Source organism: Streptomyces sp. NPDC027962 (genome assembly GCF_055566095.1).
This window is the reverse complement of record NZ_JBVHTA010000037.1, coordinates 1-56,680: the sequence shown is the minus strand read 5'-3', so window position 1 is coordinate 56,680 and position 56,680 is coordinate 1. Positions and strand designations below refer to the sequence as shown.

The window sequence follows — 56,680 nt, the reverse complement described above, 5'->3', positions numbered from 1 at the left end:
CCCGACGCCGGTGTTGCCGTCCTGGTCGATGGTGGCGACGGCGGTGCCGTTGTTGGTGAGCGTCAGGTAGTTCGGGGAGCCGGTGGTGAGGGAGACGGCCTCGTCGCCCGACGTGTCGTACAGGCGCAGTCCCTGCGGGGACAGTTCGGCGCGGGCCCCGCCACCAGGGGTGGAGAGCACGGCGCGGCATTCGAGGTTGTCGAAGTAGGCGCTGCCGTGGGTGGTCTCGTTGCCGTTGCCGTCGACTCCGATGCGTACGTTGCCCTGGGTGGCGTTGGCCGGGATGGTGACGACTTTCGAGATGCGCTGCCAGGTGCCGTCAGTGACCGGGGCGGACACGACGATGCCGTCCGAGCCGAGGCGTGTGCCGGTCTCGTCGTAGAAGCCCAGGAAGAGCTTCAGGCTGGCGCCGGTGATGTCGGTGGTGGTCTTGTAGTCGACGGCGATCCAGTAGCGGTCTCCGGGCAGCATGGGGGAGGTGGCGTGCTGCAGCCACCGGTACGTGCCTGCTGCCGGGGTGATGCGCAGGCACTTGGCGGAGTTGTTGCCGCCGTCCTCAACGGCGAAGATCGCCGGATCCTGGCCGGCCAGAGCGGCCGCGATGACGCCGGTCTCGTAGGAGGGGTCTCCGACCAGGTTGCCGGTGGTGCCGATCGCGAGCCGGGACGCGGACAGGGAGCCCGCGGCGATGTGGCGGGCGGTGAGGGTGTTGGTGGCGATCTCGTCGCCGGTCAGTGACAGCGCCTTGACCTCGCGGGCGGTGAGGGTCTTCGCGGCGACCTTCTCGCCGGTGATGGACTCGGCGGCGAGCTCCAGGGTGCCGATGGACTCGGCCAGCACCATGCCCGCGCCGATGACGGTGCGGACCTCGGTGTTGTCGAAGTCCGAGGTGCCGGCGGTGGCCTGGAAGTTCTGCAGCCACACGGTCGCGGTCACGGTCCCGGCCGGGGCCTGGACCTGCCGGCTCGTACGGGCCCAGCCGGCGCCCGGGGCGGGGGCGGCGATCGCGGTGCCGTGGCCCAGTACCGCTCCGGCGGCGTCCTGCCAGCGGAGGAAGAAGCGGAGCGAGTCCCCGGCCCAGTCGGCGGAGGCGCGGTGGTCGAAGGCGAGGAAGAACCGGTCCCCAGGGGAGACGGCGAGCTCGGTGATGAGCAGCTCGCGGGAGGCCGGGGTGCTGCTGGCGCCGTCGACCCGCAGGCCGCGCGGGGAGCCGTTGCCGTCGGTCAGCCGCCATTCGGTGGACGCGGCGACGAGCTGCTCGGTGAAGGCGCCTTCGAAGGAGGGGTCGGGCATGAGGTTGCCGGTGCCGATGGCGAGCTGGTTGTGGCCGACCGCGCCGATCTGCAGCTTGGTCCGGGAGACGGCCGCCTCGGCGAGCGCAGTCTCGTCGACGATGCCGTCGAGGACTTCCTCGGCGACGACGGGGGCCGGGCCGACCGGGCCGCTCTGGACGGAGGGGGCGGAGGCGGTGCCGGAGGTGTTGCGGGCCAGCAGACGGACGTAAGCGGCTGGTCGACGGGGATGGTCAGGGTGCTGCCGAGGGGGGACTCGAACGTGCCGCGCAGGGTGGCCGGGGTGGGGATGAAGTTGTCCAGCATCGCGGCGTGGACCTCGATGCGGGCGAAGTCCAGTGGTGCCGCGGGCGCGTCGGTGAAGACGCCTTCCCAGGTGGCGGACACGCCCCCGAGGACGGGGGTGACAGTGGGCCGGCTCGGGGTGGGCGGCGGCGGGGCGTTGACGATGTTTGCGGCGGTGGTGCCGTCCGGCTGCTGGCCGATGACGGCGCGCAGGGAGCCGGTCTCGTCGTAGACGTCGAGGGCGCCGTTCTCGATGGAGGAGTGGGCGAGCTGGGCGGTTCGGGTCTGCTGGGCGAGGCGGCGTTCGAGGTCGGCGATGCGGGCCGCCAGCCGTGTCAGGTCGTTGGCCACGTGATTCAGCTCCCGTAGGTGAAGCGGTCGGCGCGGGCGAGGGTGAGGGTGATGCGCTCGGGGTCGGCGCCCTGGGGCGGGCGCAGGGTCCAGCCGGTGATGCGGCACCAGCCGTCGAACTCGGTCCACTGGTCGTGCAGGGTGACGCGGACGTCGTCGCCGATCTGCCAGGAGCCGACCGGGGCCGCCGGGTGGTCGATGAGCTCGACCTCCGTGACCTCGCCAAGGACCTGGCGGGCGGTGCGTTCGGTGCGGGCACGGGCGGCGAGCCGGTCGTTGCCCTTCTCCGCGGGCACCTCGAGGACGTGCTCGAGTCGGAGACGGCCGTTGCGGATGGCGTCGATGGCGCGGCGGCGGCCGCGCCCTTCGCCGGCACCGAGGGCGATGACCACCTGGGCGTAGGCGTCGGCGTCGTACGTGACCGGGACGGTGGAGGCGACGTTGACGCCGGAGCTGATCGACAGGTCGGTGCGGCGGGTGCCCAGGCGGGGCCAGCCGAGCCGGATCCGGCCCAGGGGCCGGCCGTTGGAGAAGTCCGTGGCCTCGGTCCATTCCGGGCCGCCGTCGACCTGCGTCATGTCGTCGACGACGGAGCCGAGGGCCGGCGCCTCCCACCAGTCCGTGCGGTACGGCTCGGCGGTTGTGCCGGCCTTCGCCGCGCTGGCGGTCGGGTCCACGGTGACGCCGAGGTTCCCGTCGGGCTGGGACTGGGCGTATGCCCACGTGTCGCGGATGACCTGGCACGGATCGGCGTTGACGTACGGGCCGCGCCCGTTCAGGTTTCCGTGGACGTCATGACGGCGGTGCAGGTAGCTGCCCCACCCCGCGGCCTCGATCGGGTAGGCGGCGCCTTCGGGTTCGGCGCGCCAGATGAGGCCGCCCCACAGCAGGGCGTTGTCCCGCTCGCAGGTCAGCAGGGTGTTGCCCGGGTCGGCCTGGGAGGGCAGCAGATGAGCGAAACGCGGCGAGAGACGGCCGGAGAAGTCACCCGACGCGTTGAGCGAGAGGGCGAACTCCACGTCGGACAGCGGCAGATCGGCGGCCAGCAGGTCGCCGGTCAGGGCGTGCCAGGTGCGGTAGCGGTACGCGGGCACGGCTCACACCACGCCCTCGGTGAACTCGATGTCGGCGATCAGGCTCGTGCCGCTGTCCACGCTCAGGTCGCCGGTCTCGCCCTTGTACATGTAAGTCCTCAGGTACAGCGGCTGCGTGGTGCCACGGATCGAGCCGGGGACACCGATGTTGTCCGCCATGATCGCCATGGTGCGGCGGATGCCTCGGCCCTGGTTGTCGTCAATGATCGTGTCCTGGCCCAGGTCCGTGCCGAGGACCGTCTGCATCTTGGCGAAGATGTTCGCCGCGCTCTGCCGCAGGCCGGCGATAGTGATGACGACCTTGGCGTTCGTCGCCCACGGCGGTACGTAGACGTTCCACCTGGCGGCCGACGGCCACGTATGCCACTTGTTGTCCGAGTAGCCGATGACGCTCAGGGACGAAGGGAAAGAGGTGTAGAGCCGTCGCTCGCGCCGGGGGTTCGCGATCCGCCGCACATCCTTGATCATCGAGTCCGTGATGACCGCGGTGTTCGCCGGGACGTCGAGCCGGGCCAGCGGGATCGCCGTCATCCCCGCCGGCACCGTGGTGGTTGAGCCTGGGACGTTGCTGACCACGTGGAAGTAGCCGATCTCGTCGGACTCCGGATCCCGCGTCCCCTCGTACTCCGGGTCCTCCACACGCAGGACGACCAGGTCGGAACGGGGACTCGCGCCGGTCGGGGCAACGGGCACGACCGCGTCGCCCACGTTGTACTGCGTGTACGAGCCCTGCCCCCACGCCGCGCCCCGGATCACCGCCGAGCCGTCCACGACGCGCACGCCGGCGGCGGGCGTGGACAGCTGCCGCACCTTGAGGTCGTCGCCTTCGGTCACGCCCTGCGAACCGCGGGCGAGGTCGCGGACCATCATGCGGAAGGCGCGGGCTTCGTGAGTGCCTCCGTGGGTGAGCAGGGGCGGGTTGATCAGCGTCACGGACGAATCCTCCGGTTCACAGACGGTTCACAGGGCGGCGTAGGCGGCGCGCCAGGTCACGGCCAGCCGGGTGCTGTTGGTGTAGTTGCGGGCGGTCCACCACAGCTCGCTGCTGCCGGGCGGGACGGTGAACGTGTCGAGGCGGGACGCCGCCGACAGGGCGGGAGCGAGGTTGCCGGTGCCGTTCCTGAGCGCCCAACGGGTGCCGGGGCGGGTCTCGATGTCGATCCGCTCGCCGGTCTTCAGCGACACGTTCAGTTCGATGACACGCCCGGACTGCACGTGCCGGATGCGGGGGTTGCTGCACGGCCCGGTGATATGGATCGACGGCCAGGCCGGCAGGTCGCCGTCGTTGTGTAGTTGGCCCCGCCGCTCATCAGGGATCGCCACACCCGTCGTGAGGGGAGCGACGAGCGGGGCGCGCAGCCCACCCAGGCCGTCGGCGGACAGGGCCAGCGTCAGCGCGGAGACATCGTCGGCGTGGAACCGCGGGTCGAGCGCCGCGAACTCGATGTCCAGGGGGATCCAGCCGTGCAGCGTGCTCGCCGTACTGACCGCTTCCACGCGGCGCAGCCGCCCGTACAGACGCCGTGTCGCCCGGCCCGGCCAGCGCAGCCGCAGTACGGTCTGCGCTCCGGAGTTCGTACGGACCGACTCATCGTCGGCGGCGCGGTGGAGACGCCCCAGCAGGTCGAGGGCACGGGAGGGATCGGTCGGGGTGCGGATGCCGGCCTCGATGCGGACCGTGCGCGGCCCGTACAGGTCGACGCCAGGGAAGGCGCCGTCCCCGGCCGGGTTTTCCACATCCTGTGTGCGAAGTTCGGGGACACCGAGCCCCTCGACCTCCGAGATCAGGATGTCCGTTCCCGGGCCGAGGAGGATGCCGGCGACCTCGATCTGCCATTCGCCGAGCTCGGCCATCACAGCCGACCTCCCCGCTGGGCGTTGCGCAGGCTGCGCATGACCTCGGCGCCGATCTGCTGCGGAGTGGCCTGAGCCGAGGTGACGGTGACGGGCATGGCGCCAATCAGCGGCTGCTGCTCGCGTACGACCACGACCCGCACGGCCCCCGCCGGACGGGCATCAACCGTGCGCACCGGCACCGGATCGGCATCAGCGGGGGCGAGCTGAAGCCCAAACCGCTGGGCCACATCGGCGAGTACGGCCGTCGACGCCGCGCGCTTGGCCTGCGCGAGCGGAATGAACGCCTCGCCGCCCGTGCTCGCCTCCGCGAACTTGATCAGAGCGGTCGGCGACGAGTAGACACCGGGCTCCCAGATGCCGCCGTTCGCGTAGGCCAGCCCCTTCTCCGCCTTGACGAGGTCGGAGAGGAACCTCGTCGCACGGGACCCGAGCGCCGAAGCGATACGAGAACGGCCCAGACCTCCGACCTCGACGACCCGGTCCTCCTCCAGGCCGGTCGTGTCGGCCACCTTGTGGATGCCGGTGGTGCTCGTCCTGATCGCACCGATGATGGTGAGCAGGTCAGAGAGGTCCTCGCCCGCCAGCGTCCGCGACGCGGCCTTCGCCGCGTCGTTGGCCGCCTTGGCCTTCCTCCTGTCCTTCACGGCCTCGGCGGCGAGCTGCTCGGCGTCCGCGTCCCCCTGCTGAGCGAGCGCCGTCGCCAGATCTCCGTAGCCCAGGGCGGCGAGCTTGGCGAGGTTCTTCTCGAAGGCCGACTGATCGCGTGCGGCCTCACCGAGCTGGTTGGTGAACTCGGATAGGGATGCGCGGGCCGAGGCGGCCAGCTTCTCCAGCTCCCTCGCCATCTGCCGGACGTAGGAGCTCGACCCGGTGGCCATCTTCCGGGTCAGTTCGATGCCGTCTTCGCCCATCTCCGCGAGAGCGTCGGCGACATCCTGGCCGGCGCGGCGGGCGACGGTGGCCAGGTCGTTGCGCCATTGGGCGGCGACGCGGTTCGACGACTTCAGCTTCTTCGTGAACGTCGCGAGGTTGAAGCGTCCTTTGCTGTCGGTCGAGTCCGCTGCGATGCCGGACAGCGTGAAGAGGCTCGGCGGGCTGTGGTCGAAGCCGGACAGGCCGCCGTCCGCGTACCAGGCCACATCACCGCCGAAGCGCCGGACGACCTCCTCGACGATCGCCTTGCTGCGCGGGCGCTTGCTCGCGGCCAGCGGCACGTACGCCTCGCCCTGCGTCTCCGGCTCGGCCCACACCCGCCAGGCGCCGGCCGGGGCGATCTGCGCGACATGGTTCTCCCGCGCGGCGCTTCGCAGGCCGCCGTCGGCGAAGTAGTCGACGACCGCGCCGTTCGCGCGGGCCTGAATGGCGTCGGGGATGCCGTTCGCGTCCTGGTCCCAGGGGGTGGCCCTGAGGAAGACGCCGACGCCGACGTTCCGGCCCGAGATTCTGTTGATCGCGGCCTGGATGCTGCCGACCGAGCTGATCGGGGACTGCGTGGGGACGGTGATCTCGGCCTTGCCGTCCGGCAGCGTACGGATCTTGAAACCGAGGTCCTCGAGCGCCGTCCGGGCAGCAGCGGTCGGTGCGCTGACCGTGATCGTCTTCGCGCCCGGGGTGGCGCGGAGTTTGTCCTGGACCGCCTGCAGAGAGGCGACGGCGGCCGCCGTCGCGGCGCTGACCTTCACGCTCTTCCCGCCGGGGACCGAGCCCAGTTGGTCGACGAGCGCTTTCAGGTCTCCGCGCGCGCTCTTCGTCGGGGCCGTGATCTCGATTTCACGGGTGCCGGGGACCGTCTTCACCGTGAAGCCGAGATCCCTCAGCTTCCGCTGGGCTTCGTCGCTGAGCGAGTCCACGCGGATGGTGGTCGCCTTCGGCAGCCGGTCGAACTCGGCCTGTACGGCCAGGAGGTCCGCGAGCGTGGAGTCCATGCCCTCGGTCTCCAGCAGCAGCGACACCTTCGACGGCATCAGGCCGAGACTGTCCGCGACCGCCTCGGCCTGCGCGCGTGTCAGCCCGTAGCCCTGGGCGGCCTTGACCGCGGACGCGCGGGCCTTGTCCATCTGCTCGCGGGCAGCCGCCAGGGACTCGGGCAGCGACGCGCCGTTCTGCTGCGCGAGGGCGTACGCCGAGACCGAGGCGTCCGCGGCGGCGTCGCTCAGGGAGGTGAGGGACTGGTAGAGCTGCTGGCCGTTGCGGGTGGTGGTGTTCAGCGTCCCGTTGTTGTTCAGCAGTGCCTTGCCGAAGCCGTTGGCCTTGTCGATGCCGTCCGCCAGGGCCTCGTTGACGTCGAGGATCGCGCTGTTCACGCGCGCCTCGGCGGCCTGGAGGGAGATGCTGCCGCCGGACAGCAGGTCGAGGGCGTCCTTCAGGGCGCGGGTGCGGGTGTCGGCGTCCGCTGTCGTGTCGGCGAGTGCGCCGACGGCGGCCTTGAGCCGGTCGTACGCGCTCGCGCCGGACCCGGCGCTCCTGACACCATCGTTGAACAACTTGGCGTCGGCCGCCGCCTGTTTGAAGTCCCCGGACAGTCCGGACAGACCACGCCGCAGATCGTCGGCCGCCCGGCCCTGCACGTCGAACGCCTCGCCGCCCACGCCGCTCTCCGCGTCCAGGACCCACGTGGTGTGCGCCTCCGAGACCTCCCGCAGCCTGCGCTGCAGCGTCTCCAGGCTGCCGCCCTGCTCGGTGTAGGCGTCGACCAGTTCGGACATCGGGATCTTCGCCTTGCGGGCGACGTCGACCAGCCGCTGCTGTCCGTCAAGCGTCGTCTCGATCTTCTGCCGCATCAGGTTCTCCGCGGCGATCGCCCGGACGCTGTCGTCAACGGCCCCGTTGGACTCCCGCAGCGCCTGCGCCAGGTCGGCGATGCCCTGCTGGTGCTCGGCCGCCGCACGAGCGGCCTTCTGCTGCTGCGATGCGAGGAGACCGAGCCCGAGCGTGACACCGACCAGCGCGGCACCCCACGGGCCGCCCATGAACCCGACCAGCCCGGACATCGCCCCGCGCAGTCCGACGCCGGCCGCCCGGGTCATGCCGGTGAGCGTGCCCGTGAAACCGGCCGCGGGGCCCTGCGCGCTGCGGAAGGCGGCACCCATCTGGCCGACGATCGGTACCCGGGTCTGGAGGACGGCGAAGGCGGCGCCGAGCCGCCCGATCGACGCGCCGGTGGCCGCGGCGAGGCTCTGCTGCACCCGCATCTGAGTACCGAGGGTCTGCCACGCGCCGGTCAGCCGGCCGCCCACTGTCGAGGCGAGCCCGTTCAGATGCGGTGCGACCCGTCGGGCCAGGAACATCGCGGCGATCGCGCTCTGCACCGGCCCGGGCAGCGCGGCGAACGCCCGCACCAGCACGCCGACGGTCTCACCGACCGGCACCAGGACGGCCGACAGCCCGGTGACGGCGGACAACGCGAGGTCGGCGGCGGTGACGAGGATGTCCAGGGCGTTGGCCGCGCCACTGGAGTCGTCTCCCAGTGTGCCGAGGGCTTCGGCGACCGGCTCCGCGCCCTGGGCGAGGTTGTCCAGCACATCACCGAGCGCGCGGGCCGCGTTGATCAGCAGGTTCAGACCCGTCGCGAGAGCGTCCTCACCGATCTCCCGCAGCGGGCCGAGGAGCTGCTGAGCCTCGCCGATCAGTCCGCCCAGACCCTGCCGGGCCCGCTGCCTGAGCTCGGGCCCATACAGGGTCGCCAGGTCGCGCCCGTACTCGATCGCGGCGACGAGGTACGGAGTCGCGCCGGACAGTCCGCGCGTCATGAGACGGGTCACGTACTCCAGGCCAGGGGCCATCGCGTCGTACAGCGCGAGACCCGTTTGCTGTGTCTGCTTTTGCAGCAGCGTCATCGCACCGGCCAGGCCCTGGCCGCGGGCGGCCGTGATCTGCGCGGCAGCCCCCGTCTCCCGTACGGCGAGGTTGAGCGCGTCGAAGGACTCGGTGCCCTGGTGCGCGAGTGCGATGGCACCCGACATGGCGGGCTTGCCCATCGACATCTTCACCGCCGCGGTGAAGTCCTGCTGGGACATCTCGTGCTGGGCGCGGGACAGCTCCGCGATAACGTAGCGCAGCCCGCGAAACCTGCCCTGCGCGTCCCACGCCTCGATGCCGAGCGCCTTCAGCCCCTCGCGCATCTGCTTCGTGGGAGCGGCGAGGTTCGCCATCATGCCGCGCAGGGCGGTGCCGGCGGTCTGGCCGAGGATGCCCGCCTTGCCGAGCATGCCGACCGCGCTCGCCGCGTCCTCCATGCTCACGCCGAGGCCGGCGGCGACCGGCCCGGCGTACCGCATCGCGTAGTAGATGTCGATGATGCCGCCGGAGGCGTTGTTCGCGGTGGCGGCGAGGATGTCGGAGGCGCGGGCGGCCTGGTCGGCGCCGAGCCCGAACTGGTCCATGATGTCGCCGAGATAGCGGGCGGAGTCGGCCGCGTTGACCCCGGCGGCGGAGGCGAGCTGAAGCGAGGCACGGGTCGCGGTGATGGCCTGGTCGGTACGGAAGCCCGCCTTCGCCAGCTCCACCATCGCCTCGGCGGCATCGGCCGCCGTGGTCGTCGGCAGGGTGAGGTCGCTGCCGAGCTGGTTGGCCATCCAGGCCGCGCGCCGCATCTGCCCGGCGGCGGCACCGGTCACCGCCTGGAAGATGTTCATCTGCCGCTGGTAGCGGTTGCCTTCCTCGACGAGCCGCCCCGTACCCAGGACGAGCGCCCCACCCGAGAGAAGCCGTCCGAGCGCACCGGCTTGCCGACCGGCACCCCTGAGGGAACGCTCGAAGGCTCCGGCGTCACTGCTCGCACGGCGCAGGCGCTCCCCGGTCTGACCGCCGCGGGTACCGAGGGTGCCGAGGCGCGACGCGGTCGCCTGGGCGCGTGCGCCCAGTACGTCGATCTGCCGGGCGGTGCGCCGGCTGGACGTGTCGAGTGCGGCGAGCCGGCGGTCGAGGTCGCGGGTGCGGCGGCCGAGGTCCTGGGCGGCATCGGCAGCCGAACGCAGACCGGAGATCAGGCCGTTGGCCTGTGCGGTCAACTGAACGGTGAGGTTGTACGTCGCCACCGGTCACCTCACCGCACGGTGTCGTCGTCGCGGTGCAGCGCCTCGTACTCCTGGCGCGGCAGCAGCGTGACCTTGATGCCGTAGCCCGTGCGTCCCTCGGGCACCTGGTCGCGCTCCTGGGCGATCAGCTCACAGCCGGGGCAGCGCACGGTGTCCGTGACGTACGCATGCCGATGTCCGCCCTTGGCCGGATCCCACTCCTCGGCGCGGGTGCGGCAGTCCGGGCACGACGTGCGCTGCCATCGCCGCCAAGCCAGGGCCTTGGCCCGGTCCAGGTCGCTCCACCGGCCGTCCCCGCCGAGGAACTGAGAGTGCGGGATGCCGTACTGCTCGCACAGCTCGAGCTCGGCACGAAGCCGCGGGTCGGCCGTCAGCCTTTTCCCAGGTCGGACTGCTCGGCTCGCCCCTCCTGCTGCACCTCCCACGCCGCCTCCCACAGGGCGTTCGCGTCCGGCGCCGACCAGGCGTCCAGCAGCTCGCGGGCCTCCGCCTCGCTCATGCCGTCCGTACTGGAGGCGGCGATCAGCGCGGCCGGGAAGGTGTCGGGATTGAACGCCGCACCGTCAGCGCCCTGTCCGTCGGTCGGCGGATGCGCGTGGATGAGCTCCTCAAGCACCGGTCGTGGCAGCGCGCGGAAGGTGAGATAGACGGAGGTCCTGTCCAGCGCCTCGGATGCGCCCGCGCAGCGCTCAGAGGCGAGCCGGGCACGCTCCGCGAAGACGCCGTTGTCCGTGTCGCTCTCGGCGAGGAGCCGGGCGCGGTCGGCGGCCCGCTTCGCCTCGTCATACTCTGCGCGCAGCGCTGTGTCGTCGCAGATCCGCAGAACGCGCTCCGGAAGAGAGCGGCGGCGCAGTCGCTCCATCTTCTGCTCCCACGACACTGCTTTCTTGGCGGCCATCAGGCGCCACCCGTTGAGGCGGCGGGAACTGCGGCGTCCAGCGCCGGCGGGGACGTGATCGAGAAGATCGCCTGGAACTTCGCGGCCTCGTTGCCGGCGTTGAACTGCGCCGCACGGGACGCCACCTGCACCGGGAAGCTGTCCATCGACTTCGATCCGGGGACGTCCCCCTTGCGCAGGAACACGACGAAGCCGTTCGCGCCCTTCGGCAGCAGGGTCTCGATGGTGTCGCTGAGCTGGTCTTCGTAGAAGGTGAGCGAGGAGTTGTCTGCCTTGTCATTGCCGGGGATGGAGGACGAGAACGTCGACGCCATGTCGGGCGTCTCGATCGCCTCGTTCGTCAGCGACCAGCCGTCGACGTCGCTGATCGCCTCGGTCAGGTCGGTCGCGTTCGGAGCGGTGATCTCCGCGCGGGTGGGAATCTTGGTCTCGGCGGCGACATCCTTCAGCCAGAGGATCTTGGTGATGCCGCGCCGCATGAAGCGCTGCTGAGCCTCGGGGCACTCCCGGAAGGGTGCTGCGCCAGGCTGCTTGTGGGCCGGGCGTCCGCGTGGCTCCGCGGTGAGGTGCCGTAGATCAGGGTCGATCAGGCTGCGGGCGTCACGGTGATCGTGAACCGCTGCACGTAGGTAATGATATCGCCCCGCGAACCGTCAACCGGTTCTCCGGCGGCGTCGTAGGTCAACTCCCGGTCGATGACCCGCACTCCGGGTACGACAAGGCTCCGCAACCGGCCGGAGACCACAGCCCGTACGCGATCCCCGAGCCACTGCACCTGATCCGCCCGCTCGCCGACGCTGGTCACCTGGTACGTCCATGACGCGTCGGCCTGCCAGTCGGCGAACGACGGGCCGGAGAACTCCCCGGGCAGGCTGTCGAGGATCAAGTATGGGAATGCCGCGGGCTGCCCGTCTGCGGCGCGTGGCAATACCGCGAGCCCGCACGGCCGACCCGCGCCTGCGGCCAGTGCGTCGACGAGCGCTCGGGTCAGCGGCAGCCGAGGCGGGCTCATCGCGGCAACACCCCCGTGCGCAGGGCCGCCACGAACCCGGGCTCTGTCTGCCGGAACGCGGGCTCGATGTGCGGGTACGGCGGCTGCCGGTACTGGCGCCCCAACCGGTCGACGCCGACGAAGCCGTACTCCAGCCGCCGCGACTGCGGCGCGTCCGTTAACACGACGGCGCTCACCTGCCCGCCGGCCACGGTCACCTTCACGTCCCACGACGCCCGGTACCGGCCCGTGATCACGTTCGGACCCGGCCGCCCGGAGGCGTTCTTCTGGATCCGAACCCGCAGCAGCATGGCGTGGTGGCGAGTGATCGCCCGCGTCCGTGAGCGCGCAGCCGGGCCCAACCGCGCGAGGGCGGCCGCGAGCTCGATCGGATCGCGGAACGCGGAAGCGTCGGGGTGGGCGCTGGGGTGCGGGTTCAACGGGAGCACGGCGGAGCCTAAACCCGCGCGGCCGACCGGGGCTCACGCCGCAGGGCTGGTCCTTCCAGCGGATCGAGCCGAGAGGCACCCTCGCGGAGTCCGAGAGGGATACCGTGATCAGAAGCTGTCGGGGGAGGAGAGCCGGGTGGACAGCATCGTCGATAGGTACAAGGCGCTCTGCATTGGTGCCCTGCTCGTCGCCGAATCGGCCGACGACGCGTACCGCCTGGGCGCTCTTGACCGGTTCCTGAAGCCGTGGGTCCAGGATCGGATCGACTCGCTGGGGGCGCTGCTGTTGAGCTGCGACACCAGGCGAGAGCTGGCCGATGACACGGAACGCTTGGCAAGAACAGCCGCCGAATACTCCCAGCTGCGCCGCGACTTGTTCTCCGACGTCCATCACACAGGCCCCGAGCCTCCTTGGCGCGTCGTGCAGTCCGGCGCCTTGGCGATCCGGGCGCAGTCCGTGGTGCTGCTGAGGCAGCCGACGTTCGTGCTGCAGCGCCTTGCGGCGGCATCTGATGTGCCCGGTGCCGCGACATGGGACTTCACCGTGATCGACAATCCCTCCGACCCGAGGGACACGGGCACCTCGTACGTGGTCATGGTGTCCACCGCGGACGCCAAGGGCGGTGCGCCCGTCCAGGTGGCCAAGGAGTTGGAGGACAACCGCGCCTGGTACCAGACACTCGAGTACGGCTTCCACGCCCTGGGTATCACGCCATTCCTCACGGCGATCTACGATCCGGACCGGCACAGGAAGTAGGCGACCGCAGTCGGCAGGCGGCCGTGCCCTGGGGCGTGGCGGCCGACGGCTCCGGCTGACTCAGCCGAGGGCCTCAAGACGGACGATGCGTACGACGGCGAAGGTGCCCACGACCGCGTCGCCGACGCGGAAGCGGCGGCCGACGAGCTGGGGATCGCGGGACGAGCTGACCACGGTCAACAGGTCGCCTGGCGTGGTGCGGGGAAGAGACTCGACGGGCAGCATGGCCTGGTACGCGGTGCTGGCCGGAACCTGCGCGATGGAGCCGTCCAGCGGCACGACCAGAGCGGGTTGACCCGCGGGCACGATGGCCCCGCGCCCCTCCCAGACGACGTCGCCGGTGTCACCGGAGGGCTCCAGCAGGCCGGTCGTCTCGTCCAGCACATCGTCCGCACGGCCGTCCGTGTCACGCCACAGCCGCAACTCGTCGTCGAGCATCTTCTCGACGATCCGGCGAACCCCCGACAGATCAAGCGCCACGAGCCCACTCCACCAACTGCCGCAGAACCGCGGCCGTCCCACCGCCGGGCACGCTCTCCAGGTCCATTCTGGCCAGGGCCGCCCGCTCCACCTCCAACGGGTCCAGGGCCTCCAGGAACGCCGCGGCAGCCGGCCCCGGATCGGGCGAGGCACCGACCTCGACCCGTGCGAGAACGTCCAATTCGGCTGGCCACGTGCCGGTAGGGCGTAGATGCAGCACGACCCGGGGAAGTTCATGAGCTACGGCCTGAACATTCACGGCGGCCATGTGCTCGCTCACGTCCTGGCCGTCGACCAGGACGGTGTGGGAACGGCCGTCGAAACTCAGCTGAAAGCGCTTTGGCGTTGTCACCGGCGGAGCCTAAACCCCCGGCCAGTCAGCCGTCGGCGGGCCCTCCTGGCTGACACGGCCCCGGTTGTCGGTGGCTTCGTCTACCGTTCATATCATGGCGCTGAACGAGATCACTCGACCTGCGATTCTGCAGGCTGTCGCGGAGTACGACCGGCTCGGCCGGGATGCGTTCCTGGAGAGGTACGGCTTCGGACCTTCACGAAGCTACCTGCTCCAGATCGATGGCAAGGAGTACGACTCCAAGGCCATCGTGGGGGCGGCGCACGGCCATGTGCCCGGACGGGAACCTCTGGGGCGTGACGAGTTCTCCGGAGGCAAGGACCACGCCGCCAAGCTGCTGCGGGACCTCGGATTCGAAGTCGCGGTTCGGGCGACGGACTGATCCGCCCAACACCAAGGACCTCCGGACCCGTCTCCCTGAGGGCGGGCCCGTAGCCTCTGGTTCGGAAACGCGGCTGGCTACGCCCCGTTGGCCCCGCCCCTCTCCAGATTCGCCAGCACCTGCTCGGCCGCCTTGCGTGCCTGGCCGTTCAGATCCTGCTCGGACACCACATGAGCGGGCGAGTACCTCTCCACGTACAGGAACTGGCCGGCCCCGATGTCCACCGTGAGCGATGCCCGCCAGTCGTCGCCGTACATGATCTGCCGAGCCGCACCGCGTCCCTTCACTGTGGCAGGAACGGCCTTGGTGGGGCTGGGGTCCGTTCCGTCGACGGTCCCCAATAGGGCTTCCTCGTTCTTGAACACGGACACCACGTAGCCGGCCGGGTTGTCCTCGTCCGGGGTCATGGAGAAGTAGCAGCTGACCTCGCCCTTGTCGGACATCGGCTCCGCCTCCATCACCCCCATGGCCTTCTGCTGGGCCGCCGTGAGAGTGGCCTCGCAGACGGAACTCTCGGTCACTCCGGCGGTCTTGATGGGGGCCACGGCCACAGGTTGCCCAGCACGCGCCTTCGCGGACGTGGCCGCGGGCTGTTCGGAGGCGGCACAGGCCGTCGCGAGAATGGCAAGCGGCACCACGGGCCACACACGCAGCTGCGAGCGCACTGCAACTCCTTGATGATTCGGTGGGACTACGTCGTAGGCATTGCCGAGGAGATCACCGTAACCAGCCACCAGGCGACGACGGGAGGACCACTCGATTCCGGACCACGCAATCGCTCGAAGTGGCCAGATCCGCTCACCGGCCCTCTCGTTACCGCGACCGTAGTCCGCATCAGCGATCAATCGGCGTTACGTAGGTCGCCCGCGAGGTCCGCCCGAGGCGGCCGTCACTTCAGGTTGCCATGGGGTGGCATCCCGGCCGAAGCAGCGGCCAGCACGACCCAGGCAGCCTTGGCCCCGCAGTCCGTGACGTGGAACCCCCACTGCCCCTGGGCTAACTCGTTGACGATGCGCAGGCCCCGTCCGCGCTCAGTGAGCGGCCCGCTCGCTCCCTCCGCCGTGGCGGCGTCCCACGAGGGTGCCGCTGCGAGGTACAGGTCCGTGGGAAGCAGGGGCTCCCCGTCGTGGATCTCGCAAATGTACCTCCCGGCGGCCGCGCGAAGGTACATCTCGTAAGGGCCGCAGGCGTGCTCGTGCGCGTTCGCCACGAGCTCCGAGACCGCCAGGACTCCGTCACTGATGACGTCGCCGGGCAGGCCCAGGTCCTGGAGAACACGTCGCAGTACCGCGCGGGCTTCGCCCGTTGGGTTGATGGTGTGGTCGGTCCAGCGGTACACGAGGCCGAGAGCGGCGGACGGCGCGCTGATCATCGGGGGGCTGACCTCCTGTGGGTGACGTCGGTGGTCTTGCCCGGGGCTGCGATGCGGTCGCGGAACTGGGGCAGTACGCCACCGAGGGCGGTACTGCCGCAGGAGGCATCCTGACTTCGGGCGCGTGCGGACCCGGGAGCATCGTGGCTCAAGTCCCTGCCGCGAGGCCGGTCGCGAGTCACGCACTCAACGATGGCCGCCGGTGCCCCTGGTGCTCATGGGCGTTTATGAGCGCGGCGAGGGAACGAGCCCAGGCCAGACCCCCGACCCGCCGCCAGCCTTCACCTCAGCCCATCTGGTCACTGAGAGTATGGGCGGGTGAGCGCTGACGTGTTGGGGCGATGGGTGCCGGACAGCCCCGAGGATGTGGCCGCCATGTTCGCCAAGGCGGACTTTCCGTGGTGGATCGCCGGCGGATACGCGATCGAACTCGCGGTCGGCCGTGAGCTGCGCCCGCACGGCGATCTCGACGTCCTCGTTCTCCGCCGCGACCAGGCTCTCGTACGTGATCTCCTGGCCGACTGGGACCTGCACGTGGCGGACCCGCCCGGCCAGGGGAAGCTGCGACCATGGCGTCCTGGAGAGGTCCTTCAGCCACCACTCCACGACCTCTGGTGCCGCCGCAGAGCGGAGATGCCCTGGTCGGTGCAGCTCATGCTGGACGAGGCCGAGGGCACCCAGTGGGTCTCGCGGCGCCACCCCGCGATCCGGCTCCCGATCGACCGACTCGGGCGAACGAGCGAGAAGGGCATCCCGTATCTCGCACCCGAGGTGCAGCTCTTCTACAAGGCGAAGGCGACCCGGGACAAGGACGAGACCGACTTCGAAGCGGTGCTGCCGTTGCTGGACGCTCCGGCACGTGCCTGGCTGGCGGACGCGATCAAGGTGATCGCGGCCAACCACCCCTGGCTTCGCAGACTCCAGCCCGTCAGCCGAACGTGAGCAGCGGAACGTCGTAGAGGTCGGGGTTCCGGGGCCGGGTCATCTGGGGCGACGTGACCTCCACGATCAGCAGCTCGCTGAGGAACTGGACCTTGGCGCTGAGGAGGTGGCTCGTCCTGCCGTCGGCCGACTGGGCCTTCAGGCCAGCGGAGACGTGGATGTGCGGAAGTATCTCGCCGGTGGCCGGGTCGTGGGCGAGCGTGCCCGCGCCGAACGCCTCGACGTTGGTGACGTACGTCTTCGCCCAAACCGGTGCGTCCGGGTCCGCGAGCTTCTCGCAGGCACCCACGATCTCAGCCTCCGCGAAGGCTCCGATGAACGAGGGGATGTAGCCCTGCCGAACGCCGTTGTCCCGGCAGAAGGTGGACAGCGCCTCGAAGAAATCCTCCCCGTGGTCGAAGGTGACGCCGAAGGTACGGCCTACGGTCAGCTCGTGAGCACGCATGTGCGGGTGTCTCCTGATGATGTGGGATCAGCGAGCGGAAACGGTGGTGAAAGTCTCGCGGACCGCCGCCCCGTCGGCGCCCTGGGCGAGCAGGGCGCGCAGCAGGAGCCGCGCCTGGTACGGACTGAGGTCTCCGGCGCCGATGAGCCCTCGGCCGAGGAGGTCCTTCTCGGAGCCGGGGAAGCCGTAGGTGTCGGACAGGACAGGACCGTTGCCGATGCGGGAGGCGAGGACCACGGGAATGCTGGAGGCAAGCTTGGTGAGCCCTTCGACAAGGAGTTCCGGAACGTGGCCGACGCCGAAGGCCGCGACCACGAGTCCGTCGCAGTTGCCGTCCCACAAGTCGAGAAGGGCGCCGTCGTCGCCGAGGGTGACCATGTAGAGCCCGACGCGCGCCTCGCGAGTGGGGGCTCCGACCAGCGGTCCTCGACGGGGCAGGCCGCCCACCATCCGCACCCGATTCTCCGTGACCCGGGCGATCGGGCCGCACGCCGGTGAGGTGAAGGCGGCGGGGCTGGTGGTGTGGGACTTGCGAACGGTTCGGGCCGAGTGGATCTCGTCGCCGAGTACGACGAAGCAGCCGGCGCCCCGGAGACCGGGGTCGGCGGCGGCCAGGACAGCGGCGTGGAGGTTGGCGGGGCCGTCGGCGCCGGGAAGGGTGGGGTTGCGCATCGCGCCGGTGACGACGACCGGCTGCTCGTGGCCGTGGTAGAGGTCGAGGAGGAAGGCCGTCTCCTCGATGGTGTCCGTGCCCTGAGTGATAACGACGCCGTCGACATCTCCGGCCGCCAGCTCCGCCGTGATCGCGGCCGACAGCGCGGTGAGGTCCTCGAAGGTCAGCGAGGCACCGGGCAGACGCCGGAAGTCCCGCACCTTGAGGCCGATACCGCTCGTGGCCAGAACGGGTACCGCGGCGAGGAGTTCGTGGGCCGAGAGCGCGGGTACGACGCCTCCGGTGGTGGGATCGGTGGTCATGGCGATCGTGCCGCCGAGAGAGAAGACCGCCACGTTCCTGACCGACTCCGTCATATCGCCTGCTCCCCTGTCCGGACGCCGCCGAGCGCGGTCTCGCGAGTGGTTCACGCAGGCTATCGGGTCGGCACCGTCCTGGTACGCGGAATGATCACCAGCTGCTCGGCCACGAACCGGCAGGCGGCCTCCAGCCCCTCGAGGCCGAGCAAACGGCTGCGCGGCCGCGCGAGCCGCTCCGTACCGGAGGCCGACAACTGCGCGCACCGCCGCCCGAGCCATGCGGCGTCGAGGCCCAGGTACTCCGCCGTGGCCGCGAGGCGCATGCCGGGTTGATCCGCCGCCGTGACCGAGCGGTGGCTGACGTGGCCCGTCACGTCGGCGAACGTCCGCAGGGTTGCAGGGCGGGCGGTCAGCGCGAGGTGGGACTCCCCCTCGGTTCGTACCCACGTGGCGATGACGGCCCGCCGTCCGTGGGAGAGGGCGAAGCCGTCGGTGTGGGCCAATCCGGCGTCGTCGGTCACCCAGGTACGGATACCGAAGGACTCCACGAGCGCGATGGCGAGGAAGAGCAGCACGCGCTCGTACGCGGGCGATGAGGCGACCGCCATCTCGGGGACGCAGAATCCCCGTCCGCGGGCAACGCCCGGCCGTCGGGGTGCCATTCGTTCGAGATACCGGTACTTGTGCCGGAAGAACAGCCATGTGGCGGCCTCCTCGCCGCGCTGCTCCCTGGTCCAGAAGACCGGCTCGTCGCCCAGGTGATCGCGGTGCCCCAGGATGTACCGGGCACAGGTCTCCGAGCCGATCAGCATGCGGGAGACGTCGGTCAGGCTCTGGTCGGAGGCGACCGTAGAAGCCGGTGCGGCATGGAGCGACGCGTGCAACGCCTGGTCGTCGCCGAGCAGTGCCGCCTCGAATCCCGACACGGCCCACAGGATGCCGTAGGTCAGATCGTCCAGTTCGTACGCGGCGGGGATGTCGACGGGGTCGGAGGGGGCGCCGCGTACGCCGCCCGGTCGGGCGTCGGTGACGAACTGCCGGACCGCCCCGTCCACCGTACGTTTCGCGACGATCAGCGCGCGCATCGGCATGGTGCGCCAGGCATCCAACTCCGGCCTGGAGTCCAGTCTCAGGCTGCCCCCGATGAAGGAGGCCGCAGGAAGGGTCAACACGGGAAGCGCTGTCGTCGAGACTGAACGGCCCGCGGGTAACAGGACCTGGCCTGGCCCTTCGGGCAGTGCCGCGTAGCCGTGGGCTCGGGTGTCGGCCGTTCCGGGCCGGCCCTGTGAGTCCGTCACGTGCGGATCGGCGGTGGGGAGGAGTCCGAGCAGTTCCTCTGGAACGCCCAGGGCCTCGGTCCATTGGACGAACTGACGTCGGTCGCGGATCCGCTTGAGACCCCGTTCGAGCCTGCTGACCTCGGCCTGATCGATGCTGACCATCCGCGCCACACCGGCCTGGGAGAGGCCGGTGTGCTTCCTGAACAGCTTGACGACGGTGCCGAGTTCCCACGCCGCCACGGCTCGCCGGACCGTCGGATCACGCCAGAAGGCCGGATCGGCCCTTCGGGCACCCGGCCCGCGATGGCACGAGGCGCATCTGGTAACGGCGTTGAAGCGGCTGAGAAGGGCACCGCAGCGCGCACACCGCCGCTGTCCGCTGTCGACCATGGTCGGCATTCTTCCGTGCCGCGTGGCCACTCGGGCACTTTCCGTAGGTGGCGCTCATAAACGCTCATCAGCGCGAGCCTCCACGGCTGTCATCGTGGGCAGCACCACCGATCGGAGCCGCGTGCCGCGGCTCCCCGGACGTGAGGATCCCCCTGTGACCTCCCTGACTTTGCCTCCCAGGCCACCCGGTTCGCCGCCTCTCGCCCATGCCTGGCAGACGCTGGCGGACGGCCTGTTGACCCAACGGCTCCATCTTCATCTCGACGAATGGCGAACCGTCGTCGCCGAGGGGAAAGCGCTGCCGGACCTGCCCGGCACCGATGTGTCCGTGCTGGCCGAGCGCCCCTCGCCGCCCCAGGAGGGCCATGACTCCGTGATGGCGCTGCTGGAGGCCGCCGAGTTGCGATTCTGGTGGGAACTGCCGCAGCGGTACGGATCGGAGCCGCGAAACCGGCACGCGGTGCTTCCACGCGCCGCCGACGCCGCTGGCCAGAACATCCTTGCAGGGCAGTCTGGAACGGCCTGGTCCGATGCCGTGACCGCCGTCATCGATGCCACCGCGTGGTGGGTGGGCTTCTTCACGGTCATCCGCCACCGCGGGGTGCACCACATCACGCTGGAGCCCCACCCGGGCACCCTCCACGAGCAGGCCCTGATCACCGCCGTGCGCGCCGTGGCCCACGGCATGGCCGCGCGGGTGCTGGAGGCGGCGCTACGAAACTCTGACGACGACCCAGCGCTCCGCGTCGCGTACTGCCGCGCCGTCGAGGCCGGCATCCGCACGGAGCCCGAGCTGCCGTGCCTCATCGATGAGTTGGCGGAGCTGCGAGTCGTGGATCTGGTGTCCACCACGGCCCGCTGGCGGGGTCGCTTCACCAAGTACGCCGGCGGCACGGGAGCGGGGCAGGTCGAATGAACCACCGCTATCCGTTCATCGCCGTCGAGGGGCTCGACGGCACCGGGAAGACGACGCTGCGCAAGGGCCTGTTCCAGCTCTGGGAGGGTCTCTACGGCGTCACTCCGCTGTGCGTGCTCACCACGAACTTCCTCGACGCCGACCAAGCAGCCGCCATCGTCAGCGGCAAGTACCAGCCCAGCGCCGGGAATCGCGACGCCTACCTGTCCGCGATCGCCGCGGACAAGCGGGCGACGCTGGAACGCCTTGTTCTCCCCCAGCGGCCGGTCCGGCCCGTGATCGCGGACCGCTGGCTGCTCAGCGAGCTGGCCTTCTTCGCCGTGAAGCACGGCATGCCGGCGTCGGAGACGTACGAGGAGCTGGCCACGCGTCTCCACGTGGCCCCCGATCTCACGCTCGTGCTCGATCTGGAGACCGACGCCTCGTTGAGCCGGGCACAGGCTCGGCAGGGAGACGCCGTCCGGCCCGACTGGGACACACACGACGTCCAGAGCCGGGTCCGTGCGACCTACGAGGCCGTGGTCACGAAGCCCGACGAGTTCCGGCTCCTCGGCGACGTGGTCCGTCTGGACGCCCGACGCCCCCGCTCCGAGGTGCTGTTCGCGGCCTGGGACGTACTGCGCGAACGGCGTCTGGTGCCGCCTCCCGCCGCCCACACGGAAGAAGGAGACAACCGTGGCTGACAGCACGACGGCGGTGCGCCTGCGCGACGCCCTCAACGACAGCGGGCGAAAGCACCCGCTGCTGGCGGTAGGCACGGTGAACGCACTAGCCGCGCACGTCGCGGCGGAGGCGGGCTTCGACGCCCTGTGGGTGAGCGGCCTGGAGGTGTCCGCTGCCTCCGGGCTGCCCGACGCCAATCTCCTGGGGCCTCGGGACCTGTCCGACGTGGTCGCCTCGCTGGGCCGTGTCAGCGAGCTGCCCGTCATCGTGGACATCGACAACGCGGGTGGGTCGGGGCGTACGGCGGAGCGGTTCGCGTTCGACCTGCTGCGCGCCGGTGCCGCGGCGGTGTGCGTCGAGGACAGCGCGTACCCGAAGTGCAACAGCTTCGCGGCCCACCGGGCCCAGGCTCTCGCCGAGCGGGACCTGCTGTGCGAGCAGGTGGAGCGCGTACGGAAGGTGACCGGTGACGACCTTGTGGTGGTGGCCCGTACCGAGTCCCTGATCGCCGGTGAGAGCCTCGGGGCGGCGGTCACCCGGGCCGAGGCGTACGCCGATGCCGGCGCGGACGCGGTGCTCATCCATTCCAAGGACGTGACCGGTGAGCAGGCGCGGGCCATCGGACGCGCGTGGAGCCACCACGTACCGCTGGTGAGCGTGCCCACGGCGTTCCCCGACCTCAGCGCCGCCGAACTCGGCGAGGCCGGCTTCCGCCTGTGCATCTACGCGAACCAGCTCAGCCGTGCCGCTCTCGCTGGTATGCGCGCCGCCGCCCGTCAGTTCCGGCGCGGTGGGAGTTTCCGCTCCACCGTCGCGGGATCGCTCGCGGAGGTCGGCGACCTAATGCGCGTTGGCGAGCCGGAGGCGCTGTCGTGGGTGTGACACCCGAACTGCCCCGGATCAGCGTCTCCGTGAAGGCCGCGGTCGTGCGCGACGGCGCCGTCCTGCTGCTGTCGTACGACGACGAGTCGGGGTTCCACTACAACCTCCCGGGCGGCAAGGCCCAGGTCGGCGAGGATCTGCGTCACGCCGTGCGGCGCAAAGTCGCGCAGGAGACCGGTCTCCAGGTCGTGACCCGGCGTCTGCTGTGCGTCGTCGAGTACGTCCCCGAGTCGTGGCAGGGAGAGTTCGGAGACGTACAGAAGGTTCAGTTCAACTTCCTCGCCGAACAGGTGGGCGACGCCGAAGCGCGTACGTCGGAACCTCCAGATCCCATCCAGGTGGGCTTCGAGTGGGTTCCGCTGGAGCGTCTGGGCGAGGTGTACCTGCTGCCCCGGATCAACCGCCAACTGCTGGCCGCCCTGAGCGGGGAGCTCGCTGACCCCTTCGTGGACAGGTGGTGACCTTCATGGACCCGCTGCTGATGGATCTGCGGGAGTGGCTGTTACGGGAGCACTCCGGGACGGTCTGTGCCGACCGGCTCGGCGTGATGGCCGACGAGCTCGCCGCTCTGACCGCCCGCGGTCTGCCAGGCGCCGTCGTGGAACTCGGCTGCTACCGGGGCGCCATGGCCCTCTGGATCCGTAGCGTGCTCGACTCGCTCGGCGACGGCGACCGCGAGATCCACGTCTACGACTCCTTCCAGGGCATGCCCTCGGCCGGCACCGAGGACTCGGACCACCTGACAGCGGGCGAGCTCCGCTCGTCCCCGGACGACGTGCGGGCGACGCACGCGGCCTGGGGTAGGGCGGCGCCGGTCGTCCATCCAGGCTGGTTCGACAGGTCCCTTCCCACGGAGCTGCCCGACGAGATCGCGTTCGCCTATCTGGACGGCGATTTCTACGCCTCGACCCTTACGGGCCTCACGCACTGCGTCCCGCGTCTGGTGCCGACGGGTGTGTTGCTGGTCGACGACTACGCGGACACGGTGGTCAATCCGCGGGCCTGGGACGGTCTCCCCGGGGTGAAGCGCGCCTGCGATGCGTACTTCGGCGCACCGTCGCCCGTGACCGTCGTCGTCGGCCAGGGTGACCTGGCCTTCGGCCGGTACGAGCAGCCGGGGGCGCAGGGATGAGCGCCGTCCTGGTGGTGCGCGGCGCGGCTGACACGGAGGCGATCCGCCGCGCGTTGCCCGACATCCCAGTGCACGAGTCGCCGGACCTGCGTGGCGACCTCCCGACCGGAACGACCGTGCTCATCCTGCGCTCGGGCCTTCGGCTCGGCGAGCGGGAGCTCGACGCGCTGCCGCGTCTGCGGCACGTCGTACGGACCGGCTCCGGCATCGACCACATCGACGTGAACGCCCTCCGGCACCGTGGCATCACGCTGCACCGCAATGCCGAGGCCGCCGCGGGCGCTGTGGGCGAGTGGGTTCTCGCCGCTGCCCTCGCCCTGGCCCGACGGATCCCCTTGGGGCAGCACGCGCTGCTGCTCGGCCAGCACGAGAAGCAGGCGTGCATGGGGGCGTCACTCGGCACCCTGGCCACAGGTATCTGGGGCGCGGGCCCGGTGGGGCTGGCAGCCGACTGGGCCCTCGCCCCCTACGTGGGCCGCACGACCTTCGCCGCGTGGCCGTCGAACCCGCCCGGCCTGCGGGAGCTGTCGCAGACAGCGCTCGTGGAGCAGTCGCAGGTACACGTGATCGCTCTGCCGCTTCGCCCCGCGACCGAACAGCTCATCGGCGAAGACTTCCTCGCACGCGTCGCTCCGCAGCGGCCTCTACTGATCTGCGCCGGGCGGCTGGAGACCCTCGACGTCGCCGCCTGCCTGCGGGCGTTGACGGACGGGAGGCTCTCGGGCCTCGCGCTCGATCCGGTCGAGCGGGAGCACCTGCCGCTTCTCACCGGCTCCACGACGCCGCTCAACCTCCTGGCCTCGCCCCACATCGGTGCCCAGCGGTCCGACGTGCGCGGCGTGCTCGACCGATGGGCCATCGATCTCCTCAGGGAGATCACCGCCGACGACAAGGTCCTGGTTGAAGGAGGGCACCGGTGAACCCATCGGCACAACTGCGCCGGGAGATCGCCGAGAGAGTCGCCCGGTCGCTGCTCGCATCCGGCGAGGCTCAAGAGGTCTGGCTGGAGGGAGCACTCGCCTGCGGCTTCGCCCACGCGGCTAGCGATATCGATCTGCGTGGCATCGTGGACGGCGCCCTTCCGGCGTGGGAGTCGCGCATCGTGGACGGCGTCCGTGTCGACCTCCAGGCGACGGCGCCGCAGCGGGCCGAGGAACTCCGTCACCTGCTCCGTTCCTTCGACGTCCGCCGCGAAGACCTCGGATCGTTCCGCCGGGTACGCGCCTCGATACACGACCTCATGTGTCTGCGCACCGCTCTCTCGTACGGCTCCGGACGCTGGGATCCGGTGCTCGATCCCGGGGAGCGCCAGGGCTACCGACGCTGGGCGGTCGCCGACCAGGCCGAGGTCGCGGCGAGTCTCGCAGAGGACCTGACCGGCCTCGTCGAGGACGGCCTGGCCGAACCCGCCGACGTCGTGTGCCGGAAGCTGGAGACCTGCCTCACCGCGCTCGAGTGCGCAGCGGCCGGGCATCCGGTCCTGGGGGACAAGTGGCTGCCGCTTCTTGCCGGCGCAGCGTCTCGTCCGCCGATCGGCCCGGCGCGCGCGGAAACATGGGAATGGTTCCGTCCGGTTCAGCGACGCGTGACCAGAGCACTCCTGGACTGCTGGCCCGTCCACGACGCAGTGCAGAAGCCGCCCAACCTGGGTACCACTGACGCCGGCTGGCTGCCCCAGCGGTACGCCGACGGCTGGTTCCTGCGCCGCGGCGACAACCACCTCCCCGTCACCGATGGACAGCTTCTCGGGTGGCTGTCCGCAGTCTCCACCGATGGCGCGTAGACCGCGCTTCTCCTCCCTGGGAGCCTCTGATGCCCGTCACCCACACCACCCCACCCACCGACCTGGAGAGTCTCTACGCCCCGCTGTCGAGCACCGGCCTGGACACGGCGGTCTCCGTCATCCTCAAGCTCCGGGGTGAGACCTGCGACATTGACTGCCTGTACTGCTTCGAGAAGCGCAAGGAGTCACCGGGCGGCGCCCGGATCAGTGCGGAACAGGTCCACCGCCTCGGCTCGATCTTCTCCGGCCGTCCGCTCAGCGTCGAACTCCACGGCGGGGAACCCCTCACCGCCGGCCGAGCGCGGATCGCCGAGATCCTGGACGCGCTCGCCGCGCAGCCCAACGTCATCCAGGTGAGCCTCCAGACCAACGGTCTACAGCTCGACGACGCCTGGCTGGACCTGCTCGAGCGGCACTACCCGGAGCTGAAGATCGGCATCTCCCTCGATGGCGACGCACTCGGGAACTCGTGGCGCGTCGGGTACGACGGGCGCCCCACTTACCCCCGAGTGGTCGAGGCGCTGAAACTCCTCGGACACCGAGACCGCCGGGTCGGCGTCATCTGCGCCGTCACCCCGTACGTCATTGGCCGGGCCTCCGAGGTCATGGAGCATCTCGCCTCCTTCCGCGCCGTGACGACGGTCAACCTGGTGCCATGCTTCGACGCGGGGGTCACCCGGTCGACCGCGGTCGTCGGCTCCCGTGTGCCGGCCAGCCGCGCACTCCAGCGGCGGGCGATCGGCCCCACCGGCCCGGCCTGGGCCGTCACACCGCGGCAATACGCCGACTTCGTCCTGGGAGCCGCCCACCACTGGGTCGCCAGCGGCGTGTTCCGCCGCGTCAAACTGGAGCCCGTCGTGTCCGCCATCCGCCGTCTGAAGGGCCTGCGGGCACGTTCCTGCCACTTCTCCGACCTGAAGTGCGACCACATCCTCACCCTCTATCCCGACAACCGCCTTGGCAGCTGCGACGAGCTGCCCTGGCCGCAGGCGGGCCTCAGCTCCCTTGCCGATGTGCATGCCGAGCCGGACGTCGCCGCGGCCCAGAACAGCTCTCCCCTGCTCCGGCAGGCACGCTCCCTGGTCACGAAGTGCCTGACCTGCGACTACCGCGACACGTGTGGCGCGGGCTGCCCGGCGGTCCGCCTCGGCTTCGCCGCCGCGGGTGACGACGACGCGTACTGCGACCACCGCATGCGACTGATCGACGGCGTCGCCGCACTCCTCGCTCAGCCGGACCACCCATCCGGCGCCCCTTGCAACCGGCTGCGGTGGCACCCCCGCCGCCCCAACGACATGCACCACGTCGCGGCGTTCCTGGCTCGATGGGACGACCCTGGCGCGCCCCGTCCGCCCGCGCGCCTCCAGGTCAGTGCGCACGGCAACATCAACACCGCTGGCCTCCCCGGCGTTCACGAGGCCGATGATCTCGACCCGCACCATCCCCAGTGGCACGAGGGCATCGAGCCCGGCGTCGGCCCGATCATCGATGTGCTCACCGCAGACTGGGGCACCGTCACCTACGACAGCTGCCAGGGCCACGCCTATGACGGCCTCCCCGGCGCCGAGCCCCGCTTCCTCTCGGTCGGCATCCTGCCGCGCGACCGCGTCGAGTACGCGCGGACAGCGGCGCGCCTGTGCCATACCGCCGACCGCACCGAGTCCGCGCTGCCCGGGACGTGTGCGCTGGTCCTCGGCCGCAGCGAGCTCACGTGCCGCACCACCGGCCAGGTGCACCCGACACTCGACCTTCACCTTGTACCCGCTGCCGGAACCACGTCCACCGAGTACTTCCGGGACCTCGACAAAGCTGTACACGAACTCGCCGAGGCCCTGGAGGGGACACCCTCCGCTCCGCTGTCCGCTCTCTGCGGCTGCACACCCGACGCCGGTCCCGCCAACGGAGGGAGGCAGTGATCCACATCGCCGAGACGCTGTCGATCCGTACCGTGGAGGGCTTCATCGCGCCGAGCGAAATCGCGCGCCTCAACCGCGTCATGGAAGACGCGCTCGGTTCCTGCGGGCGCGATCGGTACGGCACGGCCCGCCGCACCACCATCCACGAGATCCCCGGCCAATCCCCCGCCCAGGCTCAGGAGGTCTACGAGCCGGCCGGCCGGATCGAGATGACCGAGATCCCGTACGAGGCGACCACCCTCCTCGACCAGGCCCTGAAGCGGCACATGGCCACCATCACCCGCACACTGCCGTCCGTCACCGGCCACCGACCGTGGATCTACCTCGAGTACGACGCCGGCCAGTACATCACCCCGCACGCCGACGGCATCGCCCCCGATCCGCTCGCCCGCCCCCGCCAGATCGCCGCCGCGACGGTCACGCTCACAGACGTCCGCGACAAGGGCGGCGCGTTCTACATCGAGACCACGGGCAGCGACACCGCCTGGACCCCCGACGAGGCGACTGTGGAGTCGGGCTATGCCCCAGGGATGCGCTTCGTGCACGAGGGGACGGACATGTCCTCGCCCTGGTTTCGCACGATGCCCCGTACGCGGTGGAGCGTCGTGTCCGAGCCCGGGACGCTCGTGGTCTTTGGCAGCCAGCTCATCCACGGCACCGAGCCCGTCCGCACCGGCCCCGTACGCAAGTTCCTCACCCTCCTCATCTCCGACCAGGGAGCCCCGCCACCATGACCGGACCCCGAGGCCCACCCGCACCCGCCCTCACCCCAACCCACGGCCCTGATCAGAGGAGAGAGCAGTGGCAGACGACAAGACGTTCGACGAGTTCCTGGAGGCGGTCGCGTCCCTGCGTGACAGCGACCCCGTGCGCACCACCGCGCACACCTCCAACGCGGCCACGGAGACCTGGCTCGCCACCGCGGCGGAGCCCAGCGACTCGGGGCTCACCCCGTGACCTGACCGCACCCCCGCGGGGCCGGGTCAGCCAGGCCCGGCCCCGTTCCACCCCTGGAGTCCAGATGAGCACCCTCTCCCCGGAAGCCCTGGTCACCCTCGACGGCATCGCCGGGCACCAACAGCTCCGGACCAGCCGTATCGCCTCCGTACTCGGCAACCGCCTCGGCTCGTCCGCCCTCGACTACGCCGTAGCCCACCACATGCTCGAAGGCGCCGAACACGCCGCGCGCGCCCGGGACTCGGACCTCCTCGACTGGTACCGCGCGACGACCGCGCGGGACCTGACCTACCTGTCCGCCGGCCCGCGCATCGTGCTCAGTCCGCGCCTCGAGGACCTGCTTCGCTCCGAGATCTCAGAAACCGCGTATTACCTCATCCGCCCAAACACACGCCCTGCCCAACCCGAAGTCCAGACCCTCGTATATGACGCCCTCGCCTCCGCAGCCGACCACGGCTTCGGGCCTCTCCTCGCCGGGCACGCCCCGGTCATCTGCCTGCTCAACCGCCGCAGGCTGGACGAGCCCCTCCACAGCTGGGCCCTCACACGCCTCCCCGGCACCGTCTTCACCGACTACACCGCCCACCCCGAGGTCCTGGCCCGCGACCTCATCCACGAGGCCGCCCACAACTGGCTCAACGACGCCTTGGCCACGTACGAGGTAAGCCTCCCCGGCGACGTCACCCTCTTCTCTCCATGGCGGGGTACTGACCGTCCCGTCTTCGGCTTCCTCCACGCCTGCTGGGCGTTCTCCCTCACCGTGCTGTACGCACGCGGGGCTCGGCGCAGCGCGACGAGCGCCGTCATCCCCTTCCTGGACGCCTACATACGTCAACAACAGCATCAGTTCGCCGACGCCGCTGCCCACTTGACGACCGCGCTCTCGTACATCTCCGCCGACGTGATCCGAGAGCGCATCAGTCGCGTGGTCGGCGAGGTCCTCGGCGGCGCGGAATAGCTCCGCCCGGCTCTTCAGCGGCCACGACGGCCCAGGCGCACCTTCCCGTACAGAGTGAGTGACACATGAGCCTCTTCACCGGAACCGCGACCCACTACCGTCAGTTCCGGCCCGACATCCCCGAGGGTGTCGCCACGATCCTTGAGCAGGCCACCCCGCTGCACCCTGAGGGCCGCGACGGCTCCAGGGCCTCTGCACCGGCATCATGTCTGCTGTTGCCGAGTGTCTGGAGCCCGATCTGCCAGATCGCGATCCGTTGTCATAATGACCGCGTTGAACAACCACAGAAGTCGATACGCCCGCGCTACTCCGAGGATGAGTGCGGCTTCCACGATCCAGTGGACACCGCCCGGGTCGGTCTTGGTCACGTCCAGGATGGTGGCCAGGACACAGACGCTGGCAATCAAGAGGGTCGCCGACAGGATGCTGACCCAGTTCCGGCGGAACTGCGACGCCAGGTGCTCAGCGGTGCGCAGCGTCCGCATGCGTCTTCCCGATGCCGCGGCGTACAGGGCAACGGCCGCCGTGACGAAGCTGCCGACGACCGCTACAACCGTGGCCCCTGCCGTATAGATCTGCAGGCGTTGCTCGCGCCCCGGCTTCCCAAGCAGATCGCCGCCACCCGTCCACCGCACCCAGGCCAGGTGCGACCCGAGCACGACGATGACAACCAGCCAGTCAGAACCTGGCCGTGCACGCCATTTGTTGAGCAGTCGTCGTGGTCCGTCCCCAGTGCCAGGCATCGCGAACCCCCCTGCGCGACCAGTAGAAACACTTTCCCCTGTCGCGCTCCAGCCTAGACGTCGGCACCGACAGCGGCCCTCAGCGCTCGTTCGTGCTCGAGAGCTACACGCTCCAATTCGGTCAGGGCCACATGAAGGTCGATCGAGTGCCCGTCGGTCGACTCGAGGGGGACCCGGCACTTCGCGGTGATACGTTCGGCTACAAAGTCGATCTTCTCGTCGGTCGCCTGCTGGTCCCACTCCTCGATGTGTGCCACCGCCCGGGCGGTATCAACCGCATCGGTGTTGTCGAGCCAGTCACTGATGTCTGCGGCGAGAGCGGAAGTGGAGTCCAGCAACTGCCGGTGCCCTCGCGCGCGCCGTCGCAGCGAGTACCAACGTGGCTTCTTGGGCACCTCCATCGTCAACGTGATCGTCATGTCCGGATACTCCTCGTGCATCCGGCTGATCGCCGTGCCGATGTCCGAGCTGCTGCGCAGCGCTGACGGACTGTCGTGGGGCTCCGGGAGTACACGGATGGTCACTTTCTCCACTGCGCTAGCGCGGGCCAACTTGTCGCGGGACCGGGCGTCGACAACGGGGCGGAGCGCGATCTCCTCTCCGATGAGGTGCATGCCGTTGAACCAGCGCTGGATCGCACGCACACGTGGGGCCGAGATGCCGCCACCCATCGTGGCCACGACGTTACCGAAGGAGAGGAAGTACACCGTCGTGACGTCGATCAGCCCCTTATTGGCGGCGAGCTGTAGGTAGCTGAACGACCCGTCGTCGAAGTTGATCTGCTGCGGCTTGTCCTTGCGGACTTTCGCCACCAGCAGGTGAGGGGCCGGCTGGAGGGGGTCTACTGCGCCGATCAGGGTGTCGCCAGCCGACTCGACGGTGCGCTGGGTGAGTGGAAGGTCGCGGAGTTGCCGGAGCTCAGCAGCCCAATCGCGGCGCCCCATCCGGGAGACCGGTTCCTTCGAATCTGTGATTTCGTAGAAATGAACTGTCCTGTCCCGGTTTCGTGCAGCCATTCACGCTCCCCCGTCACGATCTGTGCCCATCAGAATAGCGATCGTGTCGTGGATCGGTCCCTTCATCGGGGAGGTGAGGGTGCCGGCCGCTCGGGCGAACGGTCAGCACCCTCACGCAAGCGCCTCTATTCGACCTCGAACTCAGCCTTCAACTTCAAGGTGTTGGCGTTCTCGGTGAGGACGCGGACCTTGTCCTCCGCGAACCCCTCCGGACGCTTGGCCTGGATCTCGATCGTGACCTCGACCTCCGTGCCGATGACGTCGAGGGGTTGAAGGATCTCGAAGACGTACTTGGACGCGTTCTTGCTGTACTGCTCAGGGGTGAGCTGAGCGGTGGCGTAGAAATGCGTCGGCACCTTGGGGATGACGGGCTGCCCTTGGCTGGTGGGCGGCTTCGTCGTCCCTCCCGAGTTGGTGCCGCCGCTCGTGGCAGGTTCTTCCGACTTGTTCGAGGACGTGTGGGAGGCTGCCTCGCGCTTCTGCGCGGCTTCCTCCTCCGCCTGCTGACGCTGTCGGATTGCCGCGTCCGGACGGACGAGGAGAGTGGCGTCGGTGATCTGCCCGAACTTGGCGTTGCCGCCGGGCAGTACCAGTCCTTGATAGCGGCCGTCGTTCTCGTCGTACCCAGAGGCCAGGGCGAATCCCTCCGTCTCCCAGGTCACCATGGACAGGACGTCCTCGACGCCCTGGTCAAGGACCAGACGGTTCACCAAGCGGTTCATGTACGGGTAGGCCGTGTGCAGCTCCCAGAGCCGGCCCACCGAAGTATGTCCGTCCTGCTCCCAGATGCGGGACAGCGGCCCCGAGAGCTTCTGATAGAGCAGAGCCGGCGCCTGCTGGAGGTACAGCAGGCCCTCCCGCCGAAGACGGTCGGCAGTGCGTACAGCAGCGTCATCCGCTCGCCCGCCATCGACCTTGAGGTGCTCCCACACGATCGGGGCACCCGCATCCTGTTCGGGGATGAGCGCCCAGCGGTAGGCATCGCCGATGCGAAGTTCTACCTTCTCGTTCGCCTGATCACGCCGCGTCTGCGCCTGACGACGCTGGCTCTCGGTGAGATCCAGCTCCATCTGGCGGTCAAGCACCTTCTTCCACCCGAGGTACTCGCGAGCGGCCTCCATGAGGTCGCCCATATCTTTCTTGTCGGGCGCGAGGAACACCAGCATGTTCTGGTGCTTCCGGTTCCGGGTGCCGTGGGAGGACAGTGCCTCTGCAGCGAACTCCAGCGCCGGCGTCTCCGGGATGTCCTTGCCACCGCGGTGCACGTACTTCGGGTGGAGCAGGACCAACCGCGCCTGATCGAGGTCCGGAACCTCCTTCGTGTGCTGCGGCGCGATGTGCACGGCGCCGAAGTCCCCACGCCGATGCTGGATCGGACTCAGACGCCGGACGATCTCGGCCCACACGTCCTCGTCTCGCCCGATGAGTCGTTCCGCTTCGTCCTTGGCCGTACGCGTGATGTTCGCGTGCGTGTCGTACCAGTAGCGATCGGCATCGCTGTAGAGGTACGTCGACCGGTCCGCGAGCGTGTTGAGCGCGGTCCGGAAGTTGCCCAAGGCATCCCCGGGGATAGCCATGCCCAGCCTGATGTACGGCTCGGACAGGCCCTTCTTGGCGGCCTTGATGGTGGGGGCGGAGCCCATGAAGACAGTGCGGGCAATACGTCGGCTCATTGCTCGCTGCCCGAGGACGGTCTTCTCGTTGTCCACGGAGACCGGGGTCGAGTCCGGCCCGTCAACATCGGCGTCGATGATGGGCTTCCAGCGGTCCTCCAGGTAGTGGGTCAGTTCGCTGGCTACGCGCTGATCGTCGAGCGGGATGTCGCCCGGCATGATCATGGGGCTCTTGTTCTGGTCCCGCCAGAGCGCATGGATGACCGCACTCATGAGCCTCAGCACACCGCGCGTGCGCTGGAAGCGGTCGAGCGTCGACCAGTCCTCATAGAGGCGGCTGAAGAGTTCGGGGTGGATCGGGTACGTCGACTTGATCCGACGCTCGTAGTCAGTACCGTCCACGCCGGCCGGGAAGTCTCGCTTGTAGGTGCCGTAGAACTGGCTGAACAGTCGGGCAACCTTGTTGATCTCCGCCTGGACGGCACCAGAGGGCGTCTCGAACAGACGCCGCCTCACGATCTCGAAGGATTCGTCGGAGCTTGCCGGTCGCCAGGCGTCCGCCTTGCGGTGGATGACCTTCTGGAGCCGGTCCAGGGCGATCTGCCCGGCCTCGCCGCCGATCTCGTCCGTGTCTCCCCTGCCGCCCTTCCCGTCTTCCGAGGCCGGGATGGAAAGGACCAGCTGCGCGCCGGTCACCGCCTCGACGGCCTCCGTCAGGGACTGAGCAAAGGAGAAGTGCGTCTCGAACGTGCCGGCCGCGAGGTCGTCGTTGCTCACCAGTTGGCGTGCGTAGACCACCCACTCATCGATGAGAATCAAGCAAGGTGCGTAGGCGGCGAGCAGATCCTGCAGTAGCTCAGAGCCGGGGCTGGTTCGGGTCTTGTCAGCTTCGGCGATGACGTCGTAAGCCCGTCGGCCGCCCAGCTGCCAAGCCAACTCGCCCCACAGCGTGTTGACCTTGGTGCCGTCCGGCTTCTCGTGGGGCTGGCCCGGTGCCAGTGCCGTCCCTACGAGCACGGCACGGCGTACCTCCTCCTGGGGCAGCCCGGAGGGCGAGGCCGCAATGAGTTCCTGCATCTCTTGCGGGAGCCGCTGAGGCTGAAGCCCTCGCGAGTAGAGGTGGTACAGCGCCAGCATGGAGTGCGTCTTGCCGCCGCCGAAGTTGGTCTGCAGGTTTACCGTCGGTGACGCGTTGTTGTCGCCGGAGATGCGCCGGAGAGACTTGCTCAGCAGGTCGCGCAGTCCCTCAGTGAGGTACGTCCTCTGGAAGAACTCCTCGGGATCGGTGTATTCGGGCGCCCCCTCACCCTTCGCGACCTCCGCCAAATTCGCCGCGAACTCTGAGGCGTTGAAGTCGCCGCGTGCCACGTCCTGGTGCGGGACGAGCACATCGCGCCAGGACTTGAGCCCTTCGGCGGCGATACTCGGCATGGCGGCTGCCCGCCGAGTCTGCCGCTTGGTCTCGGCCTCAATCATGTCCCGCTGAAGGTTGATGCGGGACTTACGAACCTGCTCGACCGGGTCGGCAGTGGCGCCCACGGATGTGAAGAGCCGCTCTGCCGTGTCCAGAGCCCGCACGGTGTCGTCAGCACTGAAGGGCTCATTGTGGGCCCACCGGTTTCGTACGTCGTTCACCTCGCTGGCGTACCCGCGAGTGGCACCAGGCAGGAAGTGACGGAAATAGGAACCCCAGTAGCGCTGGAGAAGGTTCAGAAGGAACTGCGGATCATGCTTCGAGGTCAGGCTACGCCCCTTCTCGCGCTCCTCAGCCACCGCGTCGTTGAACCACCCCTCGCCCTGCCTTTTGGCCATCTCCCGTTCCACGAGCGGAAGCAGCCCATCGGGCAGCAGCTCGATCATGCGGCCGATGCGGTCGCGGTTGCTCAGTCCCATGGTGTCCGCGGTCCTGTCTTCTATCTCTTCTGTGGTGTCTGCTGTACTGCTGGCGCCACGCGCCGTCTCATCGCCCTGCATGCCCGGCCCCCTCATGCACTCTCGGCTGTGTCGGTCAGAACAGCTGGCCTGCCTCTACCTTCACGCCTCGCTTCTCAGCAGCCCGGGCCGCGGTTTGCAGATCCGGCCACGAGCTCACGAGGTTGTTGAACCATCGCTGGCTCTCCGTCCAGCCCCGGTTCTCACAGATGTTGTGCAGGAGGTAGGCCAGGCCCTTCACCGTGTCCTCGTCGATCTCGGGGCGCGTACGGGCGCGGGCGAGGAGCTCGCCGGCCGCATCGATGCCGGTGCCCGGCCCCTTGCCCTCGATGAGGCGGGACAGATGCATCGCCACCTCCCAGACGGTGAGTCGGTCGTCGGTGGTGGGATCGTACTTGGCGGGGAGGTCGGCGGGCTTGATAAGCGCCGCGTTGCCTCCTCCGGACCTCACAACTCCAGCGTGCATGAGCCCCGGGATAGAGGTGTTATAGCGATGGGCCATTTGCTCAGCCTTGCCATAATCTGCAGTCTCCCACTGGTGATCCTCAAACCATTTGATGCACCATCGGGTATCTGTGTCAAAGTCCTCCTCGTATTCAGAAAGAAGTTCGTCTAGAGCCTTGGTGATGAGAGAGAGCGCTGTACGCACACGCATTGGAGAGCCGTCGGGCTCAGTCACGCGGGTGTACCGAGAGAAGATCTCCATGCCAGGGCCGATGGCAGCCTGACCGAGGTCAACCGCTGGAATGGAACTCTGCTGCAAAGGCTTGATGCGCTCGGGAAGTTCGCGACGAAGGGCCTGAAGAAAGCCGCGACGGTCCAGACTGTCTGCATTATCTGGACGCGGACGGCAGATCATCGCAACATAGGAAGCCAGAGCATTCGCGCCCTGGCCAACTTGGCGAGTACTGTTTGTAGCGTGCAGTGGCCACGTGCCAACGACACTTACCCCGGCGGCCAGCATTGCCTCAAGGAGAGCGTCCCAGGCCGAGGAGGTGAGTTCGCCGTCCTTGGTTTCTTCCTGCCGGTGAGCGTAAATAACGATGAGCGGAATATCTGGACGTGACGCCTGCTTGAGTGAAGAGAACACTTCCGTGAAGCCATCGATGAAATATTGGCGAGCCTTCTCTTGGCCGCCCTGACGATGAGGATTAGCAATCAGCTCTTCAGCCTTGGGTGTAGCCATAGTACCGAAAAGGTCAGGGTGAAGATTCCTGGCGGCACGGCGGAGCCACACATAGAAGTAGTCGCTCAAATCAGCATAGTTGATCTGCGCGAAGTACGGAGGGTCGGTTGCAATCAGGGCACTTTCCCCAGGAACGAGATGCCCAGCAGTGCGCGCGTCCGCTTGCACGACGACACCCACCCCAGCATCACGAGGCAGTGACTTTAGAGCCTTACGAATGCCACTGGCAATTGAAGACCAGCTGCCAATAGACGAACTGAAGGGGTTAACCTCAGCGAAGTCCCAAAGCATGGGAAGCGCCTGGCGGCCGAACGCAGGCTCCGCCTTCGAAGGACCCTTCCGGATCCTCCAGCGACTCTGCGAAGAATGGGCGGCGCTCAGCTTACTCACGCAAAGAGCAAGAATGGATCCGATCGCCGCTACCTGATTGGGGTTTCCACCGTCCTCCTCAACCCACTTCGGCACCCTAGCCACGGCATCTGCAAACGCCCCCAACATATGAAGCTGTCGCGGCGTGTAGATGTCCGCCTGTCGCCGCAAACCATAAAGTGGGGTCTTGAAGTCCCGCGTGTTGCCAGGGAACTCCAGCTCAGGAATCTCGCCAGGGAGCTCAAGTTCAGTATCGTCGACTCCCTCTGGCGCCGGAACAAAGCGTCGACCAGACTCGTCATCGACAGCGATCGCGAGCATCGTTAGCCCCATTCGACCGTCGACGCCCGCTTTGCGAATATACTTCTCATCGACATCTGTACCACATGTTACGCAGGCGAATTTTCCGCCGCGTCCGGTTCGCTTCGTTGCCCCCGGAACTTCCGAGCACAGACCCGTGCCGATTTCGAAAAGTACGCGCCCATCCTTCAGGAGGGGATTCAGCCACGCCTCACGCCCGTCCTGCTTACTCAACCAAGGTGAGCTGTACAAAGGAATGTCGATATCACAGGAAGGGTTGGCGCAGGGCACAGTTCTCGCCCACAGCCACGCGACGACCTCGGATCCCTTGACCGGATCATACAGATGGCCTACTTGAGCCTTTACCTGCTCCTCAACCCGATTCGCATAGTGCTGAACGTCTGCCAGCAGTCCGGCCATTGAATCAACTGCCGTTCCATCCAAAGCGCCGTCATCACCAGAGACAGCTGGCTCGCCGAGTACGGCGGGCACGAGTTGGGTCTCCACGCGAGTCACAAGTGCTGGCACAGGATTCAAATCGCTCGCAACCGTGGGGAAACCAAGACGCTGCGCTTCGACGAGGGTTGAGCCACCACCGCAAAATGGGTCGAGCACTGTAGGCAGTTCCCGCCCTTGCGCCTTCAGAATCGCTTTGGCCCGCCTCAGAGCCTCCCCCGAGGGGGCTGTTCCATCCGGCGGAACCAAGCCCTTAACTACGCTCTCGAGTTCCGCGCGCTCTGCCTTGGTTCCGGGATCGTCGACGACGGCAGCAAACAACAACGCACGCCAGGCCGGAGTCGGCATCGGAGCGAACCACTTGTGGACATTCTTCACAGTGCCAACGCTGCGCTCCTTTTCGGCCTTGCTGGCTCGGCTGATCGCCTCCGTCGGCAGCGCAACCTCGATGAGCTTCCGCTTCCGCGGCGTCGACTCGTTGTCCATATCGATGCTCACAGAGGAGCTCCTCCCTTGGTCCAGGCGTCCGGCCACGACAGCAGGAGCCCCTCGGCTTTCAGATCCCCGAACTCGGTGTCGGCGAAAGCATTGGTCAGGTATCGCACCTCGTCGTGTTCCGGCCCGTCTGGGTGCACGGTAACGAGAGCGAGGCGGTGCTGGTCGCCGCGGTTCTTGGCGACCAAGATCTCGTTGCGGCTTATGTAGAACTCCTCCGCACCTACGCGACGGCCCTTGACCTCGATGTGGACAAGACGGCCTTCCGGCGTCAGCGAGCGAATGTCATAGCCGGGGTTGTTGTGTGCCATCTCCTCGGGGACACGCCCGAGGGCTCGCTCCGCACGCAGCACAGCAGCAACTGCACGGCGATCGGTCTCGTAGCCGTCAACAGCATGCAGCCGCGCGTCGGCAGCTCCGTCGGCCTCAGCGTCCACGGCCTTGGCCAGCCAGCCGATCGGAACGATGAGTGCGTGCCCCGCTACCACGGGTGGCTTGGGCTGCATGGAGGCATCCTTCGCCAGGTCAGCGAGCCGTTGTTCACGGCGCAGCTCAAGTTCCTCTGCCCACGAGCGCGCTCTCTCCGGCCGGTGCCGGACTCGCTTACCTTCGGCAAGGTCCTGCTCAAGCTTGCCGGCCTGCGCGTACCAGTAGCTGATCTCCTGCTTGAGGCGCTGCTCGACCTGTGTGCGGGTGCGGTCGACGACTGGAAGGAGTCGTTCACGGGTCGAGGCGAGGTGCTCGGGCACGGCCTCCCGGATCGCCCAGTCCAAGGCCCGAGCACTTCCGCCGTCCCGCAGCCATTCCGCGTCCAACAGGAGCTTTATGGCCTTGGCCTCCAGCGCTGTCGGCGGCCGGTAGTCAAGGTAGGGCGCGGGGCCGGCATTCCGGGCCGTACCGTCAGGCAGCAGTTCGGTGAACGCGAAGGTCCGGTCAACGGCGCGTCGGTGGCCGTCCACGATGTCCTGCTCCAGGGCGACGAGGAGCTGCGGCTGGTCGCCCGAGTCGGCCGCGTCTACCAGGACTGCCCCTCTGCTGAGCAGGTTGCCGTGAAGGCGCACCGTCTCGTTCAGCACAGCGTCAAACAGGGGGTGTCCTGGTGCGATCAGGTCGGCGCGAGGCTTGCCCGGGAGAGCGATGCATTCTCGTTCGAAGCACACCCTCTCGTACTTGCGCTGCACCATGCCGCCGAGCCCGTCACCGAGACGTCCGGCCTCGCGTAGGACGACCGGCACATGGGTGATCTCGGAGCGGCCGGCTTCCCGAGGCTTGAGTTGACCGCCGAGACGGGCAAAGGCATCCCGGAAGAACGCCTGCACATAGTGCGGGTGCAGTCGGCGCGCTTGCGCCTCTTCCATGCGCAGCCGCACCTTATGAACGTCCTCGATCCCCATGACCTGAGCGTCGAGGGCGAGACCCTTGATCAGTTCGACGGCGCGTTCTCCGACGCGAGCGTCGATAACCTGGTCAAGCTGGGCCTTCACCTCGGGCTGGTCTCCGTAGCGGATGGCCGTGACCAGCAACTCACGCAGGGGCTCGCCCTCGAAGATCTCGCCGAGGACGTTGTAGACCTTGCCTTGGTACGCCTTGCTCTGCTGCTCGATCTTGTCCAGCAGCCTCTGGAACACCTGGCCTTCGCGGGTGTCGTCCGCCACCAGGTTCCACAGGTGGCAGACCTCAGCCTGGCCGATGCGGTGGATACGACCGAAGCGCTGCTCGATCCGGTTCGGGTTCCACGGCAGGTCGTAGTTGACCATGAGGTGCGCGCGCTGGAGGTTCAGACCTTCACCCGCTGCGTCTGTGGCGATGAGCACCAGGACGTCCGGGTCCTGGTTGAAGGCGTCCCGGACATCGCGACGCTGCTGGCGCGGAGTGCCGCCATGGATGGCCACGACGGCCTCAGGACGGCCGATGAGTGACCGAACGCGGTGGGAAAGGTACTCCAGGGTGTCACGGTGCTCTGTGAAGACGATCAGCTTGCGCGGCTGTCCCTGGGCATCGCGCATGTGCTCGTTGTCCTGCAACAGCGCGGAGAGCTCCAGCCACTTCCGGTCTTCCCCCAGAGCCAGGACACGACTGGCAAGGTGCTCCAGCTCACGAAGACTGTCGATCTCCTGCGCCAGCTCTGCAAGGGTCAGGGCCGCCGAAGCAGAGTCGACGACCTGCTCTTCGAGATTCTCAAGTTCCTCACCGGAAAGCTCGTCCAGCTCACTGTCCAGCGAGGCCATCCCGGCCCCGGCAGCCATTGAAGGCGCTTGAGGGGCCACAGCCACCAATTCGGCATACTGCTTCGCGGCGTGCATCTCCTCACGGCGAGCCTCCAGCCGCTTCCGGCGACGCTCCAGCGAGCGGGCGATTGCCTGGGGGCTGGACGCGAGGCGGCGCTGCAGAACCGTGAGAGCGAAGCCGACCTGATTGCCTCGTCGGCCATCGAGCCGTTCGGCACGGTTCATCTCGTCACGTACGTACTCTGTGACCCGCTCGTACAGCTCCTGCTCGGCCCGCGAGAGCTGGTACGGCACGGTGTAGGCGCGTCGCTCAGGAAAGAGCTTCTTGCCATCGAAGGTAAGGAGGTCCTCCTTGACCATGCGGCGCATCAGACCTGACGCGTCATGCTGATGCACACCATTCCGGAATTTCCCCGCAAAGCGGTCACCATCGAGCAGCGCCATGAAGAGCTGGAAGTCTTCTTCCTTGCCGGCGTGGGGCGTCGCGGTCATGAGGAGGAAGTGCCGCGCAACCCGGCCCAGGAGTCGGCCGAGCTCGTACCGCTTGGTCGTCTTCAGCTCCGTGCCGAAGTAGCTGGCGCTCATTCGGTGCGCCTCGTCCACGACGACCAGGTCCCACGCGGACTCAGTCAGTCGATCCTGAAGCTCATCGGAACGCGCCAGAGCATCCATGCGCGCGATGAGACGCGGGTGCTTGTCGAAGACATTGCCATCGATCGTGGCGTCGACCAGCTGCTTGGTGAGCAGGGTGAAGTCCAACCCGAACTTCTCCAGGAGCTCGTCCTGCCATTGCTCGACGAGGCCCCCCGGAGCCACGATCAAGCATCGTTCCAGGTCGCCCCGGAGGGCCAGTTCCTTGATGTAGAGACCAGCCATGATCGTCTTGCCTGCACCGGGATCGTCGGCCAGCAGGAACCTCAGCGGTGTACGGGGAAGCAGCTCGTTGTAGACCGCCTGGATCTGGTGGGGCAGGGGGTCGAGAACGCTCGTGGAGACTGCCAGCATGGCGTCACCGCGAGCAGCCATGCGGATACGCAGAGCCTCCGCAGCGAGGCGGAACAGTTCAGGATCGGCGTCGAATCCTTGGCGAGCAGAGGAAGACTCGCCTGAAGCGAGTCGGCACTCGTCCTCCCGATAGAGGATCGCCTCATCGACCGTGCCATCAGGACGGCGATAGGTGACCTGTGCGGCAGCACCAAACATCTGGCGCGCGACGATCACGACATCGATGCCTGGAGAGATGCCCGATATCACGCGCCCCGGGGCGAGATCTTCGAGGCGAAGGAGACCCCCTCCAGACATCCATCGCCTCCTGCTGGCGGCCCATGATCGTTCACGTGAATAGCAGGTTCCAATGATGCCTCAGCGCCGGCCTCGCCATCCCCAAGATCCGGTCATCCGCATGGGCGCCGGCTCCTGATCACGCCGAGGGCCGCACACTCGCCTCTCCACGGGGGTGGGGCTCGACCGCCGTGAATGGCAGGGTAGGTCTGTGGTGACGCGCGACGATCTTATGAACCTACTGTCTGCGCTACGGCGGGCGCAGGTAGGAGGCCGACGGGCGCCGCACAAGCCACTGCTTGGGCTCTGGCTCCTGGGAAGGTTCGCCGCATCCGGTAGCACCGCGGTCGCATATGACGAGGCGGAGGAGCCCGTCAGTCGGCTCATCAACGACTTCGGGCCAGCCGTGACGAGCCGAACGCGGGCACGGGAACGGGCTGCGATGCCGTTCGTACACCTGGAGCGCGAGCTGTGGGAGTTGCAGGACCGTGCCGGTAACCCCATCGGCCCGGATGCCCCGGAACGCGGCAGCTGGCTGCGGAGGCGCGGCGTGCACGGGCGACTGCGCCCCGAAGTTGAGACGTTGCTGGCCGAGCCTGCCGCCCTCGTGTCGGCTGCACGACTCCTACTGGAGCAGCACTTCACACCCGCTTTGGAGGCGCCCATCTGCGACGCCGTCGGCCTGGACCTGACCGGGCTCGATGAGGCCATACGCATGGTCACGGAGAGAAAGCGGCGGAAGCGGCGGGCCGGCTTCGCTGAGGAAGTGCTGCACGCCTACGCGTACGCCTGCGCCTTCTGCGGGTTCGATGGCGCACTCAGCCGGAATCCGGTGGGGCTCGAAGCCGCGCATGTGCGCTGGCACAGCCAGGACGGCCCGGACGAAGTCAACAACGGGCTGGCCCTGTGCTCCCTCCACCACGCCCTCTTCGACCTCGGCGTTCTGGGGCTCCTGCCCGACCTACGGATCCAGGTTTCCGAGCTGTACGTGGCCCGCAGCCGGGCGGGGCAGGCCGTCGACACCCTCCACGGGCAGCAGGTCGCAACGCCCCGCCCGGGACGCCCCGCCATCGATCCGAAGTTCGTCCTCTGGCACGGCCGGCAGGTCTTCAAGCGTCCCGGAGCCCAGGCCGCGTAGGTCAACGGCCGCGTAGGCGCAGCAGAGGCACCGGGGAAAGGCACGCGTTCTCGTTCGGCGTGGTGTTCTCTAGCGCCGCGATCTGCCGCTCCAGCGCCTTGACGTTCTCGGCGTTGTTCACCGTGGCGACCCCCTGGACAGTGACGGCCAGGGGGTCGGAGACGAGAGTTGCTCTGCGTTCACGTAGGACTTCCATGGCGATGGCAGGGACGGAGCCGAGGCGCTGGTAGCGGGCGTCGAGGTCGGCGCGGTCGGCGTCGCCGAGCTCGGAGCGGAGGTACGCGTACTCGGCGTCGGTGAGGCTCACGACGTCTCGGCCTTGGGGCGGCGGGGCTGCCGCTGCGGCTCCGGGGCCCAGGCGTCCGGGTGGGTGATCTGGTCGGCGATCGTCGGGGCGCTGACCTCCGTACCAGGTTGGAGGAGCAGCGTCTGGTGGGTCTTCGGGTCCGTGACGAAGACCGCCGTGGCAAGGGTTCGGGAGGCCGCGGGCATCACAGGACCTTCGCGGTGATGTGGATGTCAGGGACGTACAGGACCGGCATGGCGACGGCGGCGCCCTTCGTCCAGACCTGGACCGGGTCATCCTGGTGGCCGGCGGTGATGACGATGCCCGGGGCGTCCTGGCGGGTGATGGCCGGGTTGGTGCCGGAGGTCAGCACCAGGGACTCGGCGGTGATGCCGTACTGAGTCTCCGCCCAGGACTCCGGGTTCGGCGGCAGCAGGATCCAGCGGTCCTCCGGGATGACGCGCTGGTAGGTGTCGTCGACGGAGATCTGCACGTCGTAGACGGTGATCGGCGGGAGGTTGTAGCGGGCGCGGACGACCTCGACCTCGTTCGGAGCGAGAACAGCGGTGGGGGTGGTGGAGCCGTTGACACTGCCGTAGTACGCGGCCCGGTAGGCGTCGTTCGAGGCCAGCGTGGCGCGGGCCTTGTACGAGGTGATGACGCGGGCCGGGAGCGGGGCGCCGATGGAGCGCAGGTACTCGATCCAGCGCAGCTCGTCCGCGATCGGGTCGCTGGTCGGGTCGGACCAGGGCTTGGCGGCAGTGGGCATGTTGGCGGCCGGGACGCCGAAGTCGGCCTCCAGGGTGAGACCGTTCTCACCGTTGAGGCTGAACTTGCCGTCGACGATGAGGTCGCCGGCGGCGAGTTCCATACGGTTGTGGATGGACTCCACGTGCCGCTCGATGTCGTCGTAGAGCAGCTCGACGAACTCCGAGGCGTCGGCGCCGCGATAGGTGTCCAGGAGGATCTGCTCCAGTTCGCCGACGATCAGCTTCTGGCCCAGCGGCGGCAGCATGCCCTCGGTGGTGATCTTCTCGGCCTGGCGGCGGGCGACGGCGGTCTCGGCGTCGTACGCGCGGAACTTGGCCGCGTTCACGCGCCGTTTGCTGGACCTGATGCGGAACTTGACTGAGTTCAGGCGTCGTTCGGGCATGACGGTGCGGGTCAGCTCGAAGTCGGCCGGGGTGGTCATGGTGCGGGCGAAGGCGTTGAGGTCGGCCGCGTCGATGTCGCGGAGCAGGGTGTCGAGCATGATGGGCGAGGCTCCTCAGCAGGTCACGGGACGTCAGACGAAGTGGATCTGCGCGGTCGAGGCGGTGACGGCGGCCGGGTCGAGTCCGCCGGGTACGTGGGCGGCGGCGATCACGCCATGCCAGAGCAGGGCCGCGCCGGCGCGGCCGCTGCCCGGGGCGAAGGCGACGTCCGCGAGGAGGACGCCGGCGAAGGTGGCGCGGCCGTCCGTGGCCGCTGGGTCCCACGGCCCGTACAGGCCGGTCGCCGTAACGCGGCCCAGCGGAATGCCAGCCTTCATGACGTTGCGGGGCTGCCCGACCGTGGGCGGGGTGTAGTGGGTGTCCTGGGTGAAGAGCGCGGTGTCGAGGGTGATGGTGAGCGGGGTGTCGAGGCCGTGCCGGGACGCCAGCCAGGGGCGGTCGGCGGTGGCGGACTCGGAGTAGGTGGTCAGCTGCAGATCCACGCCAGGTTCCTCCGGGCGGACGGTATGGGCGGCGGGTACGTGCGGTCATCGGGTGACGCCGTCGTCCGCGCGGGGTGTGTGGCGGGGCACGGTCCCCGAAGGCGTACCGGGTTCAGGAGTTCTGGATGTGGCCGCGACGGCGGGCGATGTCCAGGCCGAACTGGCCCGCGCGGGGCGGGGTGCCGCCGGAGCGACCGGGGACGTTGGAAGGGCTGCCCGAGGGTGGGGCCGCGGCCGGCTGCGCCGCCCGCCGGCCGAAGAGTTCCGGGCGGCGCTCCTTCAGTTCCCCGGCAGCCTGGACCAGGGCCTCGTCATTCGCTTCCCGGTCGGCGAGGCGGCCGAGCAGCACGACGGCGTCCTCCAGCTCGGTGCCGGTGGCACCCAAGCCGACCAGCACAGCGCGGCGTGCGGCGTCCCGCTCCCGGGCGACGGCCGCTGCCTCGCGCTCCTGCGCCTGGCTCTCGCGTTCCGCGGCGGCCTGCTCGCGACGCTCCGCCTCCGAAAGGCGGGCCTGTTCGGCGTCCTTCTGCTGCTGGTCGGCCTGACGCTGGTTCTGCACGTACTCCGTCAGGGCCTTCGCCGACTCGAAACCAAGCTGCCCGAGCAGGTCCCGCACGCCGGCGCGGCGGCCCTGGTCCTTCTCACGGGCGAAGCGGCGGGACAGTTCCTCCTGCGGGATCGTGACCTCCGCGGCACCGGTCTCCTCGGACGTGGTCGCGTCGTCAGGCTTGCCACCAGGGCTACCGGGGTCGTCGGAGGAGGCGCCGAGGATCGGCAGGATCGGGCGGCCGTCGCGGCGGTAGCCGAGCGGCGCGAGCGGCAACGGTGGGCGCGTACGTGCGGGCATGGACGAGCTCCTCGCCCAGACGCCCCCGCGACCGCGCGGAGTCTAACCCCGTCGTCGTGCCGCGTCTGCTGGTCTTCTGCGTCAGGCAGTCTTGGCGCTCCCCTTCTCTCCGTCGTTTCCACCTGTCTCCATTGGCGTTGGCGCCGACGCTTCAGCACGCCTTCTGATGCGTTCCACCTCCAGCGCGGCGTCCTCGATGGGGAAGCTGGCGTCGACCAGCAGTCGTACCCCTGTCTCCAGGGAGAGCACCCCTGCCTGTACGCCCCGGGCCACCAACTCCAGGGCAGCGGACTGATCCGTCGGCAGGTACGGCCCGAAAGCGACCGTCGCGCGGGGATTCTCCCCGGCGGGCAGGACACCGCCCAGCTGGTAGAGGCGCTGCACCATCTTGAGCAGCAGTGGGTACTTCACCTCCCGCGCCAGTCGCATGGAGCGGATCACGGCGTCCAGCGGGCCGAAGCTCAGCTGCAGCGCGTACCCAGACGGCACCTCGGCGGGGTTGACCGCGCCCAGGACGCTCGCGGGCAGGCGGGTCACCACCGACAGACGCTCGCGCAACGTCTCGACATACGCACGGAGCTCGGCGAGCTGAGCGGAGGTGTCCACGGTACTGAGCTGGCCGCTGTCCCCGAGCGGCCAGACCATGCCCGGTGCCACCTGTACCGGCAAGGGCCGGCCCGTGTTCCGGTCTACCGGCAGCCGTGCCCCGGACAGACCGATGATCGGTGACCCCGTCGTCGCCGAAGCACGCTGGCTGTCGGTGTCCGCGGCAGAAATGTCGTCGAGGAGCTGTGCGGCCGACAGCAGACTGGACTGGCCGAAGTGCTCGGCGCCGTTGATCGTGTTGGGGACGTGGACGACCGGGATGAAGTCAAGCTGGAGGTCGAGACGGTTGAGGACCTCACCATCTGCATTGGCCCGGAAGCGCGCTCGGGACAGGGAGAGCGCGTCGATGTCGCCGGTCCTGTCGACCTGCTCCATGTCCCACTCGGCATCGGTGAGATAGCAGGTGACCTCGCTCGGCTGACTCGACCACGGGTACGTCCGCGAGGAGTTGCCGTCACCGATGGGACCGATCTCGTAGGTCACCCGCCGAAGCGTCCCCTTCCGGCCACTGCTCGGATCCTCCGGAACCTCCCATGCCAGGTGGACGCGCTGCGGGTATTCATCCGCGTCGAGAGCGCTGTCGGAGCACACGGGGAAGTAGAAACCCGGGTCGATCGTCTTCAGGACCGGGCGGTTCTTCGCCCGCGACCAGGCAAGCAGGTAGACGGTGTCACCGAGCAGAACAGCAGTGCGCTCGGCGTGCTGCATACGCATCCGCAGCTGTTCGGCCTCGGCCCACTCCCGCAGCAGCACCTCCCGCTCATGAGCGGTCGCGCTGTCCTCCGGGGCGTCGACCACGATTTGTTGGGTCTCCCCCAGCAGATGGCTGAGCGTCTGGTCGACGATCAGGGCGGCGTCGCCGTACTCGCGCCGGTCGTCGCCGTCCTCACCGAGCAGCGTGACCGCCTGGTTGCTGTCGTAAGCGGCCAGCACCGTGTACGCGGCGAGGCGGCGCCGATCTGCCTCCGGCACCCACGACGAGGCCGTAGGGCCGGGGAGTCCTGCTGGACGGCCCTCGACGGCTTGATGGAAGGCGGGCTTGTACGCCAGCGCACCCCAAGTGTCGATGATCAGCTTCCGCCAGCGCCGCATTCCGTGCTCCCGGACCGTGGTTCTCGTAAAGGCGCCGGAGCCTAACGCCAGCCGGGTTGTTCGCGGGAGGAGCGGCAAGTTGGCTCATCCGGCAGCGCGCCGGCTGTTCTGCAGGTGCTTGTTGAGGTGGTGGAGGTGGTGCCAGGCGGTGGGGTCGGTGCCGTCGCCGAGGGGGTAGTGCAACGCGGGGCGGGCGGCGGGGCCGAGGCGCGCGGGTCGTGGGTACTGGACCGATTGGGCGTGGGTGCGGCCGATGGTGTGGACGGCCTCGGCGCCGAGGGTGAAGGAGACCGGTACTGGGGGCGATTCGTGATGGGGCGGAGTGGTCACGTCGGCGCGGGCTGCGCGCAGGTGCACGAGCATCGAGGCCAGGTTGTGTCGGGTGGCGAGGGCCTCGGCCAGCTCGGGAAGTACGTCGAGGGGCGGGGGCTGGTCCGCGGTGTGGCCGCTGACGAGGGTGATGTGTTCCTCGACTCCGGCGGGGGTGCGGGTGACGCGGCAGGTGGCGATCGCGGGGCTGTCCGGGGAGCCGACCGCGACGAGCCAGGTGGGAGCGGCCCTCTGGGCACGGGAGCGGGCCAGTTCGGTGAGCTGCCTGGGTGACCAGGGCAGGTTGACGGGTTCGGCGGTCGACCAGCCGGCAGGTGCGGTGCCGGTGATGGCCTGGCATGCGGCTTCCAGCGCTCCGCCCAGGAGGAGACCGTCGGTGACGGGGTGGATGGTACGGATGGAGAGGTGGAGTTGCCGTTCGCCTGGGATGCTCGCGTGGGTGCGGAAGGCGTCGGCGATGGGGATGCTGTCGCTGGTCGTGGGCATGGGGGCGAACCGGCCCTCGCTCCAATGGAGTACGGCGCCGGTGAGACCGTCGTAGTACCCGCCTCGGGGGTCATGGACGACCCAGCGGGCGGGGACGTTGGTCAGCAGGGTGCGGACGGGGAAGGTCAGCCGGGTGCCGGGCGGGGTGACGATCTGCACTTCGCGTCCTGTGGGGAGGCTGGTCTGCAGGAGGTCGGTGAGCCAGGTGGTTGCGACGACGACGGGGCGCTCCTGGAGAATCACGGCGGCGTGCGGGGTGAGGACATCGACGGCAAGCGGGCCGTCGGCAGGGGCGTCGCCGTCCGTGGAGGGCAGGGTGACGACGTCGGTGTGCGCGGCGTCGGCCGGCCAGGTGGACCCGCCCAGAAGGCTGGTCAGCCGTCCGGCGACCGACCCCGCCATGCGGCCGGCCTCCGCCGGGTGTGCGGCTGCCCGCACCTCGGTCCACCACACCGGCTCCTGCACGTCGGCCTGAGCGCCGAGCAACCGGCTGACCTCACCCGGCACTTGGACAAGTACGGGCACTTCTACGGCCGCGACCGGGTGTCCGTCCGGCGTGCGAAGGTGAACGACGGCCCCGCCCGCGCTGCTGTCCACTCGCAGATCAGGCCCACCGGCGTAGAGGCCGGCGAGCATGTTGCGGGCATCTGGCATGGTCGGGGTCAGGGCGATGACGTCCTGTGTCACGCGGTTCCTTTGGGCGGATGCGGTCAGATTCCTGCAAGAATCATCTGCTTCGGTCCCGACCCGTACGCCCTGGTACTTGTCGGGCGCTCGTTCCGGGCCCTTCAGCGGATTCCTACTCGCACCCAGAAATTTCCTGCAGCTCCTCCAGAGAGGGCGCTTCTCGCAGGGAGACCGGGTCGATGGCCCCCGCCTGTGGGTCACCACGAGATGCTGACAGGTCACGTAGCGCCTGAGACGGGGAGAGTCCCCGCTTCTTTGCATCGCTCAGTCGTGCCAGCCACGGGGGGCCGGCGTCGAGTGCCTCGTCGCCGGAGGGAGTACGGGGTTCGTACCCTGCCGCGTCGTCGTTGTCAGCTGCCCAGAGGTAGCCGAGGACACGACCACCGCGAGCCACTTCGGCGAACTCGACGGGTGAATCGGTCACCGTATTGAATGACATTGCGTCCCGTGGAAGTTTGGACTGGAGCAGTTCGGTTCGGCGTGGAACCTCGAACATGTACCAGGAGTCGAGCAGGTCGGGGTCTTCGTCCGGGAGATCTTCGAATCCGTCTGTGGTTGGTACGCCATACGCTGTGGGGTCCGAAGGAACGATCTCGGCCTCGGTCAGGTGCTGAAGCGCTATGAGGACGGACCTGAGACGTGGAGCATTCTCCGCCTGCACGCCGGGCTGTTTATGGCCGCGCAAGTTATGGGACATCCAGGCGTCCGAGAACGTGTGCAGGGTCAGTGTCCCCGCACCGCTCGTCCATGTGTCGACGGAGATGGTGAAGAGCTTTTCGACATAGCGGGGTTCGCCGGCTCGAAGAGAGACGCCGGGCGTAGAGAGGTCGATAGTCACCACGCCGACACGTTCCCATGCGACCGGCGGCAGTTTGCCGAGGAGCACTTTCCCCGCGAGGCCGCTCTGCATGTCCACGCGTACCCTCGTCAGGCTGAGGAGAACGGTGCCGCCATCCGTGGCCCTGACGGTGAGGTCAGCGCGTCCCTCGCCGCCAGCGAGACCATGCGCGTGCAGAACCGTCCAGGCATCGAGTGCCTCTCGCAGGCACCGTGCCGCCAGGTCACCTTCGGCGGGCTGCGTCTTGGTCTCCCAGGACCAGCTGCCGACCGGGGTCGTCGTAATCACAGAACACCTCGTGGGTCGACCTTGGAACCTGGCGGGATGGTGATCGTACCGTCGTCGAGCCGGAGCACGAAGAGGATGCCACGCCCCTTATCGCTCTTGAACGGGTGCTCGCCTCGGTGTACTTGTAGAAGCTCGTCCGGAATTCCCCTGGCTTCCCATTCGGCGACTGATCCCTGCCCGTCGATGAGCATGACTTTGTGATCGGCTTCAGACTTTGACAGCTGACCCAGATTGTCCGGCTTGGCGATCGAGTCGAATGGATTCTTCGGGTTGTTGAGCCGCTTCATCTGGTAGCCGTAGCTGTTTCCTGCATCGTCCGTCACACGCACATCGAGGTCTGCCTTGATCGCAGGATTCTTGACTTCGAACTCGATGTTACGCAGTCCGCTTTTGTGGAACTGGTCGGCAAGCCGGAGCTGATCCACGGCACGCGGGAACTGGTCCGGGCGGCCGGAACCCAGCATGGAGACGGCATCCCTGTATCCAGGAGCCTGTGAAAGGTGGCCGGAGCTGATGATGTCGGCGATCTCCCGTCCGGATAGAGACTCGCCCAGCCTTTCCACGATCTTCTCGACCACTTTGGGCTTCATGGTGTTCCGGGGGATGCTGCGGATTCCCTCCCGCAGCTGTTGCTCGGCATCGCCCCCTCGTTCCATGGGGCCTGACGTCGTGGTGTCGGGCGCCTGTCCGCCGCCCTGGCCGTCACCGGCACGCCCTGTGTCATCGCCACCACCAGGCGTGGCGTCGGGGTCCCCCGAATGGCCTGAATCCGGTATCTCGGATCCGGACCCGCCACTGCTATTCGACGGTGCACCAGGTTCGTGGCGTCCGTGCGGGTCGCCCACGCTCGCATGACCGCTATGGGGCGTGACGCTGTCGCGAGAGACGGTGCTGTCGGGCGTCTCGTGACTGCCCTGTGGCGGCAAGTTCTCGTCCGCCCTTGCGTGTGCCTCCGGCGCACGCATCCCCGCCCCGACCAGTTCCTGCTGCCGCGGCGTCTCGATCGACGGCGTCCGGTCGACGGCGGCTGCTTCGGGTGGGGCTGGGGTTGTGTCGGGTACGCCCTTGTTGCCGGGGATGAACGCGCCGTCCTCAATGCGGAGCTGGGCGCCGTTCGGGTATTCGATGACGCTGTAGGCGGCGTCCGAGGTCGCCGCGGCGTCGGTCGCGGCGCGGACGCCGGCGGTGAGGTCGGAGACCTTGGGGAGGGCACGGGCCGCCACGCCCGCGGTCTTGGCGGCGGCGCCGATCGGGTCGAGTACTTCGCCGACCTTGGCTGCGGCGCCCGCGATGCGGGAGGCCGTGCCGGCCTTGCCGGCCGCAGAGCCGGCCTTCGAGGCCGCGCCGAGGGGGCCGGCGCCCAGGGTGAGGCCGTTGAAGATGACCGTGCCCATGGCCTTGCCGGGATTGGTCTCCCAGTCGTCCCAGCCGACGAACGCCTTGGCGAACTCCTTGGCGTACGGCTTGCTGTCGTCCATGAGCTGCTTCTGGTAGGCCGGAAGGTCCTTCCGGTCGCCGTTCGGGTCCAGAAGGTAGCCCTCCGCGCCGACGATCACCCGGAGCAGCCCCTCGCGGGCCGCGCCGCCGTCCTCGCCGGGACTGAACAGGTCGACCAGTCCTGTGAACGAGCCGACGGCGTTGTCGACGATGCTGATCCCGGCCTGCTCCAGGTGGTAGTCGATCCCGAACGGCAGGATCTCGTGGTGCTCGGGCTCCCCCCACGGCAGCGAGTCGGCCTTGGCCAGTTGCTCGGCGCTGAACCCGTACGCGTTCTTCTGTCCCCGGCTGCCGTCATTGATCTGCCACCGTGTGCCGCCGTCCACCAGCGCGGTGATCTTGTCGGCACACGCGACCTCGGCCGCCTGGAACGCCGCCACCGCCGCGTTCACGCCGTCCCAGATCCCCTGATGCTCGTCGACCTTGGCCTGGTCCTTGCGCCAGTTGCCCAGCGGCCCGTCCTGGTCCGCGACGGACGCGACGAACCGCGTCGCCTGAAACCGCAGCAGATCCAGCTGCTTGACGATCTCCACGACCTCGACCGCATACGTCTCCAGCGCCCCCGCCACCGTCTCCAGCCGGTCGGCGAAGCGGCCCGAGCCCTCCTGCACGGCCTGCGTCGTCGAGAACAGCTGCCCAGCCTCCGGAGCCCGGTACGAGGCGGCCAAGTTCTGGAAGCGCGTGTGGACGTCACCGCCACCGTCGCGAACCGCCTTCGCCGCCTGCCGCAGCGCGATGATCTCCCGCCCCAGCCCCGGAAGGTCACCGGTGAAGACCGGTATCTTCTCCGGGCTGATCACTGCTCGCCCGCCCTCCGTCGCGCGGCCTCCAGCAGCGCCGTCACATCAGGCGCGAGCATCGCCTGCCGCTGCGCGTTCCACGCCTGCTCCAGATTCCCGGCGACGTACGCGTTGGTCGCCTCCACCGCACCGTTCGCCGAATTACTCGCGCGCAGAGGAAGGAAGGCGACGTCCGCCTCGGTCCCCTCGGCGAACTGCCCGAGCGCCGCAGCCACCAGCCCACCGGCCCGGCCGCCCGACTCGGTGCCGACGGCCAGCGTGCCGGCGGACTCCATCGCCCCCTGCACACTCGTCCCGTACAGCTTGATCCCGGCATTCATGCCCTCGGCGGCTTCCCGCACCTGCGAGATCACCGACTGCACCCCTCCGGGCGCGATGTCCCACCCCGTCACCACAACCCCCGTGAATCCCCTGGCCAATACGTTCCGTTGACCGTGTCCAGTATCGCCTACGCCACCGACAACAGATCGTTCATCTGTACCAGTCATCTGATTGCAACAGCAACGCACATCCGGCCAAAGCGCGGGCAGAGCTGGCTCATTGGGGGCCCATCGTCCTGTGCAGCTTCTAACGTCGCCCCGTGAGGCGGCGGTCGGACGGTGCGGACGGGCGTCCCGCATCCCCGCGGAGGAACAGGTCCGTGAGCGCCCAGACGCAGGAGTCGAGGAGGTCCGGGGACTTCTCCTCGACCTCCGAGGCGCCGACATACGTTGTCATCTGTTCCTCCAGCACCGCGAACGTACGGGGCGGGCCCGCGTGGCTGATGCGGGACTGCTCGTAGAGCATCGCCACCGGCGCCGCGCGGGCGCGTTTGCCGCGGGTGGCGTGGACGACGCGGCACGGGACAGTCGGGTCCACCTCGGCCAGGAGCGCGGGGAGGTAGTCGCCGCCGTTGTTGGCCTCGATGACCACGCAGTCGGCCTGGTGCTCGTGGTACAGGGCGGCGGCGCGGCGCATCGCGGCTGTCGGGGCGTGGCGGTCCTGCTCGGCGTGGAGGACGTAGCTGCGGGGGCGACGGTCGCCGTACATCTGCTCCAGGGGGTACGAGCGGCCGGCGACGGTGAAGGCGGTCAGGTCCGCGGAGTCGGTGGTGGTGACGGCCGGGTCGACGGCGACGACCATGCGGTCGAGCGGCGGGACAGCGGCGCGGGCGACGCGGAAGCCCTCGACCTCGAACATCCACTGTTTCCACAGGGCGCCCTCTACGTCCTCGAGGAGGACGCCGTCGAGTTCCTGTCGGCCCAGGCGGGTGCCGCCGTACTCGGAGTCCAGCTCGGCGAGCGCGGCGTCGGAGAGGTTGGCGCGGTTGTCCTCGGTGCGGCCGGTGGTGAGGGCGACCGTGGAGCCAGGTCGTCGGCCGCGCTCGACGAGGCGCTTGACGTGCGGGAGGGGTTTGGGGGTGGTGGAGATGACGACCTGCGGGGCGGGGGCCTCACGCAGGCAGAACCAGAGCATGTCGTACACCGACTGGGCGGTGTGCCGGTTCCAGGCCGCGTACTCGTCGAGCCAGCCCTTGTCGAAGGCGAAACCCCGGAGGTTGTCGGGGGTCTCGGCACCGAAGCCGTAGATCGCGGAGCCGTTCTTCAGGCGCAGGATGGTCAGGCCGTTGCCGGGGCTGTAGCGGCGGATGTCCTCGGGCGGGATGACGGACAGCAGGCCGGACTTGGGGGACTCGAAGCAGATCTCCTTGACCAGGGTGGCGTTCTTGGCGACGACGGCAATCAGCGTGCCGGGCGCCGCAGCCCACTCATGGACGGTTTGTGATGCTGTGCGAGTTTTGCCCCATCCGCGGCCAGTGAGCAGCATCCAGGCCGCCCAGGTTCCTTCGGGGACGCGCTGTGCGGCGCGAGCGTGATGGTGGAGCCAGCCCTCGTGGGGCATGCCGTCGCAGCCGGGCCGGTCGCAGGCCCAGCGGCGGGCGGCTTTCTCGTCGGCCGACAGCAGCGCGGCGATCTCGGCGTGCAGTTGGGCGTCGGAGATGCCGGCCGGGTCGGGGAGTCCGTTGAGGCGGTCGGTCACGGCTGACCGCCGTCGATCGTGCCGATGCGGGACTCCAGCTCGCGGCGCAACTGTTCCATACGAGCGCAGCGTTCCTCGTCGGTCAGCTCGCTCATGTCGGAGATACCCGGCGTGCCGCTCGTAGCGGCGGCTTCGACAAGGTCCATGCCGTACGCCTGGCGCTCGATGCGGACGGTAACCTCCAGCAAAGCGGATGACGTCGGACGGGCTGAGGCGGGACGGGTCGAGCTGCTGCAACTGCGCAACGATCTTGGCCTGTGCCGCGGAGGCCAGTCGGGCATGGCGGCGCGCGACTTCACGGGCGGCATGCCGGCGCTCGGCACGCCACAGGCGGTCTTGCTCGCGGTCCCACGCCTCGGCACGGATCACCCACTGGTGCGTGACCGACCACCGCTCCACGAGGGTCCGGGCCTTGTGGAGGGTCCCGGCAACCTTGCTGATGCTGCGGGAGAGGCCGAGGTCGCGGTAGCAGGCAAACGCCTCCCATGCGGTGGCCGATTCGCCCGGCCGCCGCTCCCATGCCTCGGCGCTGTCCGCCATCTGCTCGGTGTGCTCCTACCCGTCCGTTCTCGTCCTCTCGTACTCTTCGAGCTCCGCCGCAGTGCCGACGAAGGCCGGGGCGCACCCCTGCGGCAGGCGCTCGACGACCATGGCGACGGCTTCACCTACGGTGGCGGCCACCCCGACATGCTGGCTGCGCGAAGGCCCGTCGACCCGGTAAGCACCGTCCTTCATCGGAGCGATGTAAGGGATGTCCCAGGTGTGCCGCGGCTCGGTGCACCGGCTGAAGTGCAGCTCCCACATGCCTGCCCATGGGTACAGCTCCCGCAGCTGCGGCTCCTCGTAGGCCCCACGCACCAGCTCCGCGAAGCGCCCCGCCAGCCAGGCGGGCTCGTCCGTCCTCGCCATGATCCTCTGCCACTGCTCTTCCACAAGGTCGGTCATGCCGCCATTGTGCGCAGCGCCGGATCACGCAGCCCCAGGTGTTCCAGCAGGTCGCGGCAGTCCTCCCGACCCTCGGCTCGGGCGGCGACCTGGAGCGCTGCCTGGCGGCGGCCCCCGTCGGGCAGCGGGGTGACGGATACGGTGCGCTCCCATGACGAGGAATCCTTGGCCAGGTTCACGGGGTGCCCTCTTCTCGTACGTCGATGGGTTCCAGCTCCCCGTCGAGAAGCCGGGCGAGCTGTTCAGCCAGGCGGAACGGCTCGTCAGCGAGGTGCTCGGTCAGAACGCGGGCCAGGCCGGCGGCAGTGCGGTGGACGCTGGTCAGATGATCGATCTCGGCATGGAGCCGGTTCAGTTCGTCGGCGTACGGGGCGCTCATGGCGTGGGCCTCCGGAAGTTCGGTGGAAGGGTGGCGCGCTGCCGGCCGGGGCCGAGGACACGCAGCACGGTGTGAAGGTCGCGGGGCCGCCATACGGCGACCTCGAAACCGCTGTCGGCCAGATGGGACAGCCACTCGCGCTGCCCGGGACGGATCCGCCCGGTGTCGGTCTTGAACTCGACGAAGAGCGTGCGGCGCTGTCCGACGTGCCCGAAGACCTCGTCCGGCCACCCTGGGTCGGATCGGCGGGAGTCCGCCGTGTGGTACTGGAGCCGCCACCCGTAGCGGGTGGCGATCTCGCGGACCTGGCTGCGCCACTGCTCCTCGCTCGCGCCGGCCGACCGCTCTACCGAGTGCACCGTCCCGGGGAAGCGCTCGGCCTCCAGACGGTCCAACGGCCCGTACCGCTCCGTGAGCAGCCTGCGGTACAGCTCCGTGTCAGCCCTTGAGGAAGCGCTCACTGCTCACCGGCCAACAGCCGGTAGCCGGTGCTCGTCGGCCGCATCCGCTCCAGCGCGATCCGGGTGCGCTGCCCGGTTCGGCCGCCGGGCGCGGCAGCGGTGCGCACGGTGCAGTGGGCGTACCGGGCATCGACCGCGTCGACGCGGACGGTGCGGCCTTCGCTGCGCTTGTCGTTGTCGGCCCAGATCTGACCGACCTGAACGTTGGGCGTCATGCCGCCCCCGCCAGGTAGTCGGCGGCCCACAGCTCGAGTGCCCTCCACCGTTGTCCGGGCTCGGTGTCCCCCTCGCGCTCCATCCGGTCGATGGCACGCTGGACGACAGCCGCGGCGTCGGCCGGCATGGTGCGGGTGGCCAGCACGGTTTCGACGGGGGCGGAGCCCTTGCGAGTGGCGGTCTGCTCGTCCGGGTCGTACCAGCCGTCTGCGAGTTCACCGAGGTGCCGCTCCACGACCGTGAGGATGATCGCGAAGGCGGCGGCGATGTTCCCGATGTTGTGCGCGCCCTTCACCGTGTCGAGCGCGTCGAGCATGCCCTCGTACTGGTCGATACGGGCAAGCCATCGTGCATCGGCCGAGGCCGCCTTACGGGCGGACTCCAGCGCCTTCTCCGCCGCCTCCTTCTCATCCGGCAGGAAGACGATCTGCACCGTGGCGAAGTCGAGGTTCGCCTCGGCAAGGCTGGGGACGGTGACCTCTTCGAGGAGTTCAAGAGTCTTGTCGTCCAGCCCCGAGTACAGGCGCATCGAGACGTCCTCCAGCTCCTCGTACAGAGCCTTGAGGGTGGCCGGATCGTCCTCGCCGGCGATCGCGTTGTGGGACAGCTGCAGCGCAATCTGCCTTTGCCGCGGAAGCGGTTCGGTGATCTCCAGCCAGAAGATCCGCTCCAGGCCGGCCTCGATCGCCGCCTTGGTGCGGTGGTTCCCCGACAGCACGATCCGCCGTCCGGTCTCGGCATCGCTCCACACGAGCGGCGTGGACGTCAGCGAGCCGTCCTCGCGGATGTTGGCGACCAGACGCTGGAACTGCTCGTGCCGCATGAAGCGGGCGTTCACGTCGAGCAGCGTCAACTGGCGCGGATCGCCCTCGACCATGCGGGGCTTGATGGGGTTGCTCATCGGGCCTTCTCCTCCTTGAGTCCCTCCGCCTGCCCGTGTTTGGCCTGCCACTGCGCGAACCCCTCCGCGAGGGTCCAGCGGCCGAGCTCACCGCCGTAGTCGAGCTGGTAGCGGTACGCCGGATCGGCAGAGTCCTTGCGCGAGTTCAAACGCAGCAGGCCGCGGTACTTCATCGACACCGGCCGCTGTGTGAACGCCGTCGTATTCAGGCGTGTGAGCCGGGTGTTCATGGCACGCTGCGCCAGGAACTGCGCCTCGGTCGACAACGCCGCGTACAGCACGAGCTTCGCCAGCCGCCCGTACGAGGTCGGGGCGACGGGGAAGTCGGACAGCAGGTACACGTTGTGCGGGTCGTACTTCGGCGTCGAGAACGCGAACGCGCCCACCACCACGCCGTCGACCAGGACCGCGAGCGCCATCGTCGGCGTGCCCGGCCGGATGTTGTGGTTCATGTACTGCGAGCGCAGCGTCGCGAACTGCCCTATCGTGAGCGGCGCCAGCGACAGCGTCTCGCCAAGACGCCGGCCTGGTACGAGCCGCGGGGACTTGACCGGCTCCAGTCGCTGGTGGGGCCGTACGATCCGGGCGCGCGGCACCGAGGAGTACACGTTGATCGGCACCCTGAACCGCCCCGGGTTCGGTGGAGATCTCAGACTGTGGTTGTGACCTGGGGTTTCGTGAGTTCGGTGTAGTAGTTGGCTTCGTATTCGACGGGCG

At 68.8% G+C, this 56,680-nt stretch carries 57 protein-coding genes (1 of these 57 cut by a window edge); 15 read left to right on the top strand and 42 right to left on the bottom strand.

The genetic code is table 11. The annotated features are described in order from the left end of the window. From ACZ4SA_RS28215 to ACZ4SA_RS28165, 11 genes are all read right to left on the bottom strand, one after another. Positions 1–1,293, bottom strand: partial view of a hypothetical protein gene (locus ACZ4SA_RS28215; RefSeq protein ID WP_468279981.1) — the 5' portion only. The gene continues 1,020 nt to the left of window position 1, outside the view; only the first 1,293 of its 2,313 coding nucleotides appear in the window; its start codon is at positions 1,291–1,293; its stop codon lies beyond the left edge, outside the window. Further along, positions 1,224–1,928: a hypothetical protein gene (locus tag ACZ4SA_RS28210; RefSeq protein ID WP_468279978.1), complete on the bottom strand. Its 705-nt coding sequence runs from the start codon at positions 1,926–1,928 to the stop codon at positions 1,224–1,226. Before ACZ4SA_RS28210 ends, ACZ4SA_RS28215 begins: the two co-directional genes overlap by 70 nt. 5 nt (positions 1,929–1,933) lie before the next feature. Next, complete coding sequence (locus ACZ4SA_RS28205) at positions 1,934–3,022, bottom strand: hypothetical protein (protein WP_468279976.1); 1,089 nt, start codon at positions 3,020–3,022, stop codon at positions 1,934–1,936. Positions 3,023–3,025: 3 nt separating this feature from the next. Then, the gene (locus ACZ4SA_RS28200; RefSeq protein WP_468279973.1) at positions 3,026–3,955 is read right to left on the bottom strand and encodes a hypothetical protein; all 930 of its coding nucleotides are present in this window, start codon (positions 3,953–3,955) and stop codon (positions 3,026–3,028) included. A 27-nt stretch (positions 3,956–3,982) separates the two neighbouring features. Next, positions 3,983–4,876 (bottom strand): phage distal tail protein, encoded by an 894-nt coding sequence (locus ACZ4SA_RS28195; protein ID WP_468279970.1) that lies wholly within the window; start codon positions 4,874–4,876, stop codon positions 3,983–3,985. After that, positions 4,876–9,915, bottom strand: a complete 5,040-nt coding sequence (locus tag ACZ4SA_RS28190) for a phage tail tape measure protein (RefSeq protein ID WP_468279967.1) — start codon at positions 9,913–9,915, stop codon at positions 4,876–4,878. The genes ACZ4SA_RS28195 and ACZ4SA_RS28190 overlap by 1 nt, the downstream gene beginning before the upstream one ends. 8 nt (positions 9,916–9,923) lie before the next feature. After that, the gene (locus tag ACZ4SA_RS28185; protein ID WP_468279964.1) at positions 9,924–10,340 is read right to left on the bottom strand and encodes a hypothetical protein; all 417 of its coding nucleotides are present in this window, start codon (positions 10,338–10,340) and stop codon (positions 9,924–9,926) included. Further along, positions 10,286–10,813 carry a hypothetical protein gene (locus tag ACZ4SA_RS28180; protein ID WP_468279961.1) on the bottom strand — a complete coding sequence of 176 codons (528 nt, stop codon included), beginning with the start codon at positions 10,811–10,813 and terminating at the stop codon, positions 10,286–10,288. The genes ACZ4SA_RS28185 and ACZ4SA_RS28180 overlap by 55 nt, the downstream gene beginning before the upstream one ends. Further along, complete coding sequence (locus tag ACZ4SA_RS28175; protein WP_468279958.1) at positions 10,813–11,292, bottom strand: phage tail tube protein; 480 nt, start codon at positions 11,290–11,292, stop codon at positions 10,813–10,815. Before ACZ4SA_RS28175 ends, ACZ4SA_RS28180 begins: the two co-directional genes overlap by 1 nt. A gap of 107 nt (positions 11,293–11,399) precedes the next feature. Next, complete coding sequence (locus tag ACZ4SA_RS28170; protein WP_468279955.1) at positions 11,400–11,699, bottom strand: hypothetical protein; 300 nt, start codon at positions 11,697–11,699, stop codon at positions 11,400–11,402. A 122-nt stretch (positions 11,700–11,821) separates the two neighbouring features. Beyond that, positions 11,822–12,253 (bottom strand): HK97 gp10 family phage protein, encoded by a 432-nt coding sequence (locus tag ACZ4SA_RS28165; RefSeq protein ID WP_468279951.1) that lies wholly within the window; start codon positions 12,251–12,253, stop codon positions 11,822–11,824. A 136-nt stretch (positions 12,254–12,389) separates the two neighbouring features. On the opposite strand from ACZ4SA_RS28165, the gene ACZ4SA_RS28160 reads away from it, so the two are divergent. Next, positions 12,390–13,010, top strand: a complete 621-nt coding sequence (locus ACZ4SA_RS28160; RefSeq protein WP_468279948.1) for a hypothetical protein — start codon at positions 12,390–12,392, stop codon at positions 13,008–13,010. 60 nt (positions 13,011–13,070) lie between these two features. On the opposite strand, the gene ACZ4SA_RS28155 is transcribed toward ACZ4SA_RS28160, so the two are convergent. After that, positions 13,071–13,490 carry a DUF6093 family protein gene (locus tag ACZ4SA_RS28155; RefSeq protein ID WP_468279945.1) on the bottom strand — a complete coding sequence of 140 codons (420 nt, stop codon included), beginning with the start codon at positions 13,488–13,490 and terminating at the stop codon, positions 13,071–13,073. Next, entirely contained in the window at positions 13,480–13,842 is a 363-nt protein-coding gene (locus tag ACZ4SA_RS28150) for a hypothetical protein (RefSeq protein ID WP_468279942.1), read from the bottom strand. The genes ACZ4SA_RS28155 and ACZ4SA_RS28150 overlap by 11 nt, the downstream gene beginning before the upstream one ends. A 94-nt stretch (positions 13,843–13,936) precedes the next feature. Here ACZ4SA_RS28150 and ACZ4SA_RS28145 point away from each other — a divergent pair, with 94 nt between their 5' ends. Then, a complete protein-coding gene (locus ACZ4SA_RS28145; RefSeq protein ID WP_468279939.1) occupies positions 13,937–14,224 on the top strand; it encodes a ScoMcrA-related endonuclease in 288 nt (95 codons plus the stop codon). 77 nt (positions 14,225–14,301) lie between these two features. Here ACZ4SA_RS28145 and ACZ4SA_RS28140 read toward each other — a convergent pair whose 3' ends face one another. Then, positions 14,302–14,769, bottom strand: a complete 468-nt coding sequence (locus ACZ4SA_RS28140; RefSeq protein ID WP_468279936.1) for a DUF3558 domain-containing protein — start codon at positions 14,767–14,769, stop codon at positions 14,302–14,304. Between the two features lie 344 nt (positions 14,770–15,113). After that, the gene (locus ACZ4SA_RS28135; RefSeq protein WP_468279934.1) at positions 15,114–15,596 is read right to left on the bottom strand and encodes an ATP-binding protein; all 483 of its coding nucleotides are present in this window, start codon (positions 15,594–15,596) and stop codon (positions 15,114–15,116) included. A 375-nt stretch (positions 15,597–15,971) separates the two neighbouring features. Here ACZ4SA_RS28135 and ACZ4SA_RS28130 point away from each other — a divergent pair, with 375 nt between their 5' ends. After that, positions 15,972–16,538, top strand: coding sequence for a nucleotidyltransferase domain-containing protein (locus ACZ4SA_RS28130; protein WP_468280085.1), 567 nt, complete (start codon positions 15,972–15,974; stop codon positions 16,536–16,538). Here ACZ4SA_RS28130 and ACZ4SA_RS28125 read toward each other — a convergent pair. The 3 genes from ACZ4SA_RS28125 to ACZ4SA_RS28115 are packed head-to-tail and all read right to left on the bottom strand — an operon-like array spanning position 16,525 to position 19,475. Next, positions 16,525–16,983, bottom strand: coding sequence for a PPC domain-containing DNA-binding protein (locus ACZ4SA_RS28125; RefSeq protein WP_468279932.1), 459 nt, complete (start codon positions 16,981–16,983; stop codon positions 16,525–16,527). The genes ACZ4SA_RS28130 and ACZ4SA_RS28125 overlap by 14 nt on opposite strands. A 27-nt stretch (positions 16,984–17,010) precedes the next feature. Next, complete coding sequence (locus ACZ4SA_RS28120) at positions 17,011–18,012, bottom strand: asparaginase (RefSeq protein WP_468279929.1); 1,002 nt, start codon at positions 18,010–18,012, stop codon at positions 17,011–17,013. A 59-nt stretch (positions 18,013–18,071) separates the two neighbouring features. Beyond that, positions 18,072–19,475 (bottom strand): helix-turn-helix domain-containing protein, encoded by a 1,404-nt coding sequence (locus tag ACZ4SA_RS28115; protein WP_468279926.1) that lies wholly within the window; start codon positions 19,473–19,475, stop codon positions 18,072–18,074. A 304-nt stretch (positions 19,476–19,779) separates the two neighbouring features. Here ACZ4SA_RS28115 and ACZ4SA_RS28110 point away from each other — a divergent pair, with 304 nt between their 5' ends. The 11 genes from ACZ4SA_RS28110 to ACZ4SA_RS28060 all read left to right on the top strand — a co-directional run bounded on the left by ACZ4SA_RS28110 (position 19,780) and on the right by ACZ4SA_RS28060 (position 28,832). Then, positions 19,780–20,541, top strand: coding sequence for a hypothetical protein (locus tag ACZ4SA_RS28110; RefSeq protein ID WP_468279924.1), 762 nt, complete (start codon positions 19,780–19,782; stop codon positions 20,539–20,541). After that, complete coding sequence (locus ACZ4SA_RS28105) at positions 20,538–21,224, top strand: dTMP kinase (RefSeq protein ID WP_468279921.1); 687 nt, start codon at positions 20,538–20,540, stop codon at positions 21,222–21,224. Before ACZ4SA_RS28110 ends, ACZ4SA_RS28105 begins: the two co-directional genes overlap by 4 nt. Then, complete coding sequence (locus ACZ4SA_RS28100; protein ID WP_468279918.1) at positions 21,217–22,086, top strand: isocitrate lyase/phosphoenolpyruvate mutase family protein; 870 nt, start codon at positions 21,217–21,219, stop codon at positions 22,084–22,086. The genes ACZ4SA_RS28105 and ACZ4SA_RS28100 overlap by 8 nt, the downstream gene beginning before the upstream one ends. Continuing rightward, the gene (locus ACZ4SA_RS28095; RefSeq protein WP_468279915.1) at positions 22,077–22,547 is read left to right on the top strand and encodes an NUDIX domain-containing protein; all 471 of its coding nucleotides are present in this window, start codon (positions 22,077–22,079) and stop codon (positions 22,545–22,547) included. The genes ACZ4SA_RS28100 and ACZ4SA_RS28095 overlap by 10 nt, the downstream gene beginning before the upstream one ends. Before the next feature lie 5 nt (positions 22,548–22,552). Next, entirely contained in the window at positions 22,553–23,218 is a 666-nt protein-coding gene (locus tag ACZ4SA_RS28090; protein WP_468280082.1) for a TylF/MycF/NovP-related O-methyltransferase, read from the top strand. Further along, complete coding sequence (locus tag ACZ4SA_RS28085) at positions 23,215–24,138, top strand: NAD(P)-dependent oxidoreductase (RefSeq protein ID WP_468279912.1); 924 nt, start codon at positions 23,215–23,217, stop codon at positions 24,136–24,138. The genes ACZ4SA_RS28090 and ACZ4SA_RS28085 overlap by 4 nt, the downstream gene beginning before the upstream one ends. Beyond that, positions 24,135–25,001: a hypothetical protein gene (locus ACZ4SA_RS28080; RefSeq protein ID WP_468279910.1), complete on the top strand. Its 867-nt coding sequence runs from the start codon at positions 24,135–24,137 to the stop codon at positions 24,999–25,001. Before ACZ4SA_RS28085 ends, ACZ4SA_RS28080 begins: the two co-directional genes overlap by 4 nt. A gap of 29 nt (positions 25,002–25,030) precedes the next feature. Next, positions 25,031–26,917 carry a radical SAM protein gene (locus ACZ4SA_RS28075; protein ID WP_468279908.1) on the top strand — a complete coding sequence of 629 codons (1,887 nt, stop codon included), beginning with the start codon at positions 25,031–25,033 and terminating at the stop codon, positions 26,915–26,917. Next, positions 26,914–27,651 (top strand): phytanoyl-CoA dioxygenase family protein, encoded by a 738-nt coding sequence (locus ACZ4SA_RS28070; RefSeq protein WP_468279905.1) that lies wholly within the window; start codon positions 26,914–26,916, stop codon positions 27,649–27,651. Before ACZ4SA_RS28075 ends, ACZ4SA_RS28070 begins: the two co-directional genes overlap by 4 nt. 67 nt (positions 27,652–27,718) lie before the next feature. Continuing rightward, on the top strand, positions 27,719–27,874 hold the full coding sequence (locus ACZ4SA_RS28065) for a hypothetical protein (RefSeq protein ID WP_468279903.1): 156 nt from the start codon (positions 27,719–27,721) through the stop codon (positions 27,872–27,874). A 64-nt stretch (positions 27,875–27,938) separates the two neighbouring features. Beyond that, positions 27,939–28,832, top strand: a complete 894-nt coding sequence (locus ACZ4SA_RS28060; RefSeq protein WP_468279900.1) for an aKG-HExxH-type peptide beta-hydroxylase — start codon at positions 27,939–27,941, stop codon at positions 28,830–28,832. Positions 28,833–29,035: 203 nt separating this feature from the next. Here ACZ4SA_RS28060 and ACZ4SA_RS28055 read toward each other — a convergent pair whose 3' ends face one another. The 5 genes from ACZ4SA_RS28055 to ACZ4SA_RS28035 form a co-directional block, all read right to left on the bottom strand. After that, entirely contained in the window at positions 29,036–29,575 is a 540-nt protein-coding gene (locus ACZ4SA_RS28055) for a hypothetical protein (RefSeq protein ID WP_468279898.1), read from the bottom strand. Positions 29,576–29,628: 53 nt separating this feature from the next. Next, positions 29,629–30,591: a hypothetical protein gene (locus tag ACZ4SA_RS28050; protein ID WP_468279895.1), complete on the bottom strand. Its 963-nt coding sequence runs from the start codon at positions 30,589–30,591 to the stop codon at positions 29,629–29,631. Between the two features lie 125 nt (positions 30,592–30,716). After that, positions 30,717–34,097, bottom strand: a complete 3,381-nt coding sequence (locus ACZ4SA_RS28045; protein ID WP_468279894.1) for a DUF499 domain-containing protein — start codon at positions 34,095–34,097, stop codon at positions 30,717–30,719. Positions 34,098–34,212: 115 nt separating this feature from the next. Then, on the bottom strand, positions 34,213–36,945 hold the full coding sequence (locus ACZ4SA_RS28040; RefSeq protein ID WP_468279891.1) for a DUF1156 domain-containing protein: 2,733 nt from the start codon (positions 36,943–36,945) through the stop codon (positions 34,213–34,215). Continuing rightward, complete coding sequence (locus ACZ4SA_RS28035; protein ID WP_468279888.1) at positions 36,942–40,391, bottom strand: helicase-related protein; 3,450 nt, start codon at positions 40,389–40,391, stop codon at positions 36,942–36,944. The genes ACZ4SA_RS28040 and ACZ4SA_RS28035 overlap by 4 nt, the downstream gene beginning before the upstream one ends. Before the next feature lie 274 nt (positions 40,392–40,665). Here ACZ4SA_RS28035 and ACZ4SA_RS28030 point away from each other — a divergent pair, with 274 nt between their 5' ends. Continuing rightward, positions 40,666–41,589, top strand: a complete 924-nt coding sequence (locus ACZ4SA_RS28030) for a phosphorothioated DNA-binding restriction endonuclease (RefSeq protein WP_468279885.1) — start codon at positions 40,666–40,668, stop codon at positions 41,587–41,589. Position 41,590: 1 nt separating this feature from the next. Here the strand turns inward: ACZ4SA_RS28030 and ACZ4SA_RS28025 are convergent, their stop codons facing one another. From ACZ4SA_RS28025 to ACZ4SA_RS27935, 19 genes are all read right to left on the bottom strand, one after another. Then, positions 41,591–41,896: a hypothetical protein gene (locus ACZ4SA_RS28025; RefSeq protein WP_468279883.1), complete on the bottom strand. Its 306-nt coding sequence runs from the start codon at positions 41,894–41,896 to the stop codon at positions 41,591–41,593. Then, positions 41,893–42,081, bottom strand: a complete 189-nt coding sequence (locus ACZ4SA_RS28020; RefSeq protein ID WP_468279880.1) for a hypothetical protein — start codon at positions 42,079–42,081, stop codon at positions 41,893–41,895. The genes ACZ4SA_RS28025 and ACZ4SA_RS28020 overlap by 4 nt, the downstream gene beginning before the upstream one ends. Further along, positions 42,081–43,127 (bottom strand): major capsid protein, encoded by a 1,047-nt coding sequence (locus tag ACZ4SA_RS28015; RefSeq protein ID WP_468279877.1) that lies wholly within the window; start codon positions 43,125–43,127, stop codon positions 42,081–42,083. Before ACZ4SA_RS28015 ends, ACZ4SA_RS28020 begins: the two co-directional genes overlap by 1 nt. A 33-nt stretch (positions 43,128–43,160) precedes the next feature. Further along, a complete protein-coding gene (locus ACZ4SA_RS28010) occupies positions 43,161–43,571 on the bottom strand; it encodes a head decoration protein (RefSeq protein ID WP_468279875.1) in 411 nt (136 codons plus the stop codon). 112 nt (positions 43,572–43,683) lie between these two features. Next, on the bottom strand, positions 43,684–44,418 hold the full coding sequence (locus tag ACZ4SA_RS28005; RefSeq protein ID WP_468279873.1) for a hypothetical protein: 735 nt from the start codon (positions 44,416–44,418) through the stop codon (positions 43,684–43,686). Between the two features lie 81 nt (positions 44,419–44,499). Next, a complete protein-coding gene (locus ACZ4SA_RS28000) occupies positions 44,500–46,116 on the bottom strand; it encodes a hypothetical protein (protein WP_468279870.1) in 1,617 nt (538 codons plus the stop codon). Between the two features lie 84 nt (positions 46,117–46,200). Next, a complete protein-coding gene (locus tag ACZ4SA_RS27995) occupies positions 46,201–47,619 on the bottom strand; it encodes a DUF6177 family protein (protein ID WP_468279867.1) in 1,419 nt (472 codons plus the stop codon). Positions 47,620–47,731: 112 nt separating this feature from the next. Then, positions 47,732–48,745, bottom strand: coding sequence for a hypothetical protein (locus ACZ4SA_RS27990; protein WP_468279864.1), 1,014 nt, complete (start codon positions 48,743–48,745; stop codon positions 47,732–47,734). Continuing rightward, positions 48,742–51,042: a hypothetical protein gene (locus ACZ4SA_RS27985; RefSeq protein WP_468279861.1), complete on the bottom strand. Its 2,301-nt coding sequence runs from the start codon at positions 51,040–51,042 to the stop codon at positions 48,742–48,744. Before ACZ4SA_RS27985 ends, ACZ4SA_RS27990 begins: the two co-directional genes overlap by 4 nt. Further along, complete coding sequence (locus tag ACZ4SA_RS27980; RefSeq protein WP_468279858.1) at positions 51,039–51,434, bottom strand: DUF6507 family protein; 396 nt, start codon at positions 51,432–51,434, stop codon at positions 51,039–51,041. The genes ACZ4SA_RS27985 and ACZ4SA_RS27980 overlap by 4 nt, the downstream gene beginning before the upstream one ends. 175 nt (positions 51,435–51,609) lie before the next feature. After that, complete coding sequence (locus ACZ4SA_RS27975; RefSeq protein WP_468279856.1) at positions 51,610–53,061, bottom strand: terminase large subunit domain-containing protein; 1,452 nt, start codon at positions 53,059–53,061, stop codon at positions 51,610–51,612. Continuing rightward, positions 53,058–53,249: a hypothetical protein gene (locus ACZ4SA_RS27970; RefSeq protein ID WP_468279853.1), complete on the bottom strand. Its 192-nt coding sequence runs from the start codon at positions 53,247–53,249 to the stop codon at positions 53,058–53,060. The genes ACZ4SA_RS27975 and ACZ4SA_RS27970 overlap by 4 nt, the downstream gene beginning before the upstream one ends. A 367-nt stretch (positions 53,250–53,616) precedes the next feature. Continuing rightward, entirely contained in the window at positions 53,617–54,006 is a 390-nt protein-coding gene (locus ACZ4SA_RS27965; protein WP_468279850.1) for a DUF6193 family natural product biosynthesis protein, read from the bottom strand. After that, the gene (locus ACZ4SA_RS27960) at positions 54,003–54,185 is read right to left on the bottom strand and encodes a hypothetical protein (protein ID WP_468279847.1); all 183 of its coding nucleotides are present in this window, start codon (positions 54,183–54,185) and stop codon (positions 54,003–54,005) included. The genes ACZ4SA_RS27965 and ACZ4SA_RS27960 overlap by 4 nt, the downstream gene beginning before the upstream one ends. Further along, a complete protein-coding gene (locus ACZ4SA_RS27955) occupies positions 54,182–54,385 on the bottom strand; it encodes a hypothetical protein (RefSeq protein WP_468279844.1) in 204 nt (67 codons plus the stop codon). The genes ACZ4SA_RS27960 and ACZ4SA_RS27955 overlap by 4 nt, the downstream gene beginning before the upstream one ends. After that, a complete protein-coding gene (locus tag ACZ4SA_RS27950) occupies positions 54,382–54,846 on the bottom strand; it encodes a VRR-NUC domain-containing protein (protein ID WP_468279841.1) in 465 nt (154 codons plus the stop codon). Before ACZ4SA_RS27950 ends, ACZ4SA_RS27955 begins: the two co-directional genes overlap by 4 nt. Next, positions 54,843–55,061, bottom strand: coding sequence for a DUF6354 family protein (locus ACZ4SA_RS27945; RefSeq protein WP_468279838.1), 219 nt, complete (start codon positions 55,059–55,061; stop codon positions 54,843–54,845). Before ACZ4SA_RS27945 ends, ACZ4SA_RS27950 begins: the two co-directional genes overlap by 4 nt. Next, entirely contained in the window at positions 55,058–55,963 is a 906-nt protein-coding gene (locus ACZ4SA_RS27940) for a ParB/Srx family N-terminal domain-containing protein (RefSeq protein ID WP_468279836.1), read from the bottom strand. Before ACZ4SA_RS27940 ends, ACZ4SA_RS27945 begins: the two co-directional genes overlap by 4 nt. Then, positions 55,960–56,583 (bottom strand): GNAT-like putative antirestriction protein, encoded by a 624-nt coding sequence (locus ACZ4SA_RS27935; protein ID WP_468279834.1) that lies wholly within the window; start codon positions 56,581–56,583, stop codon positions 55,960–55,962. The genes ACZ4SA_RS27940 and ACZ4SA_RS27935 overlap by 4 nt, the downstream gene beginning before the upstream one ends. Positions 56,584–56,680: the final 97 nt, after the last annotated feature.

Excerpts from the sequence above, each read along its gene's own strand:
- ACZ4SA_RS28195 (WP_468279970.1), bottom strand. The coding sequence starts at position 4,876 with ATGGCCGAGCTCGGCGAATGGCAGATCGAGGTCGCCGGCATCCTCCTC.
- ACZ4SA_RS28180 (WP_468279961.1), bottom strand. The coding sequence starts at position 10,813 with ATGGCCGCCAAGAAAGCAGTGTCGTGGGAGCAGAAGATGGAGCGACTG.
- ACZ4SA_RS28175 (WP_468279958.1), bottom strand. The coding sequence starts at position 11,292 with ATGCGGCGCGGCATCACCAAGATCCTCTGGCTGAAGGATGTCGCCGCC.
- ACZ4SA_RS28145 (WP_468279939.1), top strand. The coding sequence starts at position 13,937 with ATGGCGCTGAACGAGATCACTCGACCTGCGATTCTGCAGGCTGTCGCG.
- ACZ4SA_RS28135 (WP_468279934.1), bottom strand. The coding sequence starts at position 15,596 with ATGATCAGCGCGCCGTCCGCCGCTCTCGGCCTCGTGTACCGCTGGACC.
- ACZ4SA_RS28130 (WP_468280085.1), top strand. The coding sequence starts at position 15,972 with ATGTTCGCCAAGGCGGACTTTCCGTGGTGGATCGCCGGCGGATACGCG.
- ACZ4SA_RS28125 (WP_468279932.1), bottom strand. The coding sequence starts at position 16,983 with ATGCGTGCTCACGAGCTGACCGTAGGCCGTACCTTCGGCGTCACCTTC.
- ACZ4SA_RS28120 (WP_468279929.1), bottom strand. The coding sequence starts at position 18,012 with ATGACGGAGTCGGTCAGGAACGTGGCGGTCTTCTCTCTCGGCGGCACG.
- ACZ4SA_RS28105 (WP_468279921.1), top strand. The coding sequence starts at position 20,538 with ATGAACCACCGCTATCCGTTCATCGCCGTCGAGGGGCTCGACGGCACC.
- ACZ4SA_RS28090 (WP_468280082.1), top strand. The coding sequence starts at position 22,553 with ATGGACCCGCTGCTGATGGATCTGCGGGAGTGGCTGTTACGGGAGCAC.
- ACZ4SA_RS28085 (WP_468279912.1), top strand. The coding sequence starts at position 23,215 with ATGAGCGCCGTCCTGGTGGTGCGCGGCGCGGCTGACACGGAGGCGATC.
- ACZ4SA_RS28075 (WP_468279908.1), top strand. The coding sequence starts at position 25,031 with ATGCCCGTCACCCACACCACCCCACCCACCGACCTGGAGAGTCTCTAC.
- ACZ4SA_RS28060 (WP_468279900.1), top strand. The coding sequence starts at position 27,939 with ATGAGCACCCTCTCCCCGGAAGCCCTGGTCACCCTCGACGGCATCGCC.
- ACZ4SA_RS28055 (WP_468279898.1), bottom strand. The coding sequence starts at position 29,575 with ATGCCTGGCACTGGGGACGGACCACGACGACTGCTCAACAAATGGCGT.
- ACZ4SA_RS28050 (WP_468279895.1), bottom strand. The coding sequence starts at position 30,591 with ATGGCTGCACGAAACCGGGACAGGACAGTTCATTTCTACGAAATCACA.
- ACZ4SA_RS28045 (WP_468279894.1), bottom strand. The coding sequence starts at position 34,097 with ATGGGACTGAGCAACCGCGACCGCATCGGCCGCATGATCGAGCTGCTG.
- ACZ4SA_RS28020 (WP_468279880.1), bottom strand. The coding sequence starts at position 42,081 with ATGCCCGCGGCCTCCCGAACCCTTGCCACGGCGGTCTTCGTCACGGAC.
- ACZ4SA_RS28015 (WP_468279877.1), bottom strand. The coding sequence starts at position 43,127 with ATGCTCGACACCCTGCTCCGCGACATCGACGCGGCCGACCTCAACGCC.
- ACZ4SA_RS28005 (WP_468279873.1), bottom strand. The coding sequence starts at position 44,418 with ATGCCCGCACGTACGCGCCCACCGTTGCCGCTCGCGCCGCTCGGCTAC.
- ACZ4SA_RS28000 (WP_468279870.1), bottom strand. The coding sequence starts at position 46,116 with ATGCGGCGCTGGCGGAAGCTGATCATCGACACTTGGGGTGCGCTGGCG.
- ACZ4SA_RS27965 (WP_468279850.1), bottom strand. The coding sequence starts at position 54,006 with ATGACCGACCTTGTGGAAGAGCAGTGGCAGAGGATCATGGCGAGGACG.
- ACZ4SA_RS27955 (WP_468279844.1), bottom strand. The coding sequence starts at position 54,385 with ATGAGCGCCCCGTACGCCGACGAACTGAACCGGCTCCATGCCGAGATC.
- ACZ4SA_RS27945 (WP_468279838.1), bottom strand. The coding sequence starts at position 55,061 with ATGACGCCCAACGTTCAGGTCGGTCAGATCTGGGCCGACAACGACAAG.
- ACZ4SA_RS27940 (WP_468279836.1), bottom strand. The coding sequence starts at position 55,963 with ATGAGCAACCCCATCAAGCCCCGCATGGTCGAGGGCGATCCGCGCCAG.